Origin of the sequence: Mycobacterium sp. (assembly GCF_035623875.1) — a bacterium.
Lineage (GTDB): Bacteria > Actinomycetota > Actinomycetes > Mycobacteriales > Mycobacteriaceae > Mycobacterium.
Genome location: NZ_DASPSP010000165.1, coordinates 1 through 43,746 on the forward strand (window position 1 = coordinate 1; position 43,746 = coordinate 43,746).

Genomic DNA, 43,746 nt, shown 5'->3' on the forward strand with positions numbered 1-43,746 from the left:
GATCTCCAGCCTCGTCGTCACCGTCGTGCTGCTGGCTCTGCTGCGAAAACCCTTCGGCAGCAAGCGAAGCCAGAAAAAGCGTCACGAACCGCCGGTGGAGGCAGAGCTCATCGAGCCGGCATACCCAACGCCGCCGCTGCCCGGCCAGCCGCTGGTTCCGGCGACCAAGGAGGCTGCTAATGGCTAAATTCCTCAGTTCCCTCGCCGGATTCGGCGTCACCTTCGGGACGATGTTCAAACGGCCGGTCACCGAGGAGTACCCGGAAAAGCCGGGCCCGGTGGCGCCCCGTTATCACGGCCGCCATCAGCTGAACCGCTACGCCGACGGGCTGGAGAAGTGCATCGGCTGCGAGCTGTGCGCGTGGTCGTGCCCGGCCGACGCCATCTACGTCGAGGGCGCCGACAACACCGAAGAGGCAAGGTTTTCGCCGGGCGAACGCTATGGTCGCGTCTACCAGATCAACTATCTGCGCTGCATCGGATGCGGGCTGTGCGTCGAAGCCTGCCCGACCCGCGCGTTGACGATGACCAACCACTACGAAATGGCCGACGACAACCGCGCTGACCTGATCTACGAAAAGGACCAGCTGCTGGCTCCGTTGCAGGAGGGCATGACCGCGGCACCGCACCCCAGGGCCGAAGGGGCCACCGACGCCGACTACTACCGCGGCAACGTGACGTCAGAAGGCTTGCGCGACAAGCAGAATTCGGACGTCACGCCATGACCACTTGGGGGACCACTCTGCTGGCCGCCGACATGCTCGCCCGCACCTCCACCGGTGAGGCAGTCACGTTCTATTTGCTCGGCGCGCTGGCGTTGATCGGCGCGGTAGGTGTCGTGTCGGCCGCCAATGCGGTCTACTCCGCGATGTTTCTGGCGATGACGATGATCATCCTGGCGGTCTTCTACATGATCGAAGGCGCGCTGTTCCTCGGCGTGGTCCAGATCGTGGTCTACACGGGCGCAGTGATGATGCTGTTTTTGTTCGTGCTGATGCTGATCGGCGTGGACTCGGCGGAGTCACTGGTCGAGACGCTGCGCGGACAGCGGGTCGCAGCGGTGGTGGCCGGCGTGGGATTCGGCGTCGTGCTCATCGCCGGCATCGGCAGCGTTACCACTGGTGGTTTCACCGGATTGACACAGGCCAATGCCGGCGGCAACGTCCAGGGTTTGGCAGCGCTGATCTTCTCCCGCTATCTGTGGGCGTTCGAGCTGACCAGCGCGCTGCTGATCACGGCGGCCGTCGGCGCGATGATTCTGGCGCACCGGGAGCGCTTCGAGCGCCGCAAGACCCAGCGCGAACTGTCGATCGAACGGTTCCGCCCGGGCGGCCACCCGACCCCGCTGCCCGGTCCGGGAGTCTATGCCCGGCACAACGCAGTCGACATGGCCGCGCGGCTTCCCGACGGGTCCTACTCCCGGTTGTCGGTGCCCGAGGTGTTGGAGCAGCGGACAACCGAAGATCTGGAAGTGCACGCCCGCGGTGGTGCCAACGGTTCCAAGGACGGTGCGTCATGAATCCGCAGAACTACCTCTACCTATCGGCGCTGCTGTTCACTATCGGGGCAGCCGGTGTGCTGTTGCGTCGCAACGCCATCGTGATGTTCATGTGCGTCGAGCTGATGCTCAACGCGGTCAACCTGGCGTTCGTTACTTTCGCCCGGATGCATGGTCAGCTCGACGGCCAGATGGTGGCGTTCTTCACCATGGTCGTCGCCGCCTGCGAGGTCGTGGTGGGCCTGGCTATCATCATGACGATTTTCCGTGCCCGCAGATCGGCCTCGGTCGACGACGCCAACCTGCTCAAGGGCTGAGCTGATGACACACTTCACCTGGCTGGTCGTAGCTCTTCCCGCGGCCGGCGCCGCGATCCTGCTGCTCGGCGGCAGACGCACCGACCCGTGGGGACACCTGCTGGGCTGCGCGACCGCGCTGGCGTCGTTCGGAGTCGGCCTGGAGCTGCTCGCCGACCTGCTCGGCCGGCACGGCGACGCCCGGACCATCAGCCAGCACCTGTTCAGCTGGGTCCCGGTCGGCAATCTGCAGGTCGACTTCGGTCTGCAGGTGGATCAGTTGTCGATCTGCTTCGTGCTGCTGATCACCGGAGTGGGTTCGCTGATCCACATTTACTCGGTCGGCTACATGGCCGAAGACCCCGATCGCCGCAGGTTTTTCGCTTACCTCAACCTCTTTCTCGCGGCCATGCTGTTGCTGGTGGTGGGCAACAACTACCTGGTCCTGTACACCGGTTGGGAAGGTGTGGGCCTGGCGTCTTACCTGCTGATCGGTTTCTGGTATCACAAGCCGACGGCGGCCACCGCGGCCAAGAAAGCGTTCGTGATGAACCGGGTCGGGGACGCCGGGTTGGCGCTGGCGATTTTCGTGATCTTCGCCAACTTCGGCACGCTGTCGTACTCCGGGGTGTTCGGCCAAGCTCCGGGGGCCAGCCGCGGCGCGCTGACCGCGATCGGGTTGTTGCTGCTGTTGGGCGCCTGCGCCAAGTCCGCGCAGGTACCGCTGCAGGCCTGGCTGGGTGACGCGATGGAGGGCCCGACCCCGGTGTCCGCGCTGATCCACGCCGCCACCATGGTGACCGCCGGCGTGTACCTGATCGTGCGATCCAACCCGCTGTACAACCTGGCGCCCGACGCCCAACTGGCCGTGGTCATCGTCGGCGCCGTCACACTGCTGTTCGGCGCGATCATCGGCTGCGCCAAGGACGACATCAAACGCGCGCTGGCAGCATCGACGATCAGCCAGATCGGCTACATGGTGCTGGCCGCCGGCCTGGGCCCGGCCGGCTACGCCTTTGCGATCCTGCACCTGCTCACCCACGGATTCTTCAAAGCCGGGCTGTTCCTCGGGTCCGGCGCGGTGATCCACGCGATGCACGACGAGCAGGACATGCGCCGGTACGGGGGTCTGCGCGCCGCCCTGCCGATCACCTTCGTGACATTCGGGCTGGGCTATCTGGCGATCATCGGAGTGCCGCCGTTCGCCGGCTACTTCTCCAAGGACGCCATCATCGAAGCCGCGCTGGGCGCAGGCGGAGTCCGCGGCTACCTGTTGGGCGGAGCCGCACTGCTTGGCGCCGGCATCACCGCGTTCTACATGACGCGGGTGATGCTGATGACGTTCTTTGGCGAAAAGCGTTGGGCCGCAGATGCACATCCGCATGAGGCGCCTGCGGTGATGACCTGGCCGATGATCCTGCTGGCCGTCGGCTCGGTGTTCTCCGGCGGCCTGCTGGCGGTCGGCGGCACCCTGCGGCACTGGCTGGAACCGGTGGTCAACTTCGAGGAAAGCTCGCATGTGTGGCCGACGTGGGCGTTCACCACCGTCACAATCGGCATCGTCCTGGTCGGAATCGGCGTGGCCGTCCTGCTCTATGGCCTGCGCACGGTTCCCGACACCGCGCCCGCTGACGTTTCGGTGCTGACCGTGGCCGCGCGTCGAGATCTCTACGGCGACGCCTTCAACGAGGAGGTGTTCATGCGACCCGGTGCGCAGCTGACCAACGCGCTGGTCGAATTCGACGACCAGGGTGTGGACGGCTCCGTCAACGCGCTCGCGGCGCTGGTGAGCCGGACCTCGGACTGGCTGCGCGGATTGCAGACCGGGTACGTCCGCAACTATGCGTGGTCGATGCTCGTGGGCGCGACGCTGGTTGCTGCCGCGGCGATCCTGGCGGTGCGGCTGTGGACGTAACGAGCTTTCCGTGGCTTTCCGTACTGTGGCTGGTGCCGTTGGCCGGTGCACTGGCCGTCATTGCGATACCGCCGGGATGGCGGCCATTCGCCAGGTGGCTCGGCCTGGCCGTCTCTGTGGCCGCGCTCGTGGTGTCGATCCTGATCGCGGTCGAGTTCAAGACCGGAGGCCCGACTTACCAGTTCGCCGAAACCCACCGCTGGATACCGGCATTCGGCGCCGGGTACACCCTCGGCGTCGACGGCATCGCGCTGGTGCTGGTGCTGTTGACCACGATCCTGGTGCCGCTGCTGTTGGTGGCCGGCTGGAACGACGGCGGCGAGCGCCCGCGCGGCATCCAGGCCTACATCGCGCTGACCCTGACCATCGAGTCAATGGTGCTGATTTCGGTGATCTCGCTCGACGTGCTGCTGTTCTACGTGTTCTTCGAGGCGATGCTCATTCCGATGTATTTCCTCATCGGTGCCTTCGGCGGCGGCGCGCAGCGGTCCCGCGCGGCGGTGAAGTTCTTGTTGTACAACCTGTTCGGTGGCCTGATCATGCTGGCCGCCGTGATCGGGTTGTACGTGGTGACCGCTGAGCATGGTTCGGGAACATTCGACTTCCGTCAAATCGTCGCCGCCGTCTCGTCGGGTTCGCTCGGTGCCTCTTCGGCAGTGCTCAAGGCGCTGTTCCTGGGATTCATGTTCGCGTTCGCGATCAAGGCGCCGCTATGGCCGTTCCACCGCTGGCTGCCCGACGCCGCGGTGGAATCGACCCCCGCGACGGCGGTGCTGATCACGGGAGTGATGGACAAGGTCGGCACATTCGGCATGCTGCGCTACTGCTTGCAGTTGTTCCCTGACGCCTCCACGTATTTCCGCCCGCTGATCGTCGTCTTGGCGGTCGTCGGCATCATCTATGGCGCGATCGTGGCGATCGGCCAGACCGACATCATGCGGCTGATCGCCTACACGTCGATCTCGCACTTCGGCTTCATCATCCTCGGCATCTTCGTGATGACCACCCAAGGCCAGAGCGGCTCGACGCTGTACATGCTCAACCACGGCATATCCACCGCCGCGCTATTCCTCATCGCCGGATTCCTGATCTCGCGGCGCGGCACCCGGTCGATCGCCGCGTACGGCGGTGTGCAGAAGGTGGCGCCCGTGCTGGCCGGCACATTCCTGATCGCCGGCCTGGCCACGGTGTCGCTGCCCGGGCTGGCGCCATTCATCAGCGAGTTCCTGGTGCTGATCGGTGCATACACGCGTTACTGGCTGGCCGCGGCATTCGGCGTCACCGCGCTGGTGCTCTCGTCGATGTACATTTTGTGGCTTTACCAGCGGGTGATGACCGGCCCCGTCGCCGACGGCAACGAACGGATCCGTGACCTGGTGCCGCGCGAAATCGTCGTCGTCGCACCGCTGATCGCACTGCTCCTGGTGCTCGGGGTGTATCCGAAACCGGTGCTGGACATCATCAACCCCGCGGTAGGGAACACCATGGCCACCATCGGCCAGTACGACCCCGCGCCGAGCGTGCAGCCAGGTGTCGCGCACTTGCCGGGGACGGCGGAAGGACCGCACCGATGACGTCGATTTCTGCGCCCACGCCCAGCGTCGAATATGGGCTGCTGTCACCGATACTCATCGTCTTCGGTGTCGCCGTGGCCGGTGTCCTGGTGGAGGCATTCCTGCCCCGACGAGTCCGCTACGGCGCCCAGGTCATCCTTGCCGTCGGCGGACTGATCGCCGCGTTCGTCGCTGTCGTCCTAGTCGGCAGGCAAATTCCACCACCCGGCCGCACCGCGGTGCTGCGGGCGCTGGCCATCGACGGCCCAACTCTGGTGTTGCAGGGCACGATCCTGCTGGTCGCGGTGCTGGCGGTGATCTTCATCGCCGAACGACGTGCCGATGCGAACGCCACTGCCGGCCCGGGCGCAGCGACCGCCACAGCCCACATCGCCGCCGGGCTGGACTCGTTCACCCCGCAAGCCTCCGCGGTGCCGGACAGCGCAGCCGAGCATCACGCGATCCGAGCCGGAGTGCGACAGACCGAGCTCTTCCCACTGGCCATGCTGGCCGTCGGCGGCATGCTGGTGTTCCCGGCCGCCAACGACCTGCTGACGATGTTCGTCGCACTGGAAGTCTTATCGCTGCCGCTGTACCTGTTGTGCGGGCTGGCCCGTCACCGCCGCTTGCTGTCTCAGGAGGCAGCGGTGAAATACTTTCTGCTGGGCGCATTCTCGTCGGCGTTCTTCCTGTACGGCGTGGCGCTGCTCTACGGCGCGACCAGGACACTGTCGCTGCCCGGAATCGCCGATGCGCTGGCAGGCAGCACCAACGACTCGATGGCGTTGATCGGCGTCGCCCTGTTGTCGGTCGGCCTGTTGTTCAAGGTCGGAGCGGTCCCGTTCCATTCGTGGATTCCCGACGTCTACCAGGGTGCGCCAACGCCGATCACCGGCTTCATGGCCGCGGCCACCAAGGTCGCGGCGTTCGGCGCGCTATTGCGGGTCGTCTATGTGGCGCTCCCGCCGCTTCATGACCAGTGGCGGCCTGTGCTGTGGGCGATCTCGATCCTGACCATGGCGGTCGGCACCATCACCGCGGTGAACCAGACCGACGTCAAACGGATGTTGGCGTACTCGTCGATCGCACACGTCGGCTTCATCCTCACCGGCGTCATCGCAGACAACCCGGCGGGTCTCGCGGCAACGATGTTTTACCTGGTCGCCTACAGCTTCAGCACGGTCGGCGCATTCGCGGTCGTCGGCCTGGTCCGCAACTCTAACGGCGACGAAGACGCCACGATCGCCCACTGGGCCGGATTGGGCCAACGTCATCCCGTTGTGGGCCTGCTTCTCTCGATGTTCTTGCTGGCGTTCGCCGGTATCCCGTTGACCAGCGGATTCGTCAGTAAGTTCGCGGTGTTCCAGGCGGCGGCCAAGGGCGGAGCGGTGCCGCTGGTCATCATCGGTGTGATCGCCAGCGGGGTGGCGGCCTACTTCTACGTCCGGGTGATCGTGCTGATGTTCTTCACCGAACCGCACGCCGATCAGGTGCGCGTCGTAATGCCCAGCTTCTGGAGCAAAGTGGCGATCGCGGCATGCGCAGTGGTCACCATCGGCCTGGGTGTCTTCCCGCAGCCGCTACTCGATCTTGTCAACCAGGCCGCGCAGTTCGTCAGATGACGGCATCGCTGGTTCTCAGCGACCACGCCGGCCCGGTGCGGGTGCTGACCATGAACCGCCCCGAGGCGCGAAACGCGTTGAACACCAACCTGATCGAGGAGCTCTACGCGGCGTTGTGCGAAGCTGACGCCGACCCGTTGGTGCGGGCGGTGGTGCTCACCGGCGCCGACCCTGCCTTCTGTGCCGGTGTCGATCTTAAAGAGGCCCAACAGCTCGGGACGGTCTACTTCGAGCAATTTCAAACACAAAGCTGCATTCGTAAGACTGCCGACATGGCAACACCGATCATCGGCGCGATCAACGGCCCGGTATTCACCGGCGGACTGGAGATGGCGCTGGGTTGCGACTTTCTCATCGCCTCCCAGCGCGCCGTTTTCGCCGATACCCACGCCAGGGTAGGCATCTTGCCCGGCGGGGGTATGACGGCCCGGCTGCCGCAGCTTGTCGGCGGGGCCATGGCGCGGCGCCTGTCGATGACCGGCGAAGTCGTCGATGCCGCACGCGCGGAGCAGATCGGATTGGTGACTGAAGTCGTCCCGCACGATCGGCTGCTGCCGCGCGCGGTTGAGTTGGCCAGCCAGATCGCCGAGGTGCCGGCCCCAATCATGGCCGGCCTCAAGCAGATCTATGTCACCGGGTGGGCGGCGGTCACCGATCCGGCGCTGGCCGCCGAACAGGACATCGCCGGCTCCCAAGAGCTGGACCGCGACGGACTAGGGGCCCGTTACGCCGAGATCAGCGAGCGCAATCGTCGCCAGATCCGGCCTCAGTCTTAGCGAAGAAGCGGGCTTTAGTCGGTGGATCATTGAACTGGCTGGATGCCCACAACGGGCCGACCGCCTCGGCAACGGCGGCGAAGAATTGTTGACCCAAATCGCCATTCGCTTCAGCCAGACATTTGCGCAGGGCGCTCGCTTCCAGCGCGGCTACCGTCATGCCTCGGCCATAGATGGGATTGGTGCTGCAAATCGCGTCACCGAGATGTCGGCGCCAATCATGGCCGGTCGCAGTGAAATCCGAGTACAGCGGCTAAAGCGCTAGGCCTTGGAGCCTGCTACGACGAGGTCGCCGAATGCAACGGCCGCCAGATCCGGCCGCAAAACGCTTAGTTCCTCGAGTTCCTCGTCGGCGCGCCGCTCCACCAGCAAAGGAATGAAATCGCGCACCCGGCTGCTGTGGAACCGCGCATAAGCGTGCTGCACTACAGCGGCGATGTGATCGTGCGGAAGAGCCGTGTATTTCTTGGCGAGGCGGCGCTCAACATCGCCAATCAACACCCGCTCTTCTTGAGGCATCCCGATATTCTCGCCGCCATCCTGACAGCGGTCAAGACGCTTCCCGTAAACGATCTGTTGGGTAAATCGTTGGGGAAAAATACTTTTGCGCCGAAGGAGTAGCGGGTATAGTCCGCCCACGGGCCGTACATCGGACGAGGGTAGTGTATGGCCTCATTCCCTCATTGCGGTCAGTTCCGCAGAAACGGCCGAGTAGCCAGTAAGTACACCGCGAACGCGGCCAGCGGAGCCAGCAACGGCAACCACGGAAGCTGCAGTGGAAATGCCGTGGCAACCAAGCCGGCGAAGGTGAATCCCACGGCTCCAACCAGCGTTGCTCCGCTGACGCTGTCAAGCCCGGCGCTGCTACCGGCTGCGTGCCGCAGCACCAGATAGACGGCCGCGGACAATCCGGACACCGCGGCCAGCGTCGCCGCAGCATCGGACAGCGCGATCACCACTACCGCGAGCAGCACCGCGAGAGTGGCGACGGGGCGAAACAGGGTTCCGGCCACCACCGCGACCACCGCCGACGTCGCCGCGACGAGGGCCGGCCCGTGCGATCCGATCCCCACGGCTCCCACCATCAACAGGCCACAGGCCGCTGACAAGATGCGCGCCGCCAGCTGCCCACCAAGCCTCATCATCGGCGTCCCGTTACCGGCCGACGGCGATCGGGCACCAGGCGCATCGATTGGTCCAGGGTGCGGTCCGCCTGCCAGGCGACCACGTCGACACCGACGGTGCCCATGTCGCGATACATCGCGGACCGCTGCAGCGTCCACATCCTATCCACCAGAGGGTCCTGTTGAGCGGCGAACGGCGAGCCCTGCAGCACATCGACTGCCACCACGACGTGACCGCGTCTGCGCAGGTCGATCAGTGACAACGCGAACTCGGTGTCGAGCAGCGTGGAGAACGCGACCACGATCGCACCCGGCGGAATAGCTGCGCGCGGCGCCAAAGTCCCAGTGGTGGTTTCGAATTCGTTACCGGCGGCAAGCACGGTGTCGAGTACCCGATAGAACTGACGCTGCCCGATGTCGGCGCCCAGCCAGCGGGGCCGGCGACCGCCGAGCGCGACGATGCCGGCCCGATCACCGTTGCGCAGCGCCGTCTGCACCACCTGCGCGGCACCACGCACCGTCCGCTCAGTGGAGGCCGTTGCCGGGCCGGCCGGCTGCGGATAGCCGTCGATGAGCACCACCACATCGGCGGACCGGTCGGTCAACCGCTGCGTCACATGCAGGCGGCCGCGGCGGGCGCTCACCGGCCAATTGACGGTGCGCAGCTGGTCACCGGGCACATAGGTGCGAATGTCGGCATACTCGACGCCGCGGCCTATGTGCCGGGTCAGGTGGGTGCCGAGCCGATCGAGCAGCTCAGTCGGTGGGAGCGCCGTCGGTTGCGGCGGCGTCATCGGAAACACCGTCACATCGGCTGCGTCGACGGTGCCCGTCCCGGTCAGCAGCCCGCCATGCGCGACGACCTCAACCGTGGCCCGGATCGGATAACGGCCCCAGCGTTCGGCCGTGGTGGCCACCGTCTGCCGCTGACGCGATGTCCGATCCAGAACTTCTAGTCGCATCCCTTCGACTGCTGACACCGTGAGTCCTACTGCAGCACCGTAATTTTCAGTCGTGGCCCAGACGGTCAGTTGCGCCTGCTCGGTTTCAAAGCATCGCTGCGAACCCGGTTCGGCATGTACCTTGACCGTCGGCATCGGCCGCTGCCAGCTGATTGAACACAACACACCCAGCAGCGGCGCCGCGAAGGCAATCAGCTGCCAGCGCGATCCGATCAAAGCGAGGGCCAGCGCCAATGCGGCACAGGTCGCCGTCGCACGCGTCAATGTTGATGCGCGCCAATGTAACTGGGCTTCCCGGGTCTCGATCACATCGTTGCGTCGCTTACTGCGGACCGCCGCCCGTTCGCGGAACCGGCAACCGCCGTAGCAGATCTTCGACGATGTCGGAGCCTTGAATCTTTCGTACCCACATCTCCGGTCGCAACGTGATGCGGTGCGCCACAGCAGGGGTGGCGAGCGCCTTGATGTCTTCGGGTATCACGTAATCGCGGCCAAGCAGCAGGGCGCGGGCGCGAGCGAGCTGGACCAGATCGAGTTCCGCACGGGGGCTGGCGCCCACCGCGACTTGGGGGTGGTTTCGACTCGCGGCAGCCAGCGAAACCACGTAGTGCAAGACGTCTTCGTGCACACTCACCTGTTCGACCGACTCGCGCATGGCCAGCAGATCGTGAGCATCGACAACCTGACTGACTGTCGGCTCGGCCGAGCCGCGATCCAGTCGGCGGCGCAGCATCGAGGTCTCGTCGCGCTCGGAGAGGTAGCGCAGCTCGAGCCGAACCGCGAACCGGTCCAACTGTGCCTCGGGCAACGGGTAGGTGCCTTCGTATTCGATCGGGTTGTCGGTGGCCAGAACAATGAACGGTTGGGGCAGCCGGTGTGTTGCGCCGTCAATGCTGACCTGGCCCTCGGCCATCGCCTCCAGTAAAGCCGCCTGGGTCTTGGGCGGTGTCCGGTTGATCTCGTCGGCAAGGAGCAGGTTGGTGAAGATCGGCCCCGGGCGAAACTCGAAGCGACCGGAATGCATGTCGTAAATCGTCGAGCCGAGCAGATCCGCCGGCAGCAAGTCGGGGGTGAACTGCACGCGGGTGAAATCCAGCCCAAGTGCCGCGGCAAAGGACCGGGCGATCAACGTCTTGCCGAGGCCGGGCAGGTCTTCGATGAGAACGTGCCCGCGGGCGAGCACCGTGGTGAGGATGAGGGTCAGCGCGGCTCGCTTCCCCACCACGACACGCTCGATTTCATCGAGCACCGCCTGCGCGCGGGCCGTGGTTATAGGCGCCGGCTTGGTCATTTTCGAGCCATCTCCGAGGTCATATGCGAGTCGTACCCTCCGTCATACCTGTTCCAACCGTTCCAGGATTTCCGCGAGCGTCGCCCGTCCCGGCCCGGGTTCGCGCGCGCCGGTTGGCGCGACGTTGTTGGGATTGACCCACGCCCACAGTTGCGGCCCGAAAAGCATTCGCCCGGTGGCATCAAACGCGGCCGGGTCTTTGGCCTGGTTTAGGCCAGTGGTAATCGCGTACCGTCTGGCCAGCATCGGACGCAGGTGGCGGTCCCAATCGGCTCGGGTGGATTCCGAACGGTGGATCAGCGTTTCCGTTCGCGATAGCCAACTACGTAGCGACTCCTCGAGGGCGTTCGGGGCGGCGAGGGGCGGCGATTCGACGCCGTGGCCGAGGACCTGGCGCACATTGACCAATGCGAACAGCGCCGCGACACCGGCTGTCCAGAGCACCCACCGACGATCGTGCAGCAACAGCGTAGCCAGCTCCGCGGTCAGTATGATGGAAATGCCCAGGGCGACAATCCGTTTCATACCAGGCTCCGCAATTCAGCGAGAACCAGCTGCAGCACACGTAATGCGCTTTCCCGATGCGCCTCGCTCATCACATGTGGACTGAACCGGGCCTCTTCGAACAAGTTCACCAGCTCGCTGGCGTTATCGAGATGCAGCGCGTGGTTTTCGACGGCCCGGGCCAGCACCTCGGTGGGGGTATCGAAGTCCTGCGGGACGGCCCGGGGTACATGCGCCAGTTCGCGTTCCATCGCCGCATAACACGCGATGATCGCCTCCCTCGGTTCGCGGCTGCGGTCCCCGATTTCGGCCAACCCGACTTCGGCTGCCCGCACCAGAGACTCCGAGGTGCCCATGGGCACAGGTGGTGGGGTCGTCATTTCACCACCGACTATGAGCGCCTCCCCGACGCGCCGTCGACGCGCAGCGACCACAGCCCCCACGACGGTCAGCACCAACAGTGCCACCGCGGTCGCGGTCAGGCTGCGCAGCATGCCCCGATCTCCGCCCACGTCCCGCGGCTGGGGTGGTCGAGAGACGTTGCCGGCGGGTGTCGGCGCGGTTGATGCCGGTGCGGTCGGGGCCTGACCGGCGGTATGCAGCAGGACGAACTGCGAAAGCAGCCACACGGCCAACAGCCACGCGGCGAGCACGGCAGCCCCGATCATCAACACCCGCCACGTCGGTCGGCCCCGGCCGTCGGAAAACCTCTCCGGCAGGCCACCGGCGCTGGGTGTCGCCCTGCGCGGGTCGCGCAGCCGGACGATGATCGCTACAGCCAAAATAATTACCGACACGCTGAACATGGCGATCACGTAGACCAGCGACGCCCCACTGTCCGGCGGTGCTTTCCGCGCCGCACGCTCAACGCCCGGAAGATAGCCGCGCAACGACGCAGCGATAACGATGAGCAGCACAATCACGGCGACCACGCGGCCCGTCGCCTTGTCAAACATTGGCACACCACTCGACCGGATAGCCTGCCGCTGTTGCGGCATTCCGTTTGCTCATCCTGGCACGTCGCCCGCCTGCCCTGCCAGCGATCGGTGGAGTTACCCCGATCCCCTGCCGGCTATGCGTTGCGCTCGGCGACCTCGGCAAGCCGGTCGAGGGATGCCCGAAGCCGCTCCGGCGTCGTTTGGCGGGCGCGTGGTAGGCGATTCTCGTCGGTCAATCGGGACCAGTCGTAGGTGTGGGTGACCCGGGTGCGGGTGTCGGTCAGGGGTTCGAGCTCCCAGCGCCACAGATGCCCCGGCGGTCGCCGACCCGATTCCGATGGGAACCAGGCGATGCGACGGCCTTCTTCGAACTCAGCGATGTGATTGTCGCGGATGTCGCCGCCGGTGAGGGTCATGATGAAGACGTCTCCGACGCTGTGAATGCGTTGTCCTGGTTCGGCTTTGGCGAGGTTGTCATTGCCGTCCCACAGCGGCTGCTGCGCGGGATCGGCGATCAGCTCGAAAATTCGACTGGTGCTCGCGGCGATCTCGCAGCTCGCGCTCACCACTCGAGGGACGTCGGCGTCGTCGGCCATGGCTTATCCAAGCATGCTTTGCGGCTGTGATTGGGGAAGCCCGGCCGCCTCCCCAATCACCGCCTCGCCGGTGTTGACATAGGCACGAGCCAGGCGCGGGCCCGGTTCATTGAATGCATCAGCGCCGGCGATAGGAGGTGAGGTAGGGCGGCAGCGGCACAGCGGGGTCCAGGTCGTCGGCGGGCACGGGCGTGCCGGCCATCAGCGTCAGCGGCACGACCCCGGCCCAATGCGGCAACGCGGTGTCCGCCTCATCGTCGACCGGTCCCCCGTCACGCACCTTGGCGGAGACCTCGACGAGATCGAGCGCCAAGACGGCAGTGGCCGCGAGTTCGCGGGCGTTGGGCCGTCTGCTGTCGGCGGACCGGCCGGACGCAACGTGATCGAGCAGGCCGGCCAGCGCGCGCAGCTTCTCCTGCCGGTCCCGCACCAGGCGCGCATTGCCCACCACGACGACCGACCGGTAGTTCAGCGAATGGTGCAACGCCGCGCGAGCCAGCACGAGACCGTCCACCAGAGTGACGGTGACGCAGACCGGCAGTCCCTCCGCGGACTCGGCGGCCGCGAGCATCGGGCCGCTGCCGGTGGATCCGTGCAGGTAAAGGATTTCGCCCAGCCGCGCGTGGGTCGTGGGTAACACCACCGGTCGACCCGAATTGAGGTAGCCGACGTGACAGATCAACGCCTCGTCGAGAACGCCGTGGACGGTTGCCCGGTCGTAGCGGGCGCGCTCGCGATAACGCGTGGGCACCATTCGCGGTGTAGGCGGGTACGCGTGGCCAACGGCCTGCGATGAGCTTGCTGCCGACACTGCCATTGTCTCCAAGTTTGTACTAGTACATAATTATCTATGTGCTAGGACAATACCTCATTCAGGGTACGGGCGCGGAGGCGATTGCCACCGACATCGAGGAGGCCATCTCCGCGGGCGCCCTGGCGCCCGGTGCCGAGCTACCCCCGATCAGAGAGCTGGCCGGGCAATGCGGGGTCAATGCCAACACGGTCGCCGCTGCCTACCGCCTGCTGCGCGAACGCGGCGCCGTCGAGACCGCGGGCCGACGCGGCACCCGGGTGCGGAACCGGCCGGCGACCACGCCACGCTCGCTGCGAGGGCTCGTCGTCCCCTCTGGAGTGCGAGACCTGTCCACCGGTAATCCGAATCCGGCCCTGCTGCCAATCGCCGCCGTCCAACTTCCGCGTGCCGACTCGCAGCGGCGGGCCCCGCTGCTGTACGGGGAACCGGCGGTCTCGCCCGAGCTGGCCGAGCATGCCCTGGCGTCGCTGACCGCGGACGGCGTTTCGGCCGACCACCTTGCCGTGACCGCCGGGGCTCTCGACGGCATCGAACGTGTCCTCACTGCCCATCTACGACCCGGCGACCGGGTGGCGGTCGAGGACCCGGGGTGGGCCAATCTTCTGGATCTGATTGCTGCGCTTGGCCTTTCGGTGGAGCCAGTGCGGGTCGACGACGACGGGCCGCTGGCCGCCGATGTGGCACGGGCACTGCGCCGTGGCGTACGGGCCGTCGTGGTGACCACCCGCGCCCAGAACCCAACCGGCGCCGCGGTCTCCGCTGCGCGTGCGGCCGAGCTGCGTCAACTGCTGGCTGAGAATGGTGACGTGCTGCTCATCGAAGACGACCACTGCGCGGGTATCGCGGGCGTACCACTGCACACCTTGGCCGGGACGACGCAGCACTGGGCGTTCGTGCGGTCGGCGTCCAAGGCATACGGCCCCGACCTGAGGCTGGCACTGCTCGCCGGCGATCGCCGCACGGTTGATCGGGTGCACGGGCGGCTGCGTCTGGGACCGGGTTGGGTCAGTTACCTGCTGCAGGATCTCGCTGTCAGCTTATGGCGCGACAAGGCAGCAACACGCCTGGTGCACAAGGCCGAAGCGGTGTACACCCGCAACCGCACCCTGCTGCACGCGGCGCTGGCCGACCGGGGTGTGCCGGCGCACGGCCGATCCGGTCTCAACGTCTGGATTCCGGTGCCCGACGAAACCGTGGCAATCACCCGGCTACTCGGCGCGGGCTGGGCCGCGGCGCCGGGAACACGGTTCCGGATCGGCACGCCGCCGGGCATGCGGATCACCGTCGCCCATCTCGATGCCACCGAAACCGACCCACTCGCCGACGCAATCGCCGAGGCGATGCATGCCGTCGGGCGCGCCAGCGTGTGAGTCAGACGTGCAGGTTCCCACTGCAGACTGTGACGGCGTGACCGATCAGTGCGACGTGATCGCCTGCTGACCGAATCCGCAGCAGGCCACCACGTTGGGAGGCTTGTTCGGCAAGCAACTCAGGCTTGGCGAGACGCTCTGACCACCAACTGGCGAGGGTGCAATGTGCCGATCCGGTGACCGGGTCCTCTACGATGCCGGCGCGTGGAGCGAAGACGCGGCTGACAATATCGGCGTCACGATCGCCCGCGGCGGTGATGATCACCGCCCGCGCGGCGATATTCGCCAGCACCGCAGGATTGGGTATTAGTGCACGGACTTCGGCGGCGGATTCAGCCTCCACCAACACGTCGTGGCGTCCGCGCCATACCGAGCACACCGTGATACCCGGGAGTCCCTGGGTCAATTCATCTGTCAGCGGTTCAGGGTGAGGTGGATCGGCGGGAAACCGCATGCTGATCGTGCCACCGGAGCCGGCTGTGCAGCTCAATGTCCCGCCACGCGTTTGGAATGTCCGATCACCGCCGAGGATATGCGCGGCGGCCAAGGTGCCACTTCCACACAAGGTCAATTCGGTGGTCGGGCTGAACCAGCGCAATTTCTCCGGCGGGGCATCGGGGCTTGAGGTGTCTACGAACGCGGTGGCGGGCTGATTGAGTTCGGCGGCAACAGCTTGCATCCAGTCGGGATCGACCGGCTGGTCGACTAGCACGACACCAGTCGGATTGCCCCGAAACATGTTCTGCGTGAAGGTATCCACCACGTAGACTCGCATCTGCCTATCGAAGCATTGCCGCCTGGACAAAGAAATCCCGTTAAGGCGAGTGGCCTCTCGGGCTTGCTGATACTGAGTTATCCACAGCCACCATTTGATCCACAGGCCGGGCTTTGTGCCATTTGCTCGGCGCGGAATTGTCGGGGTCGTTCATAGCGTCGAAGTATGGCAGTCGGCACCGAGCAGGCACGGGAACGGATCAACGCCGCTCTCAATGCGATTGACGCTGCCCACGACCTGTTGTGTAATACCTCTTCGGACGTGCTAGGCAACAAGTTTCGCGTCTACATCGCTGAGCGTTTGGAGGCCGAAAACCGCGCCAACCGCGGGCTGATGTATCGATTCTTCGGGGAGATCGCCGACCCGCCCGACGAGCCCGGGTCGATAGCAGCGATGCGATCCGCACTGTGGGCGCGACTGCGCATCACTCCCAACGAAATAACCCGTCGGTTCAAACTCGCAGCCCGGATTCGACCGCGCCGGTCGTTGACCGGCCCTGCGGTGCCCCCGGAGTTGCCGACGTTAGCGGCCGCGGTCCAGGCCGGCGCCGTCGGCGAAGACCACATCCGGGCGGTATGCCGAGCGGTCGACGTGTTGCCCGCCCAGGTGTCGCCCACCGACGTGACAACCGTCGAGCGCAAGCTGGTTGAGCATGCTACGAAAGTCGATGCCGGCATCGTGGTCAGACTCGGACAACGCATCGCCGACTACCTCAATCCCGACGGCCTATTCAACGACGAAGATCGGGCACGACGCCGCGGACTGTACCTCGGCCCGCAGGGTGCGGACGGCATGTCCCGGCTGACCGGCTTGCTCGACCCCGAGGCCCGTGCCTACTTCGAGGCCATCGAAGCAGCGGTGCGGCCGGGTCGCCATCTTCCCAATGGCAAAGACGGCGACCCAGAGGCGCGCGATGATCGCACGCCCGCTCAACGGTGCCACGACGCGTTAAAACTCGGCTTGCAAACCGCGATCGCTTCCGGTGGACTCGGTGTGCACCGCGGCCACCCGGTCACCGTGGTGGTCGCTACAACATTGGCGGAACTAGACCAGGCCGCCCAAGCGGCCGTTGATTCGTCGATCTCGATGCCACCGGCCGCGACGACCGGTGGTGGCTCCAGACTGCCGATGAGGGACCTGATCAACATGGCCGCCAAGACCATTCATTATCTTGCGGTGTTCGACAACCACACTGAACGGCCGCTGTACCTGGGCCGTCAAAAGCGCGTTGCCACCACCGACCAAAGGCTGATCTGCCACGCCCGTGACCGTGGCTGCACCCGTCCCAACTGTCTTGAATCGGGGTATCGCTGCGAAGTTCACCATTCGCCGGACTGGGCCCGCGGCGGCCACACCGACGCAGACAAGCTGTTTTTCGCTTGTGGCCGAGACCACGGCATGGCAAGCCGCGGCGAACTGCGCACCCAGGTCACCCAGAGCGGGCGACTCGGATGGACCGACGGCACCAGCCCACCCGATATCAACCATGCACACCACCCCGACGAGCTCCTCCGCGGAGATCCGGACCCGCCCGTAAACCAGGAGTGAGCCGTGGGAATCGTGCGCAAGCGCCGCCAACTGGTTAACCGCTAACGTGGATGCCGATGATCGGCGATCGCTGGAACGTGACGGACGAGGAAGTCGCTCGCCGGTATCCCTGCGATCAATTCGTCCGCACGCCCACCCTGCAGGCATGGCGCGGAATTACCGTGCACGCAACGCCCCAAGTGCTATGGCCGTGGGTCGGCCAGATCAGGATCGCGCCATACTCCTACGACTGGATCGACAACCTCGGCCACCGGTCGCCCCAGCAGTTGACGGGCCTGCCCGAACCTGTAGTCGGCGAACCTTTCACCACCGCGGCAACCCGGCGCTTCGGACGCATTCTTGCCGTCGATCCGCCCGAACAGCTCACCGGTGAGATCATGGGAGCCGCCATCTCCTATGTCCTAGTGCCGGAAGGCCAGACAACGCGGCTGTTGATGAAAATCGTTACGTCCATGAGCCGCTGGCTGACCCCCTGGCTATCGGTCGGCGATCTCATCATGGCTCGCCGGCAACTACTCAACCTCAAAAGCCTCGCCGAACGGAACCAACCGGTGGCAGACTGACCCCGTGCCGCCGTATCGGGACGTCGACGCGTTCAACGATCGGGCCGCGGAATACGACCGCGGCTGGCGGGGTCAACTGCACCACGAGATCGCCAATCGCACGGCCCGTCTCGCTGCGGCTACCGTCGCCACCCCCAACCGGGTGCTCGACCTGGGCTGCGGAACCGGCTATTTGCTACGGACGTTGGCGAGCCGTTACCCCGACGCCGAACAACTTGTCGGCATCGACGCCGCCCCCGAGATGGTCAAGACGGCCAACGCCGTTACTCAAGATGATCGGTTGACGTTCGCCGTCGGCGTTGCCGAGCACATCGGCTACCCCGACGAAACGTTCGACTTGATCGTCAGCACAACGTCATTCGATCACTGGTCTGACCAGCAAGCGGGGCTGCGCGAATGCGCCCGGGTACTGTCTCCCGGTGGCCGGCTGGTGCTCGTCGACCAGTTCTCATGGTGGCTGATGCCGACCATGCTCACCAGCCGTCGCGGCAAAGCCCGCACCAGGCGGCGCGCCGGCCGTCTGCTGCTGCGCGCCGGATTTTGCTCGCCGCAGTGGCACCGGTTGCACGCGGTGATCATCAACGCGGTGACCGCGACCAAGCCGGCCTAAGACTGAAACGAGCGGAAGCTGCCGTCGAGCACTTGCAGGTGACCGATCGTCCGCCCCGTCACGACCTGGGGATCCACCAGCGTCAACTCCACCGCCGCCTGCGCGAACTCCTCCGCCTGCGCCACGTCGTCGAATCCGGGGGCGTAGTACGAAAGTCCGGGCGTCATAATCGGTTTGGACGGTGACAAGGCATTGACCGCGATGTTATGGCCCTGCAAATCGTAGGCAGCACACCACGTCAAGTGTTCCAGCGCAGCCTTGGATCCCCCGTAGCCGGGCAGCACGCCGCCACTGCGGTCGGGGTAGGGCCCGTCGCCGGGTAGCCGCGACGCGATGGAGGTGACGTTGATGATCGAGCCACTCTTCGCGGCGATCATGTCGGGGCAGACCAGCTGGATCAGCTCGTAGGCCGCAAACACCGAGATCTCGAAGTGTCGCCGGTATGCACCCAGCGGTGTCCCCAGCAGCGGCGGCCAATCGGGTTTGGCCGCAACCGGTGGCGCCTTGGTCGACTTGGTGCGCGTGTCGTCACCCGGCTTCGGCGGGCGGCCGGGCGCAGTGAACGCCGCGTTGTTGACCAGAATCGCGATCGGGCCCAATGCATCTCGGGCCTGACCGACGAGTCGCGCGATATCGTCGCGGTCGAGCAGGTCAGCTCGGATTGCTACCGCGTGTCCGCCCGCCGACTCGATGTCGGCGACGGTCTCACCGATGGTCCCGGGCAGCCGCTCGTCCCAGACGTTTTCGGTGCGACCGATCACGGCGACCGCCGCACCCGCAGACGCCAGCGCCACGGCGATCGCCCGGCCTAATCCGCGGCTGGCGCCGGTGACGATCGCGGCCCGGCCGTCCAGTCGTCCGGTCACCGGCCCGACCCTACATCTCGGGTGACGCCGTGCACGAGGATGGCGGTGGTCTGATCGACCCAGGCGTCGTCGAGTTGTTCGTCCGGACGCAGCAACAACCGCAACAACGTCGCTCCGCCGATCAACTCGATCAGCCGGTCCGGGTCGACATCGCGATGCACCTCGCCGCGTCCAACACCCTCGCGCAGCCGCGCCCGCACTGCGGTGAACAGATCCACGAAACGCGACATCACCCGGGCGTTGAGCTCGGAGTCGGCGCTCATGTCGGCGACCAGCCCGGGCAACGCGGCGCGCACCACCGGGGTGGTGAACACGTCCCGCGCGGCGGCGATCATCGCCCGCACATCGGCCGCCATGTCGCCTGCCGGAGCCACCAACGCCGTGGGCGCCACCGGGAACGCGGCCTCGTGCACCAGTTCGGCCTTGCTCGACCACCGGCGATACAGCGCCGTCTTGGTGGTTCCGGCGCGTTCGGCGACCGCAGCCAATGTCAGATTCGAATAGCCGATGTGCACAAGCAGATCCGTGGTCGCCGTCAATATGGCAGCGTCGATACGCGGATCACGGGGCCGTCCGGCACCCGGACCCTTGTCAACCGAGGGTGAGTCTGCTTTCATAACGCTACCTACCGTATCGTAATTGCCGGGAAGAAGTCTCAACGAATGGAGGCACCCCGTGGCCAATGAACCTGTTCTCGACAAAGTCGACCGACTTCAGCGCTCCAGCCGCGACGTCACCGCCCTGCCCGCGGTGATGTCGAACTGGCTGTCAACCGTCCTGCCCGGCGGAGCGGCACCGCAGGTAACCGTGGAGAGCGGCGTGGACTCGACCGGCATGTCGTCAGAGACCATCATCTTGACCGCCCGCTGGGAGCAGGACGGCCAGCCGGTCACGCAGAAGTTGGTGGCCCGCGTGGCGCCCTCCGCCGAGGACGTACAGGTCTTCCCGACATACCGGCTTGACCACCAATTCGACGTGATACGGATGGTCGGCGAGCTGACCGATGTTCCCGTCCCGCGGGTGCGCTGGCTTGAGCCGACCGGCGAGGTCTTGGGGACACCCTTCTTCTTGATGAACTACGTCGAGGGTGTGGTGCCACCTGACGTCATGCCTTACACCTTCGGCGGCAACTGGTTCGCCGACGCGCCGCCCGAGCGTCAGCGCGAGCTGCAGGACGCCACTGTCGGAGTGTTGGCGTCACTGCATTCAATCCCCAACGCGGAAAGCACGTTTGGCTTCCTCTCCGAGGGAGAGGAAGGCGACACCGCACTGCGCAGGCACGTCAACTGGGTGCGGTCCTGGTACGACTTCGCGGTGCCCGACATCGGACGATCACCGTTGCTGGAGCGGACTTTTCGGTGGCTGGAAGACAACTGGCCACAACAGGTGGCCGCCGGCGATCCGGTGCTGCTGTGGGGCGACGCCCGGGTGGGCAACGTTTTGTACCGCGACTTTCGACCGGTGGCTGTGCTGGACTGGGAGATGGTGTCGTTGGGCCCGCGTGAACTGGACGTCGCGTGGATGATCTTTGCGCACATGGTCTTTCAGGAGCTGGCTGGTCTGGCAACGCTGCCAGGTTTGCCCGAGGTGATGCGCGAGGAGGACGTCCGCGCCACCTATCAGCGGCTCACCGGCGTCGAAGTCGCCGACCTGCACTGGTTCTACGTCTACTCAGGGGTGATGTGGGCTTGCGTGTTCATGCGCACCGGCGCCCGGCGGGTGCACTTCGGGGAAGCCGAGAAACCTGACAGCGTGGAATCGCTTTTCTACCACGCCGGATTACTGAGGCGTCTAATCGGAGAGGATCAGTAATGCTCGGACCACTCGACGAGTACCCGGTACATCAGGTCCCCCAGCCGATCGCCTGGCCGGGTTCCTCGGACCGCAACTTCTACGATCGCTCGTACTTCAACGCCCACGACCGCACCGGAAACATCTTCGTGATCAGCGGCATCGGCTACTACCCCAACCTCGGGGTCAAGGACGCGTTCGTGCTTATCAGGCGCGGCGACACCCAGACAGCGGTGCACCTGTCCGACGCCATCGACCAGGACCGGCTCAACCAGAACGTCAACGGCTATCGGATCGAGGTCAGCGAGCCGCTGCGCAAGCTGCGGTTGGTACTCGACGAAACCGAAGGCATCGCCGCAGATCTCACCTGGGAAGGACTGTTCGACGTCGTCCAGGAGCAGCCGCACATCCTGCGCTCGGGTAACCGGGTAACGCTCAATGCGCAGCGGTTCGCTCAGCTCGGCAGCTGGAGCGGCCGGATCGTCGTCGACGCGCAGGAGATCGCCGTCGACCCCGCCACCTGGATCGGCAGCCGCGACCGGTCCTGGGGCATCAGGCCGATCGGCGAACCCGAACCCGCGGGTCGACCCGCCGACCCGCCGTTCGAGGGCATGTGGTGGCTATACGTGCCAATGGCATTCGACGACTTCGCGATTGTGCTGATCATCCAGGAGGAGCCCAACGGATTCCGTTCACTCAACGACTGCACCCGCATCTGGCGCAACGGTCGCGTCGAGCAGCTCGGCTGGCCGCGGGTGAAAATCCACTACCGCTCCGGCACCCGCATCCCGACCGGCGCGACGATCGAGGCGACCGCCCCGGACGGCACCCCCGTCCACTTCGACGTCGAATCGAAACTGCCGGTCCCCATCCACGTCGGCGGCGGCTACGGCGGCGACTCGGACTGGCTGCACGGCATGTGGAAGGGCGAGAAGTTCGTCGAACGGCTGACCTACGACATGACCGACCCGGCGATCATCGCCCGATCCGGCTTCGGCGTCATCGACCATGTCGGCCGCGCGGTGTGCCGCGACGGCGACGGCAGTCCGGTGGAAGGTTGGGGCCTCTACGAGCATGGCGCGCTGGGCCGCCACGACCCGTCGGGGTTCGCCGACTGGTTAACGGTGGCGCCCTAGGCGGGTTGCGCCTCGTCGACGTTCGCGCTGCCGAACGTCATCTGCTCGTCGATTGGCCGTAGCCGGTGGTCAAGCACGTCACGCAAGAAGTCGTGGCTGACCAGCCACGGTCGGCGGGTGCCCGACTTGGGCAGCACGTCCAAAGCGCGCAGCACATAGCCCGCCTGCAGGTTGAGCGCCGGCTGCTCGGCCATGTCGGTGTCCCCGAGGTGCGGATATGCGTGGGTGTAGCCATGAGAGTTCATGTGTTCCAACAGCTTTGCCACCGACCGCGCGGTCATGTCGGCGCCCAATGTCCAGGATGAATTGATGTAACCCACGCACCAGGCCATGTTGGGGACATCCTCGAGCAGGTGCCGCTTGTAGACGAAGCGGTCGTGCGGGTTGATCTTTTCGCCGTCGAGGCTGATGCCGATGCCGCCGAGCGCCTGTAGCTGCAATCCCGTCGCGGTGACGATCACATCGGCGTCGAGGTGCCGCCCCGACTTCAGCATGATGCCGCTGGTGTCCATGTGGTCGATGTGGTCGGTGACCACATCGACGGCACCGTCGCTGATCGCCTTATACAGGTCGGCGCCCACGAGGATGCACAGCCGCTGATCCCACGGGTTGTACGGCGGCTTGAAGTGGGTGTCGATGTCGTAACCCGGCGGCAGGTTGCGCTCGGCGATGCGGCGAAGCCGACGCTTCATCAACTCCGGCGCCCGGCGCGACACCTCCCACAGCAGCACACCGATGATTGCATTGCGCCAGCGAACGAGCCAGTGGGCAACTTTGCGCGGCAATACGTTTCGGATCGCAACCGCCGTTGGCTCCACCTGCGGGGCGGAGATCATGTAAGACGGCGTACGTTGCAGCATTGTTACGTGTGCTGCCCGTTCAGCCAGCGACGGGATCAAGCTGACCGCGGTCGCGCCGCTGCCGATCACCACGAACCGCTTGCCCGTGCAGTCCAATGACGCCGGCCAGTGCTGCGGGTGCACCACGTCACCGGTGAAGGTCTCGATTCCGGGAAATGGCGGTTTATAAGGGTTGTCGTAGTCGTAGTAGCCCGTGCCGAAGAACACGAACCGGCATCGGTAGGTTTTGTCGGCGCCGTCTTGCTCGGCTTGCACCCTCCAGGTGTCCGTGGTCGAGTCCCAGTCGGCTGAGCGAACGTAGGTGTTGAACCGGATGTGCTCGTCGATGTGATGCTTCCGCGCGGTGTCGGCCAGGTACTGCCAAATGTGCGGTCCGTCCACGATCATCTCCGGCTGGGTCCACGGCTCCCACGGGAAACAGAGCGTGAAGATGTCGCTGTCGGATCGCACCCCCGGATAGCGGTACAGGTCCCAGGTTCCGCCGAGGCGCTCGCGCCGTTCCAGGATGGTGAGACGTAGCTGCGGGTTGCGCTCCCGAATGCGATATGCGGCGCCGATCCCGGATATCCCTGCACCGATAATGACCACATCAAAGAACGGGTCCTCAGTCATCGAGAATCTCCTCCCACCAGTGCTCGGCGAGTTACTTTCGCCCTCCAGGGTAGGTCGGCCGCTATTCACGGCGATGGGGACTGCGACTTGTCTCATCGATGATCGCGGCCAGCATTGCGTCGGCGAGGGTTGTCGTCATGCGGTTAACTGAGCGGCATGCCCGACGCGACTTGGACCGCCGATGTCGTAGTAGTAGGCGCGGGTTTCGCCGGGCTCACCGCTGCCCGCGAGCTGATGCGACTCGGACACGATGTGCTGGTGCTCGAGGGCCGCGACCGGGTCGGCGGACGCTCGCATACCGGCCATGTCGCCGGCATCCCGGTTGATCTGGGCGGCACGTTCGTCGGCCCGACGCAAGACGCTGTGCTGGCGCTGGCCGACGAGTTCGACATCGCCACGGTCCCGACCTACCACGATGGCGCCAACCTGATTCGATGGCGCGGCATGGTCCGCTCGTACAGTGGCACCATTCCGAGGCTCTCGCTGGGGGGCCTCATCGACATCGGCCGGGTGCGTTGGCAATTCGAGCGGATCGCCCAGACCGTTCCGCTGACCGAGCCGTGGAAGGCCCGGCGCGCCGCCCGACTCGACGGCCAGTCGCTGGGCGACTGGTTGCGGTCGGTGCACGCCGGCGCGACCGCACGCGATCTGCTGGCCATCATGGCGCGGGTGACCTGGGGGTGCGAACCCGACGACGTGTCGATGCTGCACGCCGCGCGCTACCTGCGGGCGGCCGGTGGCCTGGACCGGCTGCTCGACGTGGAAAATGGTGCCCAGCAGGATCGTTTCTCGGCCGGCACGCAACAGATCGCCAACATGTCGGCAGCTGAACTCGGCGACCGGGTGGTGCTGGAGGCCGCCGTGCGACGCATCGATCACCACGATGGAGGGGTGAGCATCACCTGTGAGAAGGGCCGCGCCGACGCCCGTTTCGTCGTCCTCGCGATCCCGCCGGCGCATCGGAGGGCCATCGAGTTCACTCCCCCGCTGCCTGCCGAATACGACCAACTCGCCGAGCGTTGGCCGCAGGGCCGGCTCAGCAAGGCGTATGCCGCCTATGCCACCCCGTTCTGGCGCAGCAACGGATCCTCCGGCGAAGCGCTGTCCGACGAAGGCCCGGTGTTCATCACCTTCGACGTCAGCCCGCAGCCCGACGGACCCGGCATCCTGCTGGGGTTCGTCGACGCCCGCACCTTCGACGAGCTACCCGCTGAGCAGCGTCGGCAGCGCGCGCTGGAATGCTTCGCATCGCTGTTCGGCGACGAAGCGCTGAAGCCGCTCGACTACGTCGATCATTGTTGGGGCGCAGAAGCTTTCGCGGCGGGCGGCCCGACCGCCGCGGTACCACCCGGCTCGTGGACGCGTTATGGGCCCTGGTTACGCCGTCCCGTCGGACCCATCCACTGGGCCGGCACCGAGACCGCCGATGAGTGGACCGGCTTCCTCGACGGGGCGGTGCGCTCCGGTCAACGAGCCGCCGCCGAGGTGGCTGCGCGCCTATACGCGCGGCTATGAACTGATACGTCGTCTGCCGGTGAACGATTCGGCGAGCGCGCGCAGCTCCCGGTTGACCTCAGCGGGGCGTTCCAGCATTGCGCAATGCCCACCGGGCAGCACGACGAGCCCCAGCAGGTTAGGCGCGGCCGCGGCGATCCGCCGGGACTGGACCGGCGGCGTCAGCCGGTCGCGTTCGCTGCCGATGACCAGTGTCGGGACTGTCAGACCGGCAAGGCTGATGTGCCTACGCTGCAGCGCGTCGGCGAGCGCCTTGCCGCAGCCACCGCGTCCGGCCGGCGATGTGCCGTTGAAAAGGTCGTAGATCAGAGCGCCGATTTCGGGCGCGGCATCGGCGCCGACCGCCAGCATCGAGATCATTTCGCGGGTGGCGCGGCGCACCGCGGGAGGCACGGTGAACGAGCCGAAGATGTTGATCAGGGCACGCCCACCAAAAACCCGGACCGCCGCGAACGGCGCCGGAACCGGCAACAACCTCACCTCGCGCAGCAGGTCGCCGGTGGTGGTGTTGATCATGGCGACGGCGTCGGCGCGCGCCTCGACCTTGTGGCGGTACCGGTCCGACCAGGCGGCGACGGCCATCCCGCCCATTGAGTGTCCGGCGATGACGGCACGTTCGCCGGGTGCCAGCGTTGCCTCGAGCACCGCATCGAGGTCCGATGCGAGGTGCGCAAGGCTATATCCGCCGCGCCGGGGGATCCCGCTGCGGCCGTGGCCGCGATGGTCGTACGCGATCACCCGGTACTCGGCGGCCAGTTCGGCGATCTGGTAAGCCCACACCCGGATGGCACACGTGATCCCATGTGCCAGCACGATCGGATAGCCGTTCTCGGGCCCGAATACCTCGGTGTGCAGGCGGGTGCCATCGGGAGCGCGGACGGGGATTGTCCGGCTGGGCGGCAATGCCGCAGGTAGGGAGGCCAGCTTGTGGGCCGATCGCCGAGAACTCATGGTAGCTCCCTCCGATGCGGCCCCGTCGCCGCCTGGCGAGTGTATCCGAATCGACTACCCCGAACGGCCAAAATGTGGATGGCAGTCACCGTCCTGGCCACGAGATCCAAATTTGAAACTTCACGCCGCACGGCAGCCAATAGACTCTCATCATCGGGGGAAGTGGGCTGGAAGAGGAGCGAACGATCATGGCCATTGATGCGGGCACCGAGGCACGCACAACACTCGAGGACGACTTCGACAAGGACGTCGCTGCCATGCAGCGATACTTCGACAGCCCGCGGTTCGACGGAATCACTCGCCTCTACTCAGCACGCCAAGTCGTAGAGCAGCGCGGCACGATCCCCACCGACCACACCGTGGCACGCGAGGCGGCGGAGGCTTTTTACCCTCGGCTGCGCGAGCTCTTCGCCCAGCGCAAGAGCATTACCACCTTCGGCCCGTACTCGCCGGGCCAGGCAGTGACGATGAAGCGGATGGGCATCGAGGGCATCTATCTAGGCGGATGGGCGACTTCCGCCAAGGGCTCGATCACCGAAGACCCCGGGCCCGACCTGGCCAGCTATCCGTTGAGCCAGGTGCCCGACGAGGCCGCCGGGCTGGTCCGCGCCCTGCTGACCGCCGACCGCAATCAGCAATACCTGCGCTTGCGGATGACCGGCGAGCAACGGGAAAGAACGCCGGCGGTCGACTACCGGCCGTTCATCATCGCCGACGCCGACACCGGCCACGGCGGCGATCCGCATGTGCGCAACCTGATCCGTCGGTTCGTCGAGGCCGGGGTGCCGGGATACCACATCGAGGACCAGCGCCCAGGCACCAAGAAGTGTGGGCATCAGGGTGGCAAGGTTCTGGTGCCTTCGGACGAACAGATCAAGCGTCTCAACACGGCCCGCTTCCAGCTCGACATCATGCGGGTACCCGGCATCATCGTCGCGCGCACGGATGCGGAGGCGGCAAACCTGATCGACAGCCGCGCCGACGAGCGTGACCAGCCGTTCATACTCGGCACTACCAACCTGAAGATCCCGTCCTATAAGGGCTGTTTCCTGGCGATGGTGCGGCGCTTCTACGACCTGGGAGTCACTGAGCTGAACGGTCATCTGCTGTACGCATTTCCCGACGGCGAGTACGCCGCTGCTGAAGCCTGGCTAGAGCGCCAAGGCATTCTGGGCCTGGTCGCCGAGGCGGTCGCGGCCTGGCGTCAGGACGGGCGGCAATCGATCGACGCTCTCTTCGACAAGGTCGAGTCGCGGTTTGTCGGCGCCTGGGAGCAGGACGCCGGGCTGGATACCTACAGCGAGGCCGTGGCGGATCTGCTCGCATTCCGCGAGAGCGAGGGCGAACCGCTGGACATGAGCACCGCGGAGTGGCGGCAATTCGCGGAGCGTGCGTCGCTGCACACCGCCCGGGAAAAGGCTCAGGAGTTGGGGGCCGACGTCGGGTGGGACTGCGAGCGGGCGAAGACGCCGGAAGGCTATTACCAGATCCGCGGCGGCATACCGTATGCGATCGCCAAGTCGCTGGCCGCGGCGCCGTTCGCCGACATCCTCTGGATGGAGACGAAGACCGCCGATCTCGCCGACGCCGGGCAGTTCGCCGATGCGATCCATGCGGTGTTCCCCGACCAGATGCTGGCCTACAACCTCTCGCCCTCGTTCAATTGGGACACCACCGGTATGACCGACGAGGAGATGCGGGCGTTCCCCGAGGAACTCGGCAAGATGGGCTTCGTTTTCAACTTCATCACCTACGGCGGACACCAGATCGACGGCGTCGCCGCCGAGGAGTTCGCCACCGCGCTGCGCCAGGACGGCATGCTGGCGCTGGCCCGTTTGCAACGCAAGATGCGCCTTGTCGAGTCGCCGTATCGCACGCCGCAAACCCTGGTCGGTGGCCCGCGCAGCGATGCCGCGCTGACCGCCTCCTCGGGCCGCACGGCGACCACCAAAGCCATGGGCGAGGGCTCCACCCAGCACCAGCATCTGGTGCAGACCGAGGTGCCCAAGAAGCTCCTGGAGGAATGGCTGGCGCTTTGGAGCGAGCACTACCAGCTGGGCGAGAAGCTGCGCGTGCAACTGCGGCCGCGGCGGGCCGGCTCGGACGTGCTCGAACTCGGTATCTACGGCGACGACGAGGAGCAGCTAGCCAACGTCGTCGTCGATCCGATCAAGGATCGGCACGGCCGCAGCATGCTGCAAGTGCGCGACCAGAACACCTTCTCCGAGAGGCTGCGCAAGAAGCGCCTGATGACGCTGATCCACCTCTGGCTGGTACACCGCTTCAAGGCGGAAGCGGTGTACTACGTCTCGCCCACCGAGGACAACCTCTATCAGACCGAGAAGATGAAGTCGCACGGCATCTTCAGCGACGTCCACCAGGAGGTCGGCGAGATCATCGTGGCCGAAGTGAACCATCCGCGCATCGAGGAGCTGCTCGCGCCCGATCGCGAAGCGCTGAAGCGGTTGATTCGCAAGGAGGATTAGCCGCTGCTTGAGCCGACCAGCTCCGGGTGGAACTTGGCTGCCATCCGGCGTATTCCGTCGTGCCAGTCGACCGTGGCGACGCCAACGAGTTCGCGCATCAGGCTCGGGTCGGTCGGATTACCGCGCAACGCCTGCTCGCTTTCCTGGAAGACCGGCTCCTTGCCAACCAGCGAGCCAACGTAGCCGCACCACTCCTGGAGGCTGACGGTCTGCTCTCCGCACCAATTGAGCGTGGTCGCCGGGACCGATGCCACCTCGAGCAATTTCGGGATGGTCGCGATGATGTCGTCCTCGTGGATCGGGTTGTAGCGGGCCGGACCGCCGGGCGGGACCGGGATCGGGATGCCGGCCAGCACCATCTCCATGTGATAGAACGGCCAACCGCCGTTGTCGCCGTAGGGGACGTTGAGTCGGGCGATGGTGGTGGGCACGCCGAGCGCGCGGGCCATCGTCCGAGCGACGACCTCGCCGGCGATCTTGGAGATGGAATAGGTTGGAAACAAAGGTTTGTGGTTGTCGCCCAAGGCGGCACGCTCGGTTCGTGGTTCGTCGTCCGGCGGGTCATAGACGGCGCCTGAGGAGCAATGAAGGAACGCTCTTGCGTTGCGGCAGTGGGCCATCAGCAGCCCGACCGACTCTGCATTGGCCGCGAGATCTTTTTCCCAGTTTCCGCTCTTGGCCACCGCGAAGTTGAGCACGTAATCAAAGTCGGACGGCAGGCCGTCAAACTCCCCGGCGGCCAGGTTGACGGTCTCGCACCGCACCCCCGACTTCTCCAGGGCCTCACGCGCCGCCGCGTCGGTGAACCGGGCAATACCCCAGACTTCGTTATCGACCGCCAAGGCCTGGGCAATGGGACTGGCAACCTGTCCGGTCGGGCCGGTGATCAGGATCTTCGAACCGCGCATGAGCTGATCGTAAGCCCGGCGCTACGGCCGCATCTCGTAGGCGCCGTCGTAGGCCTTGACCTGCTGCCAGACCCGATCGAAGCGGTCCGCATCGACAACCGGCTTGCGCACCGCTGAGATAGCCCAGTCTTGCTGCGCAGCAGTGGAACTCGACTTGCCATGCAACGCAACGGCATGTTGGGAGAAATCGCGTATCTGGACGTTGAAGATCTGGTCCACCAGGTCGGCGTCCAGTCCAGTCAGGCCGGCTTGCTCGAGAATCAACTGGCCGTAGACGACCAGAGTGAACAGATGGCCGACGACGAGCAGGAAGTCGAGGTCGCGCATTTGGTCTGCATCCGGGGCGGCGGTGGCCAGCAGCTCCTTGAGCGCGCGGGCCTGCTGGTAGAAAAGCGCCACATTCGGTATATCCAGGTGCTTTTCGTAAACTGCGGTCCAATCGGCGAATTGCACCTTGGACGCGCCCCGAGCCGGACCCTGCGCCCAGAAGAACACGTCATCGGCAGGGTCGTTGCGAGTGCCGATCTCCGGGTAAGCCGCCGGGTTGAACATGTAGTTGGGCATGAACTTCAGGATCTGCGCGACGTTGACGTGCACGGTGCCTTCCAGCCGCGGCAAGGCGCCGATCAGCCGCGCCACTTCGCAGAAGTAGGTGTTCTTCTCGAAGCCTTTGGCAGCCAACACATCCCAGAGCAGTGTGACGACGGTCTCGCCCTCGGAGGTGACTTTGGACTTGGTCACCGGGTTGAACAGCAGGTATCGACGGTCATCGAGGCTGGCGCTACGGAAGTAGTCGATCGCGCGGTCGCTGAACAGTTTCATCGCGAGCAATCTGGCGTAGGCCTCGACGAAGCTGGCACGTACGTGGGGGAAGTCGGTGACCGGGTTGCCGTACAGGATGCGGTTGTTGGCATGCGTGATCGCCTCGTAGAAGGCGTGCTCGCACATCCCGATCGAGCCGCTGCACAGATTGAACTTGCCGACATTGACGGTGTTGAGTGCGGCCGAGAACGCGTCCGGGCCGGTGCACAGGATGTCCTCCTCGTGCACCGGATAGTCGTTGAGCCGGAAGTTGCTGACATACATCTGGCCGTGCACCACGTTGCCGATCAGTTCGTAGTTCTGGTGGCCGCTGTCGGCAACGAACCACACGTAACCGTCGGCCCCGTCGACGTCGGTGCGGCGGGAGAACACCGAGACCATGCCCGCCACGTTGCCGTTGCCGATGTAGTACTTCTCCCCCGATGCACGAAAGATCACGCCCTCGTCGTCGTCGCGAGCGGGCGTCAGCAGCATGTCGGTGTTGTAGATGTCGGCGCCGTGCTCGCGCTCGGACAGCGCGAACGCCATCACGCCGCCCGCCTCGAGTTGGGCGGCGGCGCGTTCCTTGGCTTTGATGTTGTCGCTCTGCCAGATCGGCCCGAGGCCCAGGATCGTCACCTGCTCGGCGTACCAGTACGAGAGCCCGTAGAACCCGAAGATCTCGCTCAGCACGGCATTGCGCGAGGTGTCCCACCGCTTGTTCGGGTCGCCGCCGCCGTACTCCGACGGGGTGAGGAAGGTCGCGAAGATCCGTTCGCGCTTGATGAAGTCGAGGAAGTCCGACACCCACGCCGCTTCGAGATCGTCGCGGAGCAGCTTCGCCTTGCCGCGCCCTTCGAACCAGTCGATCACCGCGCGGAGTTGGCGCCGCGTTTCGGGGTCGAAGTGCGACGGGTCGTATGTGTTCGGGTCGAACAGCAGTTTGCGGGAGTTCGCCATGGCTTGGCCCCTTTCATCGGCGTCGAATCTAGCGCTAGTCCTCCGGTGGATCTCGAGAAGCTAACGATTTGGTGGTCGGACGGCGTGGGGACGCACGCCACCTCGTCGGCCATGTCCGGCTCTCCACCGCAAGCGGGTGGGGGTACCCCCAGCCGCCCAGCGGCGAGGGGCGCACCCCCACCTCATCGCGCTGCGCGTTCCCCTTCGCCGCTGCGCGGCTGGGTGTGCCCGCACTGCATCGTCGCCGTCCTAACCGTCAGTTCGCCGGCGCCGCAGCCGAAATCGATTGGCTCACGGTGTAACTGTCGATTCCTTCGGTGCCGAGTTCGCGACCGTAGCCGCTGTTCTTGACACCGCCGAACGGGGCCGCCGGATCCATGATGTAACCCTCGTTGACGCCGAAAGTGCCCGACCGTACCCGGGCCGCCACGCCGTATCCGCGGTTGACATCGGTGGTGAATACCGAGCCGGCCAGCCCGTACTCGGAGTCGTTGGCGATCCGGATCGCCTCGTCTTCGTCCCGGTAGGAGATGACGGTCAGCACCGGGCCGAAGATCTCTTCGCGGGCAATCCGCATGTCGTTGCTCGCCTCGCTGAAAAGCGTGGGCCGCACATACCAGCCGGTGTCCAGACCGTCGGGCATGGCGGCGCCGCCGGTGACCAGGCACGCCCCTTCGCTTTTGCCCGATTTGATGTAGCCGCGGACCCGTTCCTGCTGACGCTGTGCCACCAGCGGGCCGATCTGGGTGTTGGGATCGGCGGGGTCGCCGACCGTCATCGATTCCATCGCCGCCGCCAACGCGTCGACGAACTCGTCGTTGCGCGCAGCGGGCACCAGGATCCGGCTCAGCGCGTTGCACACCTGGCCGCTGTTGGCCAGGCTGGCCATCTGAATCGCGGTGGCGACCGCCGATGGGTCGGCGTCTTCGAGCACGATGGCCGCCGACTTGCCGCCCAGTTCGAGGCTGACCTGCTTCAGTCCCGCGGCGCAGGCAAGGGCCACTTGGCGGCCGGTCGCCGTGGACCCGGTGAACGAGACCTTGTCGACGCCTGGGTGGCCCACCAGCAGCTCGCCGACCTCGCGCCCGCCGGGCACCACGTTCAGCACACCGGGCGGAAGGTCAGCTTCGGCAACCAAATCGGCGAGCAACTGCGCGTCGAGCACCGACTCGGGTGCCGGTTTGAGCACCACCGAACAGCCGGCCAGCAGCGCGGGTACCACCTTGGTGACGGTGAGAAACTGCGGCATGTTCCACGGCACCACCGCGGCAACGACTCCGACCGGAAGCTTGCGAATTCGAATGTCCTTGCCGTACAACCCCGGACGTGCCTGCTGCCATTCGTAGCTTCCCGCGAATCCACAAAACGCCGAGATCATCGTGAGCGGCAGCGCCACCTGTGCCCGTTTGGCGAAACTGATCGGAGCGCCGATCTCGGCCGAGATCAGCGCCGCCATGTCGGCTCGGCGCTCTTTGTAAATGCCGGCCAGCCGGGTGAGCGCCTCGATCCGTTCGGCGGGTTGCATGCGCGGCCACGGCCCGGTGTCGAACGCCGCGCGAGCGGCTTCGACAGCCCGATTCACGTCCGCGGGTCCGGCACAGGCCGCATGACCGATGACCGCCTCGCTGTGCGGCGATACCACGGTGATGACGGCGTCGGAGTCCGGCGCCCGCCATTTCCCGTCGATGAAGAGTTGATCCCTCTCGTACATCAATGCCTCTCAGGTGTTGCGACCGCCGTTGACACCGAGGATCTGTCCGGTGATGTAGCTGGCCTCCTCGGACACGAAAAACGAACACGCGGCGGCGATATCCTCGGGCCGGCCCACCCGGCGCACCGGGGTGCGATTGATGTGGTCCTCCACCGAGCCGCCGAGCAGATGCCGGCTCTCGGCGCTGCGCAGCATCGGTGTGTCGACGAACCCCGGCGGTACGGCGTTGACGGTGATCCCGCACGGTCCGTATTCGAGGGCAAGCGATTTGGTCAGGCCGTTCACCGCGGATTTCGCCGCCACGTAGTGAGCCATGAACGGTTGCCCGGAGTGCGTGCTGGACGACGAGATGTTGACGATGCGTCCCCACCCGGCCTCGACCATGTCGGGCAGCACGGCCTGGATGGTGTGGAATACGCCGTTCAGGTTGACATCGATCACCTTGGACCATTCTGAGAAGGACATATGCGAAAACTTCTTGAAGCCTTCCACCCCGGCCGCGTTGACCAGCACCAGGATTGGGCCGAACTGTTCGCGGATCGCCGCGACGGCGGCGTCGACATGGGCGCGGTCACTGACGTCGGCGACGTGGCCGAACCCGTCGTCGGTCGGCGACAGGTCAATGACGGCGACCTGGAATCCGTCGCTGCGCAACCGTTGGGCGACCGCACGGCCAATCCCTGACGCACCGCCGGTCACGACCGCCGTCTTCACGCCCAATCCCACCTTCCTGAGCGACCGCCCAAACATGCCTATCACTCCCCGTCGACGGCGGTCAAGTGAAGGGTTAGGGTCCGTTGATGGACCGGCCCCCATTTCGTTTCGCAGTACAGGCGGCCAACGCCGCCGGGAGTCGCGAGTGGCACGACACCGTTCGCAAAGTCGAAGACCTCGGATACTCAACGCTTTTCCTGGCTGATCACTACCTGGGACCGGGCCCCGCGCAGCGAGCCGCACACACCCCTCGCCAAGACCTGGCTCCCATCGCGGCGATGGCTTCAGCAGCCGCGGTCAGCAAGACGCTGCGCATCGGGTGCCGGGTGTTCTGCATCGACTATCACGCGCCGGCGGTATTGGCCAAGGAAGCGGCGACACTTGATCTGCTGTCTGACGGTCGCCTCGAGATGGGTATCGGGGCCGGGTGGAGCGAGGTCGAGTACACCGCGATGGGACTTGACTTCGAGCTGCCGGGCCGACGAATCGCCAAGCTCGCCGAGGTCGTTTCGTTCCTCAAGGCGCATTGGCAGGGCGACGAGCTGAACTGGTCAGGCGACTTCGTTGAGGTGCACGGATATGCGGGACGGCCCCGCCCGGTGCAACGCCCGCATCCGCCGATCATGATCGGCGGGGGCGGACAGCGGGTCCTCTCGCTCGCCGGTCGCGAAGCCGACATCGTCAGCATTTCCAGCGTGCCCTTCGTGGCGCACGACGCCGACGGCCTCGATCCGCGGGCAGTCGCGGGGCGTCGGATCGGCTTCGTGCGTGACGCTGCCGGCGAGCGCTTCGGTGGTTTGGACGTCGAGAGCTCGCCGTACTTCACCCAGATCACCGACGATCCCGAGACGGCCCAGGCCAGCCTGGCTGGTCTGGCAAAGTCGACCGGGATCGCCATCGAGTTGCTGCGCGACCATCCCAACGTCCTGGTCGGCTCAGTGGAAAGCGTTGTAGAAGCGTTGTGTTCGCGCCGCGAAAGGCTTGGCATCAACTACGTCACGGTCCAGCAGTCCCAGATCGAATCCTTCGCGCCGGTGGTGGCCCGGCTGCACGGACGCTGAACCTTGACCCCCACGACATCGAAGTGCGACCATGGGGCCTGCGTGTTTGGGCGATCGCTCAAGGGTGCACAAGAGAATGAGTTAACTCCATGGCAAAACGGACCAGATACAGCGAGTACCGCGACCGGTACCCGAACTATCGACTCGAGCTCACCGACGACGGAATCCTGTTCATGCAGTGCCACACCAACGGCGGCAGCCTGGTGTGGGACTGGCGCGCACACGACGACATGTCAGACGCGTTCGCCGATATCGCCGGCGACCGCGAGATCAAGGTGCTTATCCACACCGGCACCGGCGAGAACTACAACGCCAATTGGGGACGCATGCCCAACGGCGACCCCGTCGAAAGGCCCGAGTACCTGCTGATGCCCGGCACCCGTGGTCTGCACAAGCTCGACGAAAAAGCCTGGTATGCAAGGCATCTAATCACCAACGTGCTCGATGTCGACGTTCCGATGATCAGCGCCGTCAACGGCCCGTGCAACATGCACTCCGAGGTGCCGCTGCTCGGCGATATCGTGCTGGCTTCCGAGGACGCCTACTTCCAGGACGCATCGCATTTTCCCCGCGGCCAGGTGCCCGGCGACGGTCAGCACGTCATCTGGAGCTTTTTGGCCGGCCACACCCGCGCCCGCTATTTCCTGCTGACCGGGATGAAACTCGGCGCGGCCGAGGCCAAGGAGTGGGGTGTGGTCAACGAGGTGCTGCCGAAAGATCAGTTGCTGGACCGGGCGTGGGAGTTGGCTCGCGAACTGGTCAAGCGTCCGCCGCTGACGCTGCGTTACTCACGCCAGCTGTTCACCAACCCGCTCAAGCGGGCTTTCATCGACGAACTCGGCCACGGCCTGGCCCGGGAAACCTACGCACAGCGGGCCTTCTTCCCGTTCGGCGGTGAAATGGCTCCGCTGGACAGGGCATGGGATGACGAACCTTGGTCAAATTCCGTGCCCACACCGACGAACGACGGAGTCCGGTCATGACCAGCATCCAGCAGCGGCTGTCCACCGGCCGGGGCAAGTTCACCACCGACTACCCCGAACTCGGTACCGGCCCGGTCAGCTACGAGGATTCGATCTCCGAGGAATTCTTCGCGGCCGAGCGCAAGGCGGTGTTCGAACGAAACTGGTTGTGCGTCGGACGAATTGAGCGACTGCCGCGCAAGGGTTCGTACTTCACCCGCGACCTGCCCGGTGGCCTCGCCTCGATCGTCATCGCTCGCGATCTGGATGACACCGTGCACGCGTTCCACAACGTCTGCGCCCACCGCGGCAACAAGGTGGTCTGGCAGGAGCACCCCGGACGAGAGTCCTCGGGAACGTGTCGCGCGTTCGCCTGCAAGTACCACGGCTGGCGATACGGCTTGGACGGCAGGGTCAACCACATCACCAACGAAGGTGAATTTTTCGATTTGGACAAGAGCACACTGCGGATGCCGCCGGTGCACTGCGAGGTGTGGGCGGGCTTCATCTTCGTGCACCTCGCCTCCGAACGGGAAGGAGTCCCGGTGCCGCTGCGGGATTTCCTCGGCGACGGGCTGTTAGCCATCGAGACTTATCCGTTCGAGAAGATGACGCAGCGTTACGGGTTCTCCACCCGGATCAACGGGAACTGGAAGCTGGCCGTCGACTCGGTATGCGAGTGGTATCACCCGCCGTATGTGCACGGTCGCTTCATCGACCCTGACGTCTCGAAAGCCGAGAAGATGGTGCCGCCGGTCGACGCCTACCACTACGAACTGTTCCGGCCGCACATGCTCACCTCGGTTCCCGGACCGCCGCCGCTGCCGCCCCGCGAACCGGGCACCGCGGGGCCGCCCCGCCAGGACCAACGTTGGGTCTACAAGCTGTTCCGCGCTGGGCTGTTCGGTCCCGACGATGTTCCGGATATCGGTCCTACACCCGAGTTCCTGAACCGTGGCAACATCGCATCGTGGGGCAACGACCAGTTCTGGGTCTTCCCGAACATATCGATCCAGATCTGGGCGCGCGGCTACTACATCACCTACAGCTACTGGCCGGAGACCGTCGACTCGCACATCTACGAGATCGACATGTATTTCGTGCCGCCCGCCAATGCGCAAGAGCGTTTGGCGCAGGAGCTGGTGGTCGACAGCACGATTGAGTTCGCGATGCAGGACGTGAACACCATCGAGGCCACCCACTCGGCGCTCAAGACACGGGCACAGAGCATCTTCCATCTCAGCGACCAGGAACTGCTCATCCGCCAGTTCCACACCGTCATTCGCGATACGGTGGCCGCCTACCGGTCTGGAGAGTCGTCATGACTAATTCAGCACTGCCGCAAGGATTCTCCGAGCTGGAACCGTTTGTGGCCGAGTGGGCATTGCCGGCGCGGGCGCAACGCTACGAGGCGCGGCTGAAGAAGCCGTACAACGAACTCGTTACGTTCTACGACGCGATCGCGCCTCGGGCCGAGCGGGCGATCGCCTACCTCAACGAGCTCGACATCAACGACTTGCCGGAGGACGCCGAAAGGCTGCTGCGCCTGCTCTACTCGATGATCCTGGTGTCCTACGCCGTCAACGTGTTCAAGCAGAACCGTATCCCGGACTCCGGTGCCGCCTTCTTCGACATGGTCGCCGAGCCGGCGGTGTGATAGTCCCCTCGTGATAGTCCCCTCGTGATAGGACCCCAGCGTGACCGTCGCAGAACGACCCAAGGCACGGGACTCGACGACTCGCGACATGCTGGTCGCCGCAACTAGTCAGATCATGGTCGAGGAGGGCTACGCCGCAGCCACGTCGCGCCGGGTGGCGGCCAAAGCCGGTGTCAAACCCGCATTGGTGCATTACTACTTCCCCACCATGGACGAGTTGTACCTGGCTGTATTCCGCCGCGGCGCCGCCGTCTATTTGGAGCGCCAGCAGAATGCGCTGGCGTCTGATCGCCCATTGCATGCCTTCTGGGAGACGCTCACCGAACCCAAAGACACCCGATTGCTCTTGGAGTTCATGGGGCTTGCGAACCATCGCAAGGAGATCAAGGCAGAGATCGCGGCCTGGTCTGAGCGATGGCGCGAGCAGCAGATCACCGCGCTGAACTTCATCGTGCGCGAGCACGGCATCGACGCGGACGAATTCCCTCCGGCCGCAATCGCGGTCGTCGTGGCCGCGATCGGTCGCACCCTGATCCTCGAGCAGGGACTCGGCACCGCCGGCGGTCACCGAGAGGCCGTCGCGCTGGTCAATCGCTTCCTTGACCGATTCGAGATGCCGACACCGAAGACTCGCCGGGGCCGCAGCGCAGCGGACGCGGCTCCTTAAGGCAGCACCACCCGCAGCCGCTCCCAGCCACGGACAGTGGATGTCGATGCGAGTTGTGCTGTGTCGTAGTCGATGTCCCATTCGGGCCAGCGGTTGAGGATCTCGTCCAACGCGACGCGACCTTCCAACCGCGCGAGGTTTGCGCCCAGGCAGTAGTGCAGACCCTTCCCGAACGTCAGGTGCGAGATGTTGTCGCGATGGATGTCGAACGTGTCCGGGTCGGAATAGCGGCGGGGGTCGCGATTCGCGGCGCCGAACAGCATCAGCATGGCACTGCCCGCCGGAACGGTGGTGCCGTAGCACTCAAAATCCTTTGCCATCCAACGGGCGACGTGCGGACCAGTGGGCTCGAAGCGCAGTGTCTCGTCGACGGTGCGGTTCAGCAGCGAACGATCCTGGTGGATTTCCCGGCGCTGGTCGGGGTGTTCGGCGAGTACTTTGGCCAGCCAGCCGATCAGCCGGCCCGTCGTCTCGTTTCCGGCACCGGCCACCACCTGGGTGTAATGCAGCACCTCTTTGCGCGTCAGCTTTCGGCGCACGCCCCGCTCGTCGTCGAACTCGACATTGAGCAGTGTAGTCATCAGGTCGTCGGACGGGTTTTTCGATCGCCATTCGACGTAGTCGGCGTAGATCCGGCCGTCGGCAATGGAATCGGCGTCGGCGACCTTAAGCGGCGCACCCGGCTTGGTGCGCAAGTTGGCGTCATTGGCGTCGCGAACCGAGATCTGCTCGGACTCAGGGATTCCCAGCAGCATACCGATCACTCGCATCGGCATCATCGAGGCGAGCTCGGCGATGATGTCGAATCCTTGCGAACCGACGAGCGGGTCCAGACACCGGATGCAGTACTGCCGGATCTGGTCTTCGATGGCGGCCATGCGGCGCGGCGTGAACACCCGGGACATCAGCCCGCGCAGCCTCGAATGCTCGGGTGGATCCTGAAACATCATCACGCCGCCGGGCATGTCGAATTTCGACTTGACCAGCTCGAGGATGTCGCTGCGCCGACTGGAGAACACCTCCCAGTTCGCCAAAGCTTGCTCGACGTCGGAATGCCTTGATATCGCCCAGAAGTCGTATTGCTCGTTGTAGTAGATCGGGGCCTCGTCGCGCAGCCGCGCGTAGGTCGGGTACGGGTCGGCGTTGATGCCGACGTCGTAGGGGTCGTAGTAGACATCGGTGTCGCTGGTGACAGTCATCGCTGATTCCCTTTACTTCAGACAGCTGCCGGCGTCCACCGGGAGTGCAACCCCGGTGATGTAGCGAGCTTCGTCGGAGGCCAAGAACAACACTGCGTTGCTGATATCTTCTGGGGTCACCCAGGGGATGGGCAAGACGTGGAAACTCTGGCACACCGGCGCAAGATCGTCGGGTCCGGGATTGTCCAAATCTGGCCGGAAAGCACGATAGGTGGCCTCGTTCATCAGCAACGGTGAATTCACGTGTGTCGGGAGAACGGCGTTGACCCGGATCATGCGCTGTCCCAATTCGACAGCAAACGAACGCATTAGGCCGATCACACCGTGCTTGGCCGCGACGTAGTGGCCGACGTGCGGATAGGCCTTGTTACCGGCGACTGAGGAGGTCAAGATGATCGAGCCGCCGCGATCGCCCGCCAGGATGTGCGGAACGCCGGCCTTCACCGTCTTCCACACCCCACTGAGGTTGACGTCGATCATCTCCTGCCACAGCGCTTCGTCCGCTTTGTGTAGCTTTCCGGCCGTCGTACCGATGCCGGCGTTGGCGACGATGACATCAAGCCGGCCCAGTTGCTCCACCCCGCTGTCGACGGCTGCACGCAGTGCGTCGTAATCACGAACGTCCACTTCGGCGCTCACGACGCGGCCCCCGGCGTTCTTGACCATGCCGGCCGTCTCATCGAGGTTTTCCGGCGTCGCACCGTCTACCGGGGAATTCTCAAAGTCGCGACAGATGTCGACGGCGATGATGTCGGCACCCTCCTGCGCGAGCCGGACGGCGTGACTTCTGCCCTGCCCGCGCGCAGCGCCGGTCACGAATGCGACTTTGCCGTCCATCCGGCCCGCCATGCCAACCTCGATTCCTGTGCGGATGCGATTTTGGGCGATCGCCCAATTTTAGGGCGCACGCCATGTTTAGCAGCACCCTGCAGAGGTAGTCAAGAGCCTGTGCAGGCCGGCTAATCCCAATTCGGACGCACGCTGCGGCCCCTATTCTCGGTGGATAGGCATCGCCGCCGACAGTGGTGTGCACGCCGCGTCCGACGGAAACGGGAGCACCTTATGAGCACCGTCCGCGATGAGAACAAATTGCGCGCCTGGACGATCGGCGTAGCCGCCGCAGTATCGCTACCGGCAATGCTGTTGAGTGGCGCCGCAACCGCGCAGGCCGAAACGAATCCCACCTACTTCGCGAATCAGGATGGCAGCCTCGAGGTTCGCTACGGCGGTGGCGGGGTGGCGTTGTACGCGACCATCGTCGATACGCGCAATCCCCCAGGGGCAACGGAAGTCTGCCACTACCACTCGGTGGGAGTAATGAATACGCCCGGATTTCCCTATGATCGCGACACCACGGTGACCGGACCCAGCCCGTCGGCCCCCGTGACGATCACTTTCCAGCAGCTGGGCGGAACCTACAGCGTCAATGTGACCTGCTATGGCACGGGAAATTCGGCGAGCTACTCTCCGGTCGTTTACTGACTGAACTCACCGCGGCCAACGCCCGGTAACTACGGTATCGGCTGTCTGCGCACTGGCCGCGCTCATCGCCGGCTCAGCACTTCAATTCGGCGTAGCGACGGCGTTGGGCGCCGGTTGGTTGATCGCCGCCGACTTCATCGAATCGAGCGTCGGGAGCCCGCGCGCCATTCGTCGACGCGCAGTCCCGGCCGCACAATTCAACCGGGCATTCGCCCCGTGCCGCGTCGTAGTCGTCGGCGGGGAGCACACCGCTCGGCCGGTTAGCCGCCGAACGGCAATCCCGTACCACTGACGAAAGTTGCATCACCGCGTCAGCCACGACAGTAAGCTGCCGTTCGTGAGCAAAGACCGGTTAGCCAACGGGCGGGGCCGCTGGTTGGCCTTCGCGGCCACGATCACCGTCTCTGCCGGCATGCTCTACGCCCAACACAGCGAGCCTCGGTGCTGCGTCAAGGCCCCGCCGGCGAAGCCGGTGACCCCGGTGGCAGCGTCGACCAGCCCACCACCTGCGCCGGCCAGCGCGCCGCACATCGCCAGTCCCGCGGAGGCGCACTTGTTGACGGCGGACGCACCGACCGCGGCCCAGAGTTTCCAGTTCGTGTTGCCTGTCGGTGTCGCGCCGGAGAAAGGGTTGCAGGTCAAGACCATCTGGGCTGCCCGCGCGATCAGCGTGTTGTTTCCCCAGATCACCACCATCGGCGGGTACCGGCAGGATGCCTTGAAGTGGCATCCCAATGGATTGGCCATCGACGTGATGATCCCGAACCACGACTCCCCCGACGGCATCGAGCTTGGCAATCAAATCGCGGGGTTTGCCTTGGCGAATGCCAAACGATGGGGAATCAGCCACGTGATCTGGCGGCAGAAAATCTATCCGGGCGTCGGCAAGGGGAGCTGGACGGCGGACTACGGCAACGAGACCGCCAACCACTACGACCACGTTCACATCGCCACCGACGGCGGCGGCTACCCGACCGGGCACGAAACGTACTACATCGGATCGATGAGCCCTACGCCGCCAGACTGATCAGCACGCCGGGCCGGCGCTGAGCAACCACTACACCAGGCAGCTGGACATGGTCCGGATCTTCGATGAAGAGGGTGTCAAGATGATCGCCGGCAGTGATGTCAGCGCATCCGGTTGGGAGATACCCGGATTCGCGTTGCATGAGGAGTTCGACCAGCTGGCGGCCGCAGGGCTGACGCCATTGCGCATACTGCAGATGGCCACTATCAACGCGGCCGAGTTCCTGTGCAGGACAGCCACTTCAGGTACTTTGGAGCCCAGGAAAGACGCCGACGTCGTCCTACTGTCGGCCAACCCGGTGGAGAACGTGGCCCACCTGCACGACATCGCCGGAGTGGTCCGGGCCGGCCGGTACTACTCGCCCAAAACTCGTTCCGCCGTCTAGTTACCCGGCGAACGGTGGTCCCTTCATGAGAGTGGGTTTGAACCCGTATCGAGGACCGGCGTGGGCCGCGCCGGCGGCTGGTCCAGTCAGCGGCATACAGCATCGGTCATTGCCTGCATTCAGGACCGCCTTGCCCGCGACCGATGGTGTAAGGACCTTGGTTTCCGCTGCGCTATGACGTCGTCGCATCCGCGAAGCTCCGCGCCACCCACAGATCCCAGACCGCCCTCGCGGGCCCGAGTTCATACCGGCGAGTGTGTAGTAGGTTACTTAATTATGCTCAGCAGCCGGAACCTTCAAGTTGTTGGTAGGCCAGGGATGAGCAACGGCACGGTCGGGCCCCCCGAAATGGAGCCGCACTTCGACGAAGTCCAGGCGCACTACGACCTTTCGGACGACTTCTTCAGCGCCTTCCAGGATCCGTCGCGGACGTACAGCTGCGCGTACTTCGAGCGAGACGACATGTCGCTCATGGAGGCGCAAATGGCCAAGATCGACCTTGCCCTCGGCAAGCTGGATCTGCAGCCGGGCATGACGCTGCTCGACATCGGTTGCGGGTGGGGTTCGGTGATGCAACGGGCCGTCGAGCAACACGACGTCAATGTCGTCGGGCTGACGCTCAGCCGCAACCAGTCAAAGTTCGCTCAGGACCTCCTCGACGGAGTCGACACCAACCGTTCGCGGCGGGTGTTGCTGCGCGGCTGGGAACAGTTCGACGAGCCGGTCGACCGCATCGTCAGCCTCGAGGCGATCGAGGCGTTTCCGCCGGAGCGCTACGCGCCCTTCTTCAAGAGGTGCGACAGCATCCTGCCCTCCGGCGGCCGGGTGGTGCTGCAGGCGATCCTGGGACATCCGCTGAAGCGCTGGCCGGAGATGGGCATCCCGATCACGATGACCGACCTGCGGTTCATGCGGTTCATCGCCAAGGAGATCTTCCCGGGAGGCTCGATCCCGTGTGACGAGGACATCATCCGGCTGTCGCAGGAAGCCGGGTTCGTCGTGGACCAGAAGCAGCTGCTCAGCGAGCACTACGTCCGCACTCTCGACACGTGGGCGCAAAGTCTGGAGGCACATCACGACGCTGCGGTCGCGGCGACCTCCGAGGAGGTCTACCAGCGGTACATGAAGTACCTCACCGGGTGCAGCGACTTCTTCCGGCGCGGTATCAGCGAGCTCGGGCAATTCACCCTCATCAAGGCCTGAGCCGATTCGGTCGAGGGCGGCCTATCGGCAGTCGTCA

Annotated in this window: 44 protein-coding genes and 1 pseudogene; 25 read left to right on the plus strand and 20 right to left on the minus strand. The window is 65.2% G+C overall.

The window, feature by feature from the left end:
- The 8 genes and pseudogenes from VEI45_RS13305 to VEI45_RS13340 all read left to right on the plus strand — a co-directional run.
- Nucleotides 1-187, plus strand: a pseudogene (locus tag VEI45_RS13305) (NADH-quinone oxidoreductase subunit H); the annotation flags it as partial.
- The gene (gene nuoI / locus VEI45_RS13310; protein ID WP_324853882.1) at nucleotides 180-725 is read left to right on the plus strand and encodes an NADH-quinone oxidoreductase subunit NuoI; all 546 of its coding nucleotides are present in this window, start codon (nucleotides 180-182) and stop codon (nucleotides 723-725) included. The pseudogene VEI45_RS13305 and the gene nuoI, both read left to right, overlap by 8 nt.
- A complete protein-coding gene (locus VEI45_RS13315; protein WP_324853884.1) occupies nucleotides 722-1,519 on the plus strand; it encodes an NADH-quinone oxidoreductase subunit J in 798 nt (265 codons plus the stop codon). The genes nuoI and VEI45_RS13315 overlap by 4 nt, the downstream gene beginning before the upstream one ends.
- Nucleotides 1,516-1,815, plus strand: a complete 300-nt coding sequence (nuoK, locus tag VEI45_RS13320) for an NADH-quinone oxidoreductase subunit NuoK (protein WP_324436806.1) — start codon at nucleotides 1,516-1,518, stop codon at nucleotides 1,813-1,815. Before VEI45_RS13315 ends, nuoK begins: the two co-directional genes overlap by 4 nt.
- 4 nt (nucleotides 1,816-1,819) lie before the next feature.
- A complete protein-coding gene (nuoL, locus tag VEI45_RS13325) occupies nucleotides 1,820-3,709 on the plus strand; it encodes an NADH-quinone oxidoreductase subunit L (RefSeq protein ID WP_324853886.1) in 1,890 nt (629 codons plus the stop codon).
- Nucleotides 3,700-5,283, plus strand: a complete 1,584-nt coding sequence (locus VEI45_RS13330) for an NADH-quinone oxidoreductase subunit M (RefSeq protein WP_324853888.1) — start codon at nucleotides 3,700-3,702, stop codon at nucleotides 5,281-5,283. Before nuoL ends, VEI45_RS13330 begins: the two co-directional genes overlap by 10 nt.
- Nucleotides 5,280-6,884 carry an NADH-quinone oxidoreductase subunit NuoN gene (nuoN, locus tag VEI45_RS13335; RefSeq protein WP_414687473.1) on the plus strand — a complete coding sequence of 535 codons (1,605 nt, stop codon included), beginning with the start codon at nucleotides 5,280-5,282 and terminating at the stop codon, nucleotides 6,882-6,884. Before VEI45_RS13330 ends, nuoN begins: the two co-directional genes overlap by 4 nt.
- Entirely contained in the window at nucleotides 6,881-7,660 is a 780-nt protein-coding gene (locus VEI45_RS13340; protein WP_324853890.1) for an enoyl-CoA hydratase, read from the plus strand. The genes nuoN and VEI45_RS13340 overlap by 4 nt, the downstream gene beginning before the upstream one ends.
- Before the next feature lie 261 nt (nucleotides 7,661-7,921).
- Here the strand turns inward: VEI45_RS13340 and VEI45_RS13350 are convergent, their stop codons facing one another.
- The 8 genes from VEI45_RS13350 to VEI45_RS13385 all read right to left on the minus strand — a co-directional run bounded on the left by VEI45_RS13350 (nucleotide 7,922) and on the right by VEI45_RS13385 (nucleotide 13,892).
- Entirely contained in the window at nucleotides 7,922-8,179 is a 258-nt protein-coding gene (locus VEI45_RS13350) for a three-helix bundle dimerization domain-containing protein (RefSeq protein WP_324853891.1), read from the minus strand.
- Between the two features lie 170 nt (nucleotides 8,180-8,349).
- Nucleotides 8,350-8,802 (minus strand): hypothetical protein, encoded by a 453-nt coding sequence (locus VEI45_RS13355; RefSeq protein ID WP_324853959.1) that lies wholly within the window; start codon nucleotides 8,800-8,802, stop codon nucleotides 8,350-8,352.
- The gene (locus VEI45_RS13360; protein WP_324853893.1) at nucleotides 8,802-10,055 is read right to left on the minus strand and encodes a DUF58 domain-containing protein; all 1,254 of its coding nucleotides are present in this window, start codon (nucleotides 10,053-10,055) and stop codon (nucleotides 8,802-8,804) included. The genes VEI45_RS13355 and VEI45_RS13360 overlap by 1 nt, the downstream gene beginning before the upstream one ends.
- A 13-nt stretch (nucleotides 10,056-10,068) precedes the next feature.
- Entirely contained in the window at nucleotides 10,069-11,037 is a 969-nt protein-coding gene (locus VEI45_RS13365) for a MoxR family ATPase (RefSeq protein WP_324853895.1), read from the minus strand.
- Between the two features lie 42 nt (nucleotides 11,038-11,079).
- Nucleotides 11,080-11,562: a hypothetical protein gene (locus tag VEI45_RS13370; RefSeq protein WP_324853897.1), complete on the minus strand. Its 483-nt coding sequence runs from the start codon at nucleotides 11,560-11,562 to the stop codon at nucleotides 11,080-11,082.
- Complete coding sequence (locus VEI45_RS13375; protein ID WP_324853899.1) at nucleotides 11,559-12,497, minus strand: DUF4129 domain-containing protein; 939 nt, start codon at nucleotides 12,495-12,497, stop codon at nucleotides 11,559-11,561. The genes VEI45_RS13370 and VEI45_RS13375 overlap by 4 nt, the downstream gene beginning before the upstream one ends.
- 116 nt (nucleotides 12,498-12,613) lie before the next feature.
- Nucleotides 12,614-13,075, minus strand: a complete 462-nt coding sequence (locus tag VEI45_RS13380) for an SRPBCC family protein (RefSeq protein WP_324853900.1) — start codon at nucleotides 13,073-13,075, stop codon at nucleotides 12,614-12,616.
- 118 nt (nucleotides 13,076-13,193) lie between these two features.
- The gene (locus VEI45_RS13385) at nucleotides 13,194-13,892 is read right to left on the minus strand and encodes a pyridoxamine 5'-phosphate oxidase family protein (RefSeq protein ID WP_414687474.1); all 699 of its coding nucleotides are present in this window, start codon (nucleotides 13,890-13,892) and stop codon (nucleotides 13,194-13,196) included.
- Nucleotides 13,893-13,927: 35 nt separating this feature from the next.
- Between VEI45_RS13385 and VEI45_RS13390 the strand changes: the two genes are divergently transcribed.
- Nucleotides 13,928-15,259 (plus strand): aminotransferase class I/II-fold pyridoxal phosphate-dependent enzyme, encoded by a 1,332-nt coding sequence (locus tag VEI45_RS13390; RefSeq protein WP_324853903.1) that lies wholly within the window; start codon nucleotides 13,928-13,930, stop codon nucleotides 15,257-15,259.
- Nucleotide 15,260: 1 nt separating this feature from the next.
- Here VEI45_RS13390 and VEI45_RS13395 read toward each other — a convergent pair whose 3' ends face one another.
- On the minus strand, nucleotides 15,261-16,034 hold the full coding sequence (locus tag VEI45_RS13395) for a PhzF family phenazine biosynthesis protein (RefSeq protein ID WP_324853905.1): 774 nt from the start codon (nucleotides 16,032-16,034) through the stop codon (nucleotides 15,261-15,263).
- 165 nt (nucleotides 16,035-16,199) lie between these two features.
- Between VEI45_RS13395 and VEI45_RS13400 the strand changes: the two genes are divergently transcribed.
- Genes VEI45_RS13400 through VEI45_RS13410 form a run of 3 tightly spaced genes read left to right on the plus strand, consistent with a single transcriptional unit; the run spans nucleotide 16,200 to nucleotide 18,755 of the window.
- Nucleotides 16,200-17,582, plus strand: coding sequence for a 13E12 repeat family protein (locus tag VEI45_RS13400; protein WP_324853907.1), 1,383 nt, complete (start codon nucleotides 16,200-16,202; stop codon nucleotides 17,580-17,582).
- 56 nt (nucleotides 17,583-17,638) lie between these two features.
- Nucleotides 17,639-18,145 (plus strand): polyketide cyclase, encoded by a 507-nt coding sequence (locus VEI45_RS13405; protein ID WP_324853909.1) that lies wholly within the window; start codon nucleotides 17,639-17,641, stop codon nucleotides 18,143-18,145.
- 4 nt (nucleotides 18,146-18,149) lie between these two features.
- Nucleotides 18,150-18,755: a class I SAM-dependent methyltransferase gene (locus VEI45_RS13410; RefSeq protein WP_324853910.1), complete on the plus strand. Its 606-nt coding sequence runs from the start codon at nucleotides 18,150-18,152 to the stop codon at nucleotides 18,753-18,755.
- Here VEI45_RS13410 and VEI45_RS13415 read toward each other — a convergent pair.
- Together VEI45_RS13415 and VEI45_RS13420 are read right to left on the minus strand one after the other, a co-directional pair.
- Nucleotides 18,752-19,621: an SDR family NAD(P)-dependent oxidoreductase gene (locus VEI45_RS13415; protein ID WP_324853912.1), complete on the minus strand. Its 870-nt coding sequence runs from the start codon at nucleotides 19,619-19,621 to the stop codon at nucleotides 18,752-18,754. The genes VEI45_RS13410 and VEI45_RS13415 overlap by 4 nt on opposite strands.
- Nucleotides 19,618-20,238 (minus strand): TetR/AcrR family transcriptional regulator, encoded by a 621-nt coding sequence (locus tag VEI45_RS13420; protein WP_324853914.1) that lies wholly within the window; start codon nucleotides 20,236-20,238, stop codon nucleotides 19,618-19,620. The genes VEI45_RS13415 and VEI45_RS13420 overlap by 4 nt, the downstream gene beginning before the upstream one ends.
- A 58-nt stretch (nucleotides 20,239-20,296) precedes the next feature.
- On the opposite strand from VEI45_RS13420, the gene VEI45_RS13425 reads away from it, so the two are divergent.
- Nucleotides 20,297-21,433, plus strand: a complete 1,137-nt coding sequence (locus VEI45_RS13425) for a phosphotransferase family protein (RefSeq protein ID WP_324853916.1) — start codon at nucleotides 20,297-20,299, stop codon at nucleotides 21,431-21,433.
- On the plus strand, nucleotides 21,433-22,548 hold the full coding sequence (locus VEI45_RS13430; RefSeq protein WP_324853918.1) for a hypothetical protein: 1,116 nt from the start codon (nucleotides 21,433-21,435) through the stop codon (nucleotides 22,546-22,548). The genes VEI45_RS13425 and VEI45_RS13430 overlap by 1 nt, the downstream gene beginning before the upstream one ends.
- Here VEI45_RS13430 and VEI45_RS13435 read toward each other — a convergent pair.
- Nucleotides 22,545-24,020 (minus strand): NAD(P)/FAD-dependent oxidoreductase, encoded by a 1,476-nt coding sequence (locus VEI45_RS13435; protein ID WP_324853920.1) that lies wholly within the window; start codon nucleotides 24,018-24,020, stop codon nucleotides 22,545-22,547. The genes VEI45_RS13430 and VEI45_RS13435 overlap by 4 nt on opposite strands.
- A gap of 156 nt (nucleotides 24,021-24,176) precedes the next feature.
- On the opposite strand from VEI45_RS13435, the gene VEI45_RS13440 reads away from it, so the two are divergent.
- Nucleotides 24,177-25,535 carry a flavin monoamine oxidase family protein gene (locus VEI45_RS13440; RefSeq protein ID WP_324853922.1) on the plus strand — a complete coding sequence of 453 codons (1,359 nt, stop codon included), beginning with the start codon at nucleotides 24,177-24,179 and terminating at the stop codon, nucleotides 25,533-25,535.
- On the opposite strand, the gene VEI45_RS13445 is transcribed toward VEI45_RS13440, so the two are convergent.
- Nucleotides 25,530-26,486, minus strand: a complete 957-nt coding sequence (locus VEI45_RS13445) for an alpha/beta fold hydrolase (RefSeq protein ID WP_324853924.1) — start codon at nucleotides 26,484-26,486, stop codon at nucleotides 25,530-25,532. The two genes, VEI45_RS13440 and VEI45_RS13445, sit on opposite strands and share 6 nt — an antisense overlap.
- Nucleotides 26,487-26,674: 188 nt before the next feature.
- Here VEI45_RS13445 and aceA point away from each other — a divergent pair, with 188 nt between their 5' ends.
- Entirely contained in the window at nucleotides 26,675-28,972 is a 2,298-nt protein-coding gene (aceA, locus tag VEI45_RS13450) for an isocitrate lyase ICL2 (protein ID WP_324853926.1), read from the plus strand.
- Here aceA and VEI45_RS13455 read toward each other — a convergent pair.
- The 4 genes from VEI45_RS13455 to VEI45_RS13470 all read right to left on the minus strand — a co-directional run bounded on the left by VEI45_RS13455 (nucleotide 28,969) and on the right by VEI45_RS13470 (nucleotide 34,066).
- Nucleotides 28,969-29,880 carry an NAD(P)-dependent oxidoreductase gene (locus tag VEI45_RS13455; RefSeq protein ID WP_324853928.1) on the minus strand — a complete coding sequence of 304 codons (912 nt, stop codon included), beginning with the start codon at nucleotides 29,878-29,880 and terminating at the stop codon, nucleotides 28,969-28,971. The two genes, aceA and VEI45_RS13455, sit on opposite strands and share 4 nt — an antisense overlap.
- Nucleotides 29,881-29,901: 21 nt before the next feature.
- Nucleotides 29,902-31,641: an acyl-CoA dehydrogenase family protein gene (locus VEI45_RS13460; protein ID WP_324853931.1), complete on the minus strand. Its 1,740-nt coding sequence runs from the start codon at nucleotides 31,639-31,641 to the stop codon at nucleotides 29,902-29,904.
- A gap of 256 nt (nucleotides 31,642-31,897) precedes the next feature.
- Nucleotides 31,898-33,352 (minus strand): aldehyde dehydrogenase, encoded by a 1,455-nt coding sequence (locus VEI45_RS13465; protein WP_324853933.1) that lies wholly within the window; start codon nucleotides 33,350-33,352, stop codon nucleotides 31,898-31,900.
- A 9-nt stretch (nucleotides 33,353-33,361) separates the two neighbouring features.
- Nucleotides 33,362-34,066, minus strand: coding sequence for an SDR family NAD(P)-dependent oxidoreductase (locus VEI45_RS13470; protein WP_324853935.1), 705 nt, complete (start codon nucleotides 34,064-34,066; stop codon nucleotides 33,362-33,364).
- A gap of 86 nt (nucleotides 34,067-34,152) precedes the next feature.
- Here VEI45_RS13470 and VEI45_RS13475 point away from each other — a divergent pair, with 86 nt between their 5' ends.
- The 5 genes from VEI45_RS13475 to VEI45_RS13495 all read left to right on the plus strand — a co-directional run bounded on the left by VEI45_RS13475 (nucleotide 34,153) and on the right by VEI45_RS13495 (nucleotide 38,413).
- On the plus strand, nucleotides 34,153-35,127 hold the full coding sequence (locus VEI45_RS13475) for a TIGR03621 family F420-dependent LLM class oxidoreductase (protein WP_324853937.1): 975 nt from the start codon (nucleotides 34,153-34,155) through the stop codon (nucleotides 35,125-35,127).
- A gap of 89 nt (nucleotides 35,128-35,216) precedes the next feature.
- Entirely contained in the window at nucleotides 35,217-36,110 is an 894-nt protein-coding gene (locus tag VEI45_RS13480) for an enoyl-CoA hydratase/isomerase family protein (protein ID WP_324853939.1), read from the plus strand.
- Nucleotides 36,107-37,414, plus strand: a complete 1,308-nt coding sequence (locus VEI45_RS13485; RefSeq protein WP_324853941.1) for an aromatic ring-hydroxylating dioxygenase subunit alpha — start codon at nucleotides 36,107-36,109, stop codon at nucleotides 37,412-37,414. Before VEI45_RS13480 ends, VEI45_RS13485 begins: the two co-directional genes overlap by 4 nt.
- Nucleotides 37,411-37,746, plus strand: a complete 336-nt coding sequence (locus VEI45_RS13490; RefSeq protein WP_324853943.1) for a hypothetical protein — start codon at nucleotides 37,411-37,413, stop codon at nucleotides 37,744-37,746. Before VEI45_RS13485 ends, VEI45_RS13490 begins: the two co-directional genes overlap by 4 nt.
- Nucleotides 37,747-37,834: 88 nt before the next feature.
- On the plus strand, nucleotides 37,835-38,413 hold the full coding sequence (locus VEI45_RS13495) for a helix-turn-helix domain-containing protein (RefSeq protein ID WP_324853963.1): 579 nt from the start codon (nucleotides 37,835-37,837) through the stop codon (nucleotides 38,411-38,413).
- Here VEI45_RS13495 and VEI45_RS13500 read toward each other — a convergent pair.
- Both VEI45_RS13500 and VEI45_RS13505 read right to left on the minus strand, forming a co-directional pair.
- A complete protein-coding gene (locus tag VEI45_RS13500) occupies nucleotides 38,410-39,612 on the minus strand; it encodes a cytochrome P450 (RefSeq protein WP_324853945.1) in 1,203 nt (400 codons plus the stop codon). The genes VEI45_RS13495 and VEI45_RS13500 overlap by 4 nt on opposite strands.
- Nucleotides 39,613-39,624: 12 nt before the next feature.
- Nucleotides 39,625-40,461, minus strand: coding sequence for a mycofactocin-coupled SDR family oxidoreductase (locus tag VEI45_RS13505; RefSeq protein ID WP_324853947.1), 837 nt, complete (start codon nucleotides 40,459-40,461; stop codon nucleotides 39,625-39,627).
- Between the two features lie 213 nt (nucleotides 40,462-40,674).
- On the opposite strand from VEI45_RS13505, the gene VEI45_RS13510 reads away from it, so the two are divergent.
- The 3 genes from VEI45_RS13510 to VEI45_RS13520 all read left to right on the plus strand — a co-directional run bounded on the left by VEI45_RS13510 (nucleotide 40,675) and on the right by VEI45_RS13520 (nucleotide 42,506).
- Nucleotides 40,675-41,094 carry a hypothetical protein gene (locus tag VEI45_RS13510; RefSeq protein WP_324853949.1) on the plus strand — a complete coding sequence of 140 codons (420 nt, stop codon included), beginning with the start codon at nucleotides 40,675-40,677 and terminating at the stop codon, nucleotides 41,092-41,094.
- A 337-nt stretch (nucleotides 41,095-41,431) separates the two neighbouring features.
- Complete coding sequence (locus tag VEI45_RS13515; RefSeq protein ID WP_324853951.1) at nucleotides 41,432-42,121, plus strand: glycoside hydrolase; 690 nt, start codon at nucleotides 41,432-41,434, stop codon at nucleotides 42,119-42,121.
- A 19-nt stretch (nucleotides 42,122-42,140) separates the two neighbouring features.
- Nucleotides 42,141-42,506: an amidohydrolase family protein gene (locus VEI45_RS13520; protein ID WP_324853965.1), complete on the plus strand. Its 366-nt coding sequence runs from the start codon at nucleotides 42,141-42,143 to the stop codon at nucleotides 42,504-42,506.
- Here the strand turns inward: VEI45_RS13520 and VEI45_RS13525 are convergent, their stop codons facing one another.
- Nucleotides 42,507-42,752: a PPE family protein, SVP subgroup gene (locus tag VEI45_RS13525; protein WP_324853953.1), complete on the minus strand. Its 246-nt coding sequence runs from the start codon at nucleotides 42,750-42,752 to the stop codon at nucleotides 42,507-42,509.
- Between the two features lie 72 nt (nucleotides 42,753-42,824).
- On the opposite strand from VEI45_RS13525, the gene VEI45_RS13530 reads away from it, so the two are divergent.
- Complete coding sequence (locus tag VEI45_RS13530) at nucleotides 42,825-43,709, plus strand: cyclopropane mycolic acid synthase family methyltransferase (protein ID WP_324853955.1); 885 nt, start codon at nucleotides 42,825-42,827, stop codon at nucleotides 43,707-43,709.
- Nucleotides 43,710-43,746: the final 37 nt, after the last annotated feature.

What these genes read in the sequence shown, in the direction of transcription:
- nuoI (WP_324853882.1), top strand. Translation starts at nt 180, where the DNA reads ATGGCTAAATTCCTCAGTTCCCTCGCCGGATTCGGCGTCACCTTCGGG.
- VEI45_RS13315 (WP_324853884.1), top strand. Translation starts at nt 722, where the DNA reads ATGACCACTTGGGGGACCACTCTGCTGGCCGCCGACATGCTCGCCCGC.
- nuoK (WP_324436806.1), top strand. Translation starts at nt 1,516, where the DNA reads ATGAATCCGCAGAACTACCTCTACCTATCGGCGCTGCTGTTCACTATC.
- nuoL (WP_324853886.1), top strand. Translation starts at nt 1,820, where the DNA reads ATGACACACTTCACCTGGCTGGTCGTAGCTCTTCCCGCGGCCGGCGCC.
- nuoN (WP_414687473.1), top strand. Translation starts at nt 5,280, where the DNA reads ATGACGTCGATTTCTGCGCCCACGCCCAGCGTCGAATATGGGCTGCTG.
- VEI45_RS13340 (WP_324853890.1), top strand. Translation starts at nt 6,881, where the DNA reads ATGACGGCATCGCTGGTTCTCAGCGACCACGCCGGCCCGGTGCGGGTG.
- VEI45_RS13350 (WP_324853891.1), bottom strand. Translation starts at nt 8,179, where the DNA reads ATGCCTCAAGAAGAGCGGGTGTTGATTGGCGATGTTGAGCGCCGCCTC.
- VEI45_RS13355 (WP_324853959.1), bottom strand. Translation starts at nt 8,802, where the DNA reads ATGAGGCTTGGTGGGCAGCTGGCGGCGCGCATCTTGTCAGCGGCCTGT.
- VEI45_RS13365 (WP_324853895.1), bottom strand. Translation starts at nt 11,037, where the DNA reads ATGACCAAGCCGGCGCCTATAACCACGGCCCGCGCGCAGGCGGTGCTC.
- VEI45_RS13370 (WP_324853897.1), bottom strand. Translation starts at nt 11,562, where the DNA reads ATGAAACGGATTGTCGCCCTGGGCATTTCCATCATACTGACCGCGGAG.
- VEI45_RS13375 (WP_324853899.1), bottom strand. Translation starts at nt 12,497, where the DNA reads ATGTTTGACAAGGCGACGGGCCGCGTGGTCGCCGTGATTGTGCTGCTC.
- VEI45_RS13380 (WP_324853900.1), bottom strand. Translation starts at nt 13,075, where the DNA reads ATGGCCGACGACGCCGACGTCCCTCGAGTGGTGAGCGCGAGCTGCGAG.
- VEI45_RS13385 (WP_414687474.1), bottom strand. Translation starts at nt 13,892, where the DNA reads ATGGCAGTGTCGGCAGCAAGCTCATCGCAGGCCGTTGGCCACGCGTAC.
- VEI45_RS13395 (WP_324853905.1), bottom strand. Translation starts at nt 16,034, where the DNA reads ATGCGAGTCTACGTGGTGGATACCTTCACGCAGAACATGTTTCGGGGC.
- VEI45_RS13400 (WP_324853907.1), top strand. Translation starts at nt 16,200, where the DNA reads ATGGCAGTCGGCACCGAGCAGGCACGGGAACGGATCAACGCCGCTCTC.
- VEI45_RS13405 (WP_324853909.1), top strand. Translation starts at nt 17,639, where the DNA reads ATGATCGGCGATCGCTGGAACGTGACGGACGAGGAAGTCGCTCGCCGG.
- VEI45_RS13420 (WP_324853914.1), bottom strand. Translation starts at nt 20,238, where the DNA reads ATGAAAGCAGACTCACCCTCGGTTGACAAGGGTCCGGGTGCCGGACGG.
- VEI45_RS13430 (WP_324853918.1), top strand. Translation starts at nt 21,433, where the DNA reads ATGCTCGGACCACTCGACGAGTACCCGGTACATCAGGTCCCCCAGCCG.
- VEI45_RS13435 (WP_324853920.1), bottom strand. Translation starts at nt 24,020, where the DNA reads ATGACTGAGGACCCGTTCTTTGATGTGGTCATTATCGGTGCAGGGATA.
- VEI45_RS13440 (WP_324853922.1), top strand. Translation starts at nt 24,177, where the DNA reads ATGCCCGACGCGACTTGGACCGCCGATGTCGTAGTAGTAGGCGCGGGT.
- VEI45_RS13445 (WP_324853924.1), bottom strand. Translation starts at nt 26,486, where the DNA reads ATGAGTTCTCGGCGATCGGCCCACAAGCTGGCCTCCCTACCTGCGGCA.
- aceA (WP_324853926.1), top strand. Translation starts at nt 26,675, where the DNA reads ATGGCCATTGATGCGGGCACCGAGGCACGCACAACACTCGAGGACGAC.
- VEI45_RS13455 (WP_324853928.1), bottom strand. Translation starts at nt 29,880, where the DNA reads ATGCGCGGTTCGAAGATCCTGATCACCGGCCCGACCGGACAGGTTGCC.
- VEI45_RS13460 (WP_324853931.1), bottom strand. Translation starts at nt 31,641, where the DNA reads ATGGCGAACTCCCGCAAACTGCTGTTCGACCCGAACACATACGACCCG.
- VEI45_RS13465 (WP_324853933.1), bottom strand. Translation starts at nt 33,352, where the DNA reads ATGTACGAGAGGGATCAACTCTTCATCGACGGGAAATGGCGGGCGCCG.
- VEI45_RS13475 (WP_324853937.1), top strand. Translation starts at nt 34,153, where the DNA reads ATGGACCGGCCCCCATTTCGTTTCGCAGTACAGGCGGCCAACGCCGCC.
- VEI45_RS13480 (WP_324853939.1), top strand. Translation starts at nt 35,217, where the DNA reads ATGGCAAAACGGACCAGATACAGCGAGTACCGCGACCGGTACCCGAAC.
- VEI45_RS13485 (WP_324853941.1), top strand. Translation starts at nt 36,107, where the DNA reads ATGACCAGCATCCAGCAGCGGCTGTCCACCGGCCGGGGCAAGTTCACC.
- VEI45_RS13490 (WP_324853943.1), top strand. Translation starts at nt 37,411, where the DNA reads ATGACTAATTCAGCACTGCCGCAAGGATTCTCCGAGCTGGAACCGTTT.
- VEI45_RS13495 (WP_324853963.1), top strand. Translation starts at nt 37,835, where the DNA reads ATGCTGGTCGCCGCAACTAGTCAGATCATGGTCGAGGAGGGCTACGCC.
- VEI45_RS13500 (WP_324853945.1), bottom strand. Translation starts at nt 39,612, where the DNA reads ATGACTGTCACCAGCGACACCGATGTCTACTACGACCCCTACGACGTC.
- VEI45_RS13505 (WP_324853947.1), bottom strand. Translation starts at nt 40,461, where the DNA reads ATGGCGGGCCGGATGGACGGCAAAGTCGCATTCGTGACCGGCGCTGCG.
- VEI45_RS13510 (WP_324853949.1), top strand. Translation starts at nt 40,675, where the DNA reads ATGAGCACCGTCCGCGATGAGAACAAATTGCGCGCCTGGACGATCGGC.
- VEI45_RS13525 (WP_324853953.1), bottom strand. Translation starts at nt 42,752, where the DNA reads ATGAACTCGGGCCCGCGAGGGCGGTCTGGGATCTGTGGGTGGCGCGGA.
- VEI45_RS13530 (WP_324853955.1), top strand. Translation starts at nt 42,825, where the DNA reads ATGAGCAACGGCACGGTCGGGCCCCCCGAAATGGAGCCGCACTTCGAC.